The following is a 57438-nucleotide window of genomic DNA, read 5'->3' on the forward strand; positions in this document are numbered from 1 at the left end:
GCACACAACCGTGCCACCGCGCCCGACAGAGCCTCCCTCGACATGACTCGAACATACATTCGACCACCGACAAACCCGGTTCGCCGCGGGGAAGGTCACCGGCCCCGGGTGGCGCTGAGCAGATGCACAGCAATCCGGTGACGGAGCCGCCGCCGTCCGGTAGCTTGCCTGCATGCCCCTCGAGCTGGCCGCGTTCTTCCGGCCGACTCTGCCGCTCGACCTCAGCGGGCTGGACGCCCTCGATGACGGCCGCTACCACTCGATCTGGATGCCCGATCACCTGGTGAGCTTCTGGCCGGACTCGATCTGGACGCCGGAGTTCACCGACCTCGCCGAGGTGTCGCCGTCGCCGCACCGTTACCTGGACACCCTCACCCTCGCCGGTGCCGTCGCGGCTCGCACCACACGCACCCGGTTCGCCACGAGCGTCCTCGACACCGTCCGCCGCCACCCGGTGATGCTGGCCCAGTCGGCACTCACCCTGAGCCATCTCTCGGGTGGCCGATTCATCCTGGGACTGGGTTCCGGAGAGCGGGAGAACCTGGCCCCCTACGGCTTCGACGACCGAGCCACGGTCAGCCGGTTCGCCGAGGCGGTCCGGCTCATCCGGCAGCTGTGGAACACCGACGGGCCGATCACCTTCGACGGTGAGTTCTACACGCTGGAGCACGCCCGGCTGGACGCCGACCTTCACCCTTCCGGACCGCCACCGATCTGGATCGGGGCCAACGGCCCCCGCATGCTGCGACTCGCCGGTGAACTCGGCGACGGCTGGTGGCCGACGGGCAGCGCCGGACCCGAAGCCTATGCCGGCCAGCTGGCGCGCATCCGCGAGGCGGCCGAACGGGCCGGACGCGACCCACAGGCGATCACGCCGGCGAAGATGGTGGTCTGCCTCATCGGCGAGCCCGACGAACTGAGCGCCATCCTGCAGCGTCCTCTGCTGAAATCGCTGGTGCTGCAACTGACCGCCGATGCGCTGCGGTCCGCCGGTCACCGCCATCCGATGGGCGAGCACTGGCGTGGCATTCAGGACATCGACCCGCGCGTCCTGACCCGTGACAGACTTCTCCGGCTCTTCGAGGAGGTCGACCCGGCCGCGATCCTGTCCGTCGTCCCGCATGGCACGCCGAGGCAGGTCGCCGAGCAGATCGCAGCGTTCGGCGAGGCGGGCGCCCGGATCGTCTCGGTGCTCGACTACAGCGGAATGGCCGGGCAGGCCTACGCCGCAGCGTCGGCGCGCAAAGTTCGCGAGGTCGAGGACGCACTGCTGCAACTCGCGGGAAGCACGCCATGACAACCCTCGACGCCGACGTCCTCGTCACCGAAGCGCAGCGATCGACGGGGCTCACCGACTTCGGTGATGACACCCTGCCCGTGCGGGTGGGGATGGTCGTCGACAGGCTCAACAGTGCCGAACTCGACGAGACAGGTTCGCAGGCGGCTACCCACACGATCAAAGGACTGCTGACCAGCCGCCTGCGTTTCGTCGCCGACCGCGCCCGCCTGCCCCTGGAGGCAGAACGGATCACCGCCCCGCTCTTCGCCACCGGTGAGCCGCGTTCGGGGACGACGCTGCTGCACGCCCTGCTCGCCGAGGACGAGGGCTCGCGCGCGCTGCGGTTCTGGGAGGTCATGTACCCCTCACCGCCGCCCGGCCCGGCCGACGGCGACGACCCGCGCCGGAAACAGGCCGACGCGGACTGGCGGGAGATTCTCGCCCGCATCCCGCCGTGGATCGTCAGCCACCCCTACAACGATCTGCTCGGTGCCGGCCTGCCCGAGTGTGAACGCACGTGGGCCTTCGACTTTCGCGCGATGAACCCGAGCGCCTGGTGGCGGGTTCCAGTAACGATCCAGAACTTTCCGCAAGACCATCACGCGCAGTACGCCCTGCACCGCATGATGCTGCAGCACATCCAATACACCCGCCCGCCGAAGCGATGGGTGCTCAAGGGGTTTCACGGCCGTCGCCTGCGAGCGCTCTTCGATACCTACCCCGACGCCCGCATCGTCTGGGTGCACCGCGACCCGGTGCAGGTGCTCGCCTCGCAGATCGTGGCCTTCGGGCAGATCAACGAGAGCCTCGCCGGGACGCTGGACTGGCGTCAGTACGCCAGGGACACGATCGAGGGGTCGCGGGCCAATTTCCATGCCTACCTCACCGACCCGTTCGTCGACGACCCACGTATCCACCACGTCCGCTACCGCGACTTCGTCACCGACCCGGTCGAAACGATCGGCGGCTTCTACGACTTCGCCGGATTGCCGTTCACAACCGAAACCGAGAAAGCGATGCGTGACTACCTCGTCACCAACCGCAGCGATCGGTACGGCAAGTTCACCTACTCCACCGACGTCCTGCCGGTGTCCGTGGAGGAGTTGCACGAGGAGTTCGCCGCCTACCGCGACCGATTCGGCATCGACATCGAGACGAGGCACTGATGGCCTTCGGCGACAGTGGGGACGACGAGGCGCTGCGCGCGGCGTGGCACGAATTCTGCGACCGACTCAAGACGGCCGGAGATCTCGCCTTCAAGGACAGCTCGCCGGCCAATGCCCTGCAGCGCGCCGACGCCTTCCGCTACCTGACGCAGAACCTCGGGCAGGCCTACGACCTCGCGCTGGAGACCAAGGACACCCGCTATCCGGTGATCCACCCGTTCTGCGGGCCGAGCCGCAAGCTCGGCGGCGACAACGCCGACTTCGTCTATCTGCAGGCGTGGATCGACGGTGTATCGACGTACCGGATCGCGGGGGACCGGGGCACGGCGCGCTTCATCAACTTCACCGTCCAGGGGCCGCGCCCCGACAAGGACGTCTACTACGGCGCCGATCACCCGAATCTGCACGAGCCCTTCGGCGACACCCCCGAGGCGAACATGACCGGCGACGACCTGATCACCGAGCCCGACGGCGGCTTCGTCCTGTACGTGGGAGGTGCTCGGCGAGAACCGAATTGGCTGCCGACCACGCCAGGTTCGCGCAAGCTGTTCATGCGGCAGGGCTTCGACTCCTGGTCGGAGCGCTCGGCGCAGTTCAGCATCGAGCGAATCGACATGGACACGCCGCGTCCGGTGCCGACACCACAGGATCTCATCGCGTCGATGCGCTGGGCCGGCGACTTCCTGACCGGGGCGATGACGGACTGGCCCGACCGCGAGCTGCAGATCGGCTCGCTCTTCGGCGAACCCGAGCCCAATGTGTTCCCCGGCGCGCGCTTCGCGGGCACGGCGGAGCAGCGCGACGCACGCCGCGGCAGGCTCATCGTCACCATGCCGTGGCGCCTCGCGCCGGACGAAGCGCTGATCTTCGAGTTCGCCGACGGCGGGGAGTTCTGGATGCTGACCAATATGGGCGCGTTCTGGAACAGCATGGACTACCTGTACCGGCCCGTGAGCTACACGCCGAGCAGGTCGGCGATCGACCCCGACGGCCGCGTGCGACTGGTGCTGGCCCACGACGACCCCGGTGTGCACAACTGGATCGACACCCAGCATTTCAACGAGGGCTACCTCACGATGCGCGTCATCGGAAGCCGGCAGCTGCCCGAGGTCACCACCAGGGTCGTCGCCCGCGCCGAGGTGGACACCGTGTTGCCGGCCAGCACCCGGCGCGTCACGCCCGAGGAGCGGGCCGCGCAACTGCACGCCCGCTTCGACGCCATCCGCCGCAGATACAGGATCTGACATGGACCCGAAACTCGAGACACTCGCCGCATCGGCCTTCGACAACGTCTATCACGTCGGCCACCTCGTCCCCGATCTGCCGCCCGCCATGCAGGCGCTCGCCGACGCCATGCAGGTGACCTGGGCGCCGCCGTTCGAGATGCGGAGCGGCTTCACCCGTCCGGACGGGTCCACCGACGACCAGACCGTACGCATCGCGTTCACCGCTTCCGGCCCGCCGTACCTGGAGCTGATCGAGGTCGTCGCCGCCGCCGACTCGATCTTCGCCGAACCGAGACTCGGCGGTATGCACCACGTCGGCTACTACGCCCAGCGCTGGCGCGACGACGTCGCGCGGCTGCAGGACGACGGCTGGGAGTTGGAGCGCACCGGTGCCGGCGTCGCGTTCCTGCGCGACCCGCGCAGCGGGCTTCGCCTGGAGGTGGTGAGCTTCAAGGGCCGCGACTTTCTCACCCAGATCCTCAGCGGCGAGATGGCGGCGAGATACCCCCTGACCGAGCGCCCGTGACCGCAGTCGCGCACACCTCGTACGGTGCGTTACGTGGGGACGCGAGTGGCGACATCCTCGTCTTTCGCGGTGTACCGTACGCCGCGGCGCCGACGGGCGAGCGGCGTTGGCGCCCATCACAACCCCCGGCGAGCTGGGCGGGCGTGCGCGAGGCGATCGCATTCGGTCCGATTGCGCCGCAAGACATCTCGCCCGAACGGCTGGCCAAACGCGGCCTGACGATGAGCGAGGACTGCCTGACGCTCAACATCTGGACGCCGGCGGCCGACGACAACCGCCGACCGGTGCTGGTCTTCCTGCACGGCGGTGGGCAGACGCAGGGGCACGGCGCCGCGCCGCTGATCGACGGTTCGCGCCTGGCCCGGCGCGGAGACGTCGTGATGGTGACGATGAACTTCCGGCTCGGTGCGCTGGGCTCCCTCCACTCGCCCGACTGGCACGGCCGCGGCTCCACCAATCTGACACTGCGCGACCAGAAGCAAGCCCTGCAGTGGGTTCGCGAGCAGATCGGCGCTTTCGGCGGTGACCCCGCCGCCATCACCGTGGTGGGGCAGTCCTCCGGTGCAATCGCGATATCGGCCTTCCTCGCAGAAGGGTGCGCCCTCTTCGACCGCGCGATCCTGCAGAGCGGTGGGCTGGAGCGGGTCCGCTCCACGGCGGCCGCCTCCGCCGTGGCCGAGCAGTTCATCGCGGCCGGTGCCTTCGGGTTCTCCGAAGAACCGGGTGTCGAGGAAATCCTTGCCGCGCAGCGCAGCATCGACCCCGGATTCGTGCCACCGCAAGGCCCGTTTCATCCCTGCATCGATGGTGACGTTGTCGGTGAACACCCGTTGGTGGTGGCGCGGACGCACGAGATGCCGGCGATTCCCGTCCTCGCGGGGACGACACGTGACGAGTGGCGGATCTTCGACGCGGCGCTGGACGACGACGTCTTCACCGAGCGGTACGTCCGGGAGCGGGCACAGGCGCTCGCGGGCGATGGGCACGACGCCGACGCGGTGGTGGCGGCCTACCGCGCCGACCACACCACGTTGCGCGACGTCGCCAGCGCGATCGTCACCGACTACCACTTCACCGCGCCGACCGAGCAATTCGTGCGGGCGCACGCCGAGCGCGGCAACACGGTGTTTCGCTACGAACTGCAGTGGACCTCGCCACGACCCGGGTTGGGGGCGTGTCACGACTCGTGCCTGCCCCTGGTCTTCGGCACCCTGCACGCCGCGCCCGCGCTGGCCGGTGACGACGAGGCGGCGCGCCGTACGTCAGACGCGGTTCAGGATCTTTGGCTGGAGTTCGTTCGCGGGGGAGAGCCCTGGGACCGCTACGAAGGTCGCGACGGGTCGACCATGCTGATCGGCCCCGAGAGTGGAATCGCCCGGGGCCACCGCGCCGAGCAACTGGCGCTGTGGGAGAAGCGCTATCCCGCCTATGGGTGAGCGACAAGGTGTTCGGCCAGGGCCGGCCATGCGGGGGATGCGTCGGGGTTGCGGTGGTCATCGGCGCCTCGTGGCGGACGCGATTTCGGGGCGGTCCTGGCCGACGCGCACGTCGGCACGGAATAGTCCTGGCCACTCGCCGCACCGAAAGGCGTTCACCGGGCGCTTGGTCACTTCCGCGGGTGCCGACAACGTGGCTGCGGCGTGTTGACGCCGTCGACACCTCTCGCGCTTCCGCACGTCGCTGCCGCATGGTTCTGGTTGACTCCATCCCATGGACTCCGCCCGCACCACGTTGCCGATCTTCACCCCGTCGCCCTCGCCGGTCACACCGGTCGACATGCGCGACGCGCCACCCGGTCCCTCGTTCACCCAGGTGCAGGCCCCGTCGGGTGCCCCGAACGTCCTCGTCGTGCTCGTCGACGACATGGGGTTCGGCGCTCCGTCGGCCTTCGGGGGACCGTGCCGGATGCCGGTGGCCGAACGACTGGCCGACAACGGGTTGAGATTCACCAGATTTCACACCACGGCGTTGTGCTCGCCGACGCGGGCCGCGCTGTTGTCGGGGCGCAACCACCACAGCGTCGGGATGGGTGCGCTGACCGAGCTGGCCACCACCTGGCCGGGTTACACGTCGATGCGCCGCGAAGACACGGCGCCGATCGCCGAGATCCTGAAGCTGAACGGGTACAACACCGCGGCGTTCGGGAAATGGCATCAGACACCGGTGTGGGAAACCGGGCCGACGGGTCCGTTCGACCGTTGGCCGACCGGTGAGGGTTTCGAGCGCTTCTACGGTTTCCTCGGCGGTGAGACCGACCAGTACCACCCCAGCGTTTTCGAGGGCACCATGCCGGTCACTACCCCAGACGACCCCGACTACCACCTTTCGGTCGACATCACCGACCGCGCGATCTCCTACATCCGGGAGCAGCAGACCATGACCCCGGACAAGCCGTTCTTCGTGTACCTCTCATTCGGCGCCACCCACGCACCGCATCACGTCCCGGCGTCCTACGTCGAGCCGTATCGCGGAGCATTCGACGACGGCTGGGACGCCTGCCGCGAACGGACCCTGGCGCGGCAGCGCGAACTCGGTGTGGTGCCCGATGACTGCATGCTGACCGGCCGGCCCGACGAGATCCCGGCCTGGGATTCGCTGTCCGAGGATCATCACCGGTTGCACCGCCGGATGATGGAGACCTATGCGGGTTTCGCCACCCACACCGACGAGCAGGTCGGCCGTCTCCTCGACGCATTGCAGCAGATGGGTGCGCTCGAGGACACCCTGATCTTCTACCTGCTGGGCGACAACGGCGCGAGCGCAGAAGCCGGCCCGGACGGGACGCTGAACGAGTTCGCGCAGTACAACATCGTTTCCGAGACGGTGCCGCAGATGCTCGAACGCATCGACGAGATCGGTGGCCCGTCGCTGTTCAATCACTACCCGGTCGGCTGGGCGCATGCGATGAATGCGCCCTACCAGTGGACCAAGCAGATCGCCTCCCACTGGGGCGGCACCCGCAACGGGATGATCGTGCACTGGCCCAACGGTTTCGAGGGCCGCGGCGAGATCAGGGACCAGTTCACCCACTGCATCGACATCGGTCCGACGATCCTGGCCGCGGCCGACCTACCGGAGCCGACGACGGTCAACGGCGTGGCGCAGAAACCGCTCGAGGGTGTGTCGTTCACCGAGACACTGGCCGACGCGGCCGCGCCGGAGCATCGCGGCACCCAGTACTTCGAGATGTTCGGCAACCGGGGGATCTACCACGAGGGCTGGTCGGCCTGCACGATCCACGCGATCCCCTGGGTGCTGGCAGGCGACCGACCACCGCTGGCCGACGACGACTGGGAACTCTATGCACCCGACGATTACAGCCAGTCCGACAACATCGCCGCCGACAACCCGGACAAACTGGCCCGCTTGCAAGAACTGTTCCTGATCGAGGGTGCCAAGTACAACGTGTTCCCGATCGACGACCGCAAGGCCGAGCGGCTCGACCCGGTGGCCGCGGGCCGGCCCGATCTGCTGGGGGACCGGGCGACGTTGACGCTCTATCCGGGTGCGACGCATCTGGGTGAAGCGACCGTGCCGAACGTCAAGAACCGGTCGCACACGGTGACCGCCGACATCACCGTCACCGACACCGCCGACGGTGCGATCGTGGCCCAGGGCGGCCGATTCGGCGGCTGGACCCTGTATCTCAACGATGGCATCCCGGCCTACTGCCACAACTGGGTCGATCACGAGTACTACTACGTCAAAGCGGCCGAAGCCCTCACACCGGGACGGCACACCGTTGCCTTCGATTTCGACTACGACGGTGGTGGGCCGGGCAAGGGCGGCACCGGCCGTCTGCTGGTCGACGGCACGGTGGTCGGCGAGGCACGTGTCGACAACACGTGCGGGTACATGTACGCCACCACCGACGGTCTGGATATCGGTCGTGACACCGGCGCAGCGGTCATCGACCACTATCAGTCTGCCGGCGGCTTGTGCACGGCGGAGATCCACAGCGTCACAATCGACATCGCGGCGGATGCCCACCATGACGCGGTAGGCCTGGCTAAGGCTGTCCTCGCGCGCCAGTAGAGTGAATGGCCGGTGACGTAAGCCCGTCGCGACGAAGCAGTCAGCGGGTTGTGTGGGCGCAACTCGTCGAGCTCTATCGATATTGCGCCGGCTGTCCGCTGTGGCAGGGTGTGCGGCGCGGCGGTTGCCAATTCGTTGGGCCCGTCGCCCACGCACCGCCGCGCCGCGGCGTGGGACCACGATCCGTTCAGCGCTACGGCCACCGGGGCGTTGCCCGTGTCGTACGTTGATGTCGGGATGAAGGCGATCGGTTTCGCGTGGGACGCGTGGCGGACGACGCATGGTGGCGCCGGCGCGCTTGCGGCCCGACAAGCGATTCGGCTGCAGGCGCTGGTCACGCACGCGCGCAGGCATTCGCGGTTCTACGCCGAGCGTTACCGGCGGCTTTCACCCATTCCGCCGGATCTGGGTGCCCTGCCGACACTTCCGCCGGTGAACAAGCCGGATTTGATGGCGCGCTTTGACGACTGGGTCACCGATCCCCGGCTGACGAGGAGCGCTGTGGCGGCCTTCGTCGCCGATCCGGCCAACACCGGACGCGACCTGCTCGGCGAGTACGTGGTGTTCACCACGTCCGGGTCGACCGCCGAGCCGGCATTGCTGGTACAGGACCGTCAGGCCGTTGCGGTGATGTTCGGCCTGACCTATGCCAGATCGGCTGGCGTGCTGCCGCCGCGGCTGCTCCTTCGGATCCTCGGGCGCGGGGCGCGGCAGGCCGCGGTGTTCGCCACCGGCGGGCATTTCCTGTCGACCGTGATGTACGAACGGCGGCTGCGTGCGCGGCCGGTGCGGCGTCACTTTTCCCGCTTCTTCTCGGTCCTCGATCCGTTGCCCGAACTCGTCGGCAACCTCAACGAATTCCAGCCAGTACTCCTGAGCACCTATGCCAGCGCGCTGAGCGTGCTGACCGACGAGCAGGAAGCCGGACGCCTGAACATCCATCCACTGGTCATCGCCAGCGGCGGTGAACTGTTGCTCCCCGCCGTCAAGCAGCGTGCACAAGAAGCGTTCGGCTGCACCGTGACGGAAACCTACAACGCCTCGGAAGCCACCCCGCTGTCTCTGCCCTGCCGGCTCGGCAGGCTGCACCTGAACACCGACTGGTACCTCGTCGAGCCTATCGACGCATCCGGTGCGCCCGTGCCGGCCGGGCGGCGGTCCGACTCGCTGCTGCTGACAAACCTGGCCAACTACGTGCAGCCCCTGATCCGGTACGAGCTCGGCGACAGTGTGACGATCGATGCCGATCCATGTCCGTGCGGCAGTCCACTGCCGACCGTGACACCGGAGGGACGGACCGATGAGCTGCTGACGGTGCCCGGGCGGCAAGGTGTGAGTGTGGTGCTGTTGCCGATGGCGCTCGCCACCGTGGTCGAGGAGACCCCGGGTGTGCTGCGCTACCAGATCATCCAGACCGCCCACGCGGGCCTGACAATCCGGCTGGATGAAGACCCCGATCGGGACCGTTGGGACGTCTGGCGGGAGGTCCGCCGACGGCTCGTAGAGTTCCTCGCCGCCCAAGGAGCCGGCCCGGTGGCCGTCGACCTGGCTGCCGAGCGCCCCCAAGTGAACCCGCGCAACGGGAAGTTGCGGCATGTGTTCCGTGCCGTTCTCCGTTCGTGAGGGCGCCGCGCCTCCCCGCCTGTCAGACCACTGCTTCGAATCGCTGCACATGGGCGGCGTGTGTACCAGCACCAGGGCCACAAGTCCCGGCACCGGGGACTTTGACGCCCCGCAGAACGGGCGTCCGGTGCAGGATCCGGTCAGCGGTCGAGAGATGTTCCGATGACCTGGCGGTACTTGCCGCTTGCCCCGACCAAGTCGGGAGGCTGATGGTCGTCGCGCAGCGATACGTTCCGCAGTCCCTGGCGGTCCAAAAAAACCCGCAGCAAGTGCGATACCGAGGTCCACACTTGCGCGCGCTGTTCGCTGTTCTTGCAGGAAAACCGGACTGCGAGGAGGGTCGGGTCCTGCTGGATCAGTTGGACGCGGTCGAGGCCATCGACGTCTTCGAGCCCAGCGGTAATGGCGAGCGGAAGTACTTCGACGACGGTGCCGTTTGCGGCGAACCGCAGGACGTCGTCGCATCGGCCGATCACCCGGATGGCGGGCAGCGGGCTTCCGCAGTCACAGGGGTCGGGGCGAGCCAGCACGGAATCTCCGAGGTCGTACCGAATGATGGGCTGCACTCGGTTGGACAGGTCGGTGAGTAGCACGGTGTACGAGGGTTGTCCCGGCGGGACCGGTTGGTAGTCGGCGTCGACGGGCTCGAGGATCATCCAGTCGCTGCGGTAATGCAGCCACTCATGCCGACAGGTGGTGGCGACCAGCAGGCACTCGGAGCTTACGTAGGCGTCGATGACGGGCGCTTCGAACGCTGCCGCCATTGTGCGGCGCGCATCGATGGAAACCGTTTCGCCGCCGGTCGCGACGAGACTCGGCCGTATCTGCAGTCGCCCAGCGCGCTGCTCTTGCGCGAGTTGATGGATCGCACTGGGATACCCCTCGAGAATCGCAGGGTCGATGGTGTTGAGCTGCGACACCATTTCGCCCAGGGGTTGTCCGACACTGACGAGTTGCTCACGCTGCGTCCTGCACTTGCTGTCGCGCTGCGCCATGGTGACGATGCCCGCTCCGGCGAAGTGGCCGCCCGTACCGACAACGCGGGCCTGGCGCATCCTTTTGGCGAGGAGCCGGCGCCAGCGGGCTCGGCGCAACCCTCTGACGGCGCCGAACGCATAACAGGCGTAGGTCGTCGCGATTGCGGCACGGTCCGCCACGAATATCCCGGGCCGGCCGGTGGTGCCTGAGCTCCGGCACACGAAATACTCATCGAGAAAACGGATTCCGCTCAGCGAGGAGTCGGCCACGAAAGCCTCCACGTCCGCACGTGTTATCCGACGATCCGTAACCCAATCGTCAAAGCGCGCCATCAGCTCTGGTTTGTCCGTTACAGGCAGGTCCGACAGGCTCACCCGGCCACATTGCAGCCGCGCAAACGCCTCCCGGAAAAATGGGGAGTAGACCCGGGCCTGAGCGACCAGCGCTGCGAGGCGTTCCTCTTGCCGACGCTGCAGACCTACTGGACCCTCCCGTTCTGCCCTCCAGAGATCGGCAGCCACCCCCATGGCCGAGCCAATGTCTCTCATCTCAACCTCCCGGCGTTGACGTTCGAGGTGGACCCGAGGCCGAAGTGAGCCAGGGCTCTGGCGGATGGCTCAGCCATACGAGAGGCCGCGCTGACATTGTGTCAGGCTGCAGGTGCCATCGAATCGGAGTCCGGATCAGGAGCAAGTCACGGACTGGCCCACAGCGGCAGTGTTGACCGCCGCCCCGATCCAACACCGCGTTGGCTACCGGTGACTCGGCCGACGGTGCCCAACCGCGACAACCCCGAACGGGACATTCGCATGTCGCGATCGATCGTGGCCTACACGCCCTGAAAGGGAAATCGGCCACCGTGCATGTCTTCGCTCTCGGCCAACAGCCCGACAGTGGCTGATTGAGCTGGCGCTCAGTGGATCACTGTGCCGATCGCCGACGCGCGCCGGCACCCTCGGCGCTTCGGGATCAGTAGCCCCAAGGCCCGTGGTCCATCATTCCCGGCCCCCAGGGCCCGGGAGCCCACTGTCCCGGCCCCATCATTCCTGGGCCCCACTCTCCGGGGCCCATCATGCCGCCGTGGTCCCACTCGTCGGGTCCGGGACAGTCGGGATACCAGACGTTGTCTGCACCCCAACATCCCTGCGGGTCCGGATTCGGGTCGTGGGCCGGGTATACCGGCGCGGAAACGGTGCCCGGCTGGGCGGTCGCGGCTGCGCCGCCGATCACCGAACCGCAGAGGGCAAGGACCGCCAGAGCGGCGGTCGTGAATCTTGTGGCGGTGAACATGATCGTCACCCCTTGTCGTTGTGTGCTTTCCACCTTCACGCATTGCTAATCGGGTGGACTGACATCCAGTTCGGCATACATTCCGGTCCAGTAGTGACCGGGAATGTTGCAGATCAACTCGTAGCGGCCCGGTGTGAGCGTGACGGTGGTCCAGCCGATACCACCGGGGGCGATGCCGTCGGTGCCCGGATCGTCGTCATCGCGCTGCGCTCCGCAGCCATCCGAAACCTCGCCCAGGCTGCCGGTCTCCTCGACGGTGCCATCGGCGTTGATGGCACGTTGCCCCGGGTATCGGCCCCTCGTAAGGGGCAGCACCACCAATTCGTCCCGCAACCGGCCGGCATTGGTCACCCGGAACGACGCCTCACCGGGAGCAACGGTGGCCGGCTGGACGAGGATGCGCATCATCCCCATGCCTGGGCCCCGGAAGCCCATCCCGTGGCCCATCATGGCGTGCATGTCGGTGAGGGTGATGTCGACGACGGCGCCCGGCAAAGCCGGCACCGCGCAGGAGGCGACAGGAGATCCCCTGGACCCCAGGAATGCGGGACCGGTCGGATACGGCGCATCGGCGACGACGTGACCGTGGTGCATCGACGGCCCAACGGTCAACGCCACCGCGCATGCCACTGCGACCACTGCCGCACCGAGTGCGACAGCCAGGTCGCGCGAGTCCCGGTGGATGCGCATCGCCCTCAGCGGTGTTCGCGCAGCAGCGTAATCCGCCGCCGGAACTCGTCTTCGTCGATCTCACCCCGGGCGAAGCGGTCGGCCAGTCGATCCTCCGCCCGCATGCCCTCCGAGACCGGGCCGCCGCGGTGCTGTGCGCTCCCGCCCCCCGACAGGTAGCGGACGGCGAAGACGACCGCCACGATCACCGCGACCACCAGCACCACCAGCAAGGTTGTCATGAGGATGCCGCCCCCGCCCCAGCCGTTACCCCATCCCCATCCGTATCCGCACATCGCTGCCTCCCGAACAAGGCACTGTCCTGAACCTTCGTAGGCCAGGATGCGCCGGCGCCGCGCCGAAGGGTAGGGCCGATGGTCCCGTTTTCCCGCTGCACCGCTATAACATCGCCGAATGACGATGACGACCGGGCCGGCGGCCGTGCATCGGGCAGAGCTGGCATCGGCGGCGGCGTTGTTTCGTTCGCTCGGGGACCCCACCTGGTTGGCGATCCTGCGCCGGCTGGCGGTTGGGCCGGCGCGGGTCGTCGAGCTGGTGCAGGTGGCGGGTCTGGCGCAGTCCACCGTCTCCAGGCACCTGGCCTGCCTGCGGGACTGCGGTCTGGTGGCCTCCGAGCCGGTGGGGCGCGCCTCGCTGTTTCGACTCACCCAACCTGCACTGATCGATGTGTTCACCGCTGCCCAAGCCGTGTTGGATGCGACCGGTCCAGCTGCGACCGGCTGTCCGGCATTCGGCATCGACGGCTTCGCACCCGAAACACCGTGACCCACGCCGGCGGCGCACCCACCGATGCCCGGGCGGTCCGGCTCACCCGAAAGGGCCTGCGCCTGGCGCAGTTCACCATCGCCTACAACGTCGCCGAAGGCGTCATCGCCGTCACGGCCGGACTCGTCGCCGGGCTCATCTCGGTCGTCGGATTCGGATTCGACTCGGCCATCGAGTCGCTTTCCGCGATCCTGGTCACTCTGCGGTTGTCCGCCCGGCTGCGCGACGGAAGCGTCGATGAACGCAGGGAACGTCAGACCCTCAGGCTCGTCGCCGTCTCGTTCTTCGTCCTCGCCGCGTATGTCACCGTCGAGGGCATCCGCGATCTCGTTGCCGGCGAGAGGCCGCACGCCTCCCCGGTCGCGGTCGGCCTGCTCGTGACATCGCTCGTCGTGATGCCCGTCCTGGCGGCGGCGAAGAAGCGAGTCGGGGCGGCCCTTCGCGACAACCTGATCCTCGCCGACGCCGCGCAGACCAAGATCTGCGTGCTGCTCAGCATCTCCACCCTGCTCGGCGTGGGCTTGTTCCAACTCACCGGAATCGCCTGGCTCGACCCGGCGGCCGGGTTCGTCATCGCCGCCTTCGCCGTCCATGAGGGCCGAGAGGCCTGGGCCGGCGAGCTCGTCGACGACTGAACGTCGAGCAACCGGGCGCCGGGCCCGGGCCCGGGCGTCCGGCCCTCTCGCGGCGTCGTGCCCCCGATCAGGTGATGGTGCGGATCAGCTTCTTGTTGACGAACTCGCCGATACCCAGGGTGCCGAGCTCCCGGCCGAAGCCGGAACGCTTGATCCCGCCGAACGGGAGCTCCACACCGTCGGCCTGCACCCCGTTGACGAACACCATGCCCGCGTCGATCTTGGCGGCGACCCGCTTGGCCTGCTCGGCATCGGTGGTGAAGACGTAGGAACCCAGCCCGAACGGGGTGTCGTTGGCCAGTGCCAGTGCCTCGTCCTCCGATCCGGCCTTGAAGACCATCGCGATCGGCCCGAACAGCTCCTGGTAGTAGGCGTCGTTGTCGGGGTGCACATCGGTCAGCACACCGGTCGGGAAGAAGGCGCCGCTGCGCTCGCCGGCGCTGGCCAGCGTCGCACCCTGCTCGACGGCGCTGTCGACCTGCTCCTGCAGGCGCTCGGCGGCCAGCGCCGACGACAGCGGGGTGATGCTGTCGGCGGCAGCGAGAACCGCGGCGGTGAACTTCTCCACGAACGGCTCGTAGAGCTCCTCGATCACGATGAACCGCTTTGCCGCGTTGCAGGCCTGCCCGGTGTTGTCCAGCCGTGCCGCCACCGCCTTCTCGACCGTGTCGTCCAGATCGCCGGTGGACAGCAGGATGAACGGGTCGGAACCACCCAGTTCGAGCACCACCTTCTTCAGGTTGCGGCCGGCAACCTCGGCGACGGCCGCGCCGGCGCGCTCGGATCCGGTCAACGAGATCGCCGCGACCCGCGGATCCTCGATGAGCGTGGCCACCTGCTCGTTGGTGGCGTAGATGTTGACGTAGGCCCCCGGCGGGAAGCCCGCGTCGTCGAAGATCTGCTGGATCGCCGCCGACGACTCCGGACATTGCGGGGCGTGCTTGAGCAGGATGGTGTTGCCGATGCACAGGTTGGGGCCGGCGAAGCGGGCGACCTGGTAGGCCGGGAAGTTCCACGGCATGATGCCCAGCAGGACGCCGTAGGGGCAGCTCTTGATCACCGCGTCACCGGTGCCGTCGAGCAGTTCGATCGGCTGGTCGGCGAGCAGCTTCTCGGCGTTGTCGGCGTAGTACTCGTAGATCGCGCCGCTGAACTCCACCTCGCCGATCGCATCCTCCAGTGGCTTGCCCATCTCACGCACGATGATCGCGCCCAGTTCGGCCGCGCGTTCGTTGTGCAACTCACCGACACGACGGACCAGCGCCGCGCGCTCGGCGACGGTCGTGGTCTTCGCCCACGTCTTACCGGCCGCGAACGCCGATGCCAGGGCGGCCTCGATCTCGGCGTCGGTGGCGGTCGGGTACTCCTTGACGACGTCGCCGGAAGCCGGGTCGGTCACGGCATACAGGCTCATCTTGTTCCTCCAGTGTCGGTCGCGGTGAACGGGTCGCTGTGCGCTCCCTACAGATCAGTACAGCGTGATGAAGAGTCTGTCACTGACGGCGCGGAAGAGGCCGGAAATCCACGGCGTGACCTCGATCCGGATGGTGTCCGACACGTCTCTTCTGCGGACGGATTCGTGGGCGGTCACCGGCGTGCCGGGCCGTCGGGCGGACCGATCGACACGATCCTTGCGTTCCGATGACGGCGAAGGCCGGGTCCGCCCGAGCTCGAGGGGCAAATCTGAGACGATCTTGAGGAACGACGGGCGGTCAGTACTGGCGGTACCGCCGTTGGACGTGGTCGCGGCGAACTCCGATGACCGCGCGCCGTTCGCCGGCCGACACCGTGCGGGTTTCCGCGGGCAATGTCGCACGCACATCGGCCAGCGCGACCGTGCGCACCGCGATCTGAGGCAGCGCGTCGGGCGGTTGCGGGTAGGTCCAGCGCGCGGTGAGGAAGCCTTCCCGAAGGCCGGTGGTATCCAGCCAATTCGGCACGCCGGGGTCGGCGTGCGAGACCACGAAGCGCGTCGCTCCGTCGCCGTCGGGCTCGGCCTGAAACCCGTTGAGGCTCGTGTGCCGATTGGCGTAGTCCAGTGACTCGCCCCAGAAGTTCGCGAGGTGGAAGCCGAAGTACACCGGCGCCACCGGAGTCTTCAGCTCGACGATGAGCGCCTCGTCGGGTTCCAGGTCGAACGTGCCGCCGCTGTAGACATTGGTGCTCTGCCCGCCACCGGTCCCCATCTGCGCCCGGTTCGGCGCGTTGAGGTCGTTGCGCGGCATGAACCGCGGGCCGTCGTCGCCGCGACGGCGAAACGCGCCGAGCAGGCTGTCGTAGAACTGATTCCAGAAGTTGATCTGGCCGTCGGCGATCTCGCCGACCCGGCGCAGTCGCTCCGCCGCGGCTGCCGGCGTGATCGCCCCGGCCGGCTCGGCATCGGGGTCGGCCCGGCCGATCAGCAACTCGGGGGCGACCTCGTTCTCCCAGTCGTGGAACAACGAACGCACGATGACGTATCGCGCGCAACGATCGTCGAGGCGGGTGGGCAGGAACGCGCCGCGGCAGTCGGCCGGCCGCTCGGGCGCCAGCGTGATCTCGAAGCGACCGTCGTCGTCGACCGTCAACTCGGTGCTGTCCACCGCACCGGTGATGACGCGTCCCGTCGGTCCGAGCTCGGTCAGGCTGCCGGTATCGCCGGCGTAGGACGTGTGCGCCTCCGCGATCAGGTATTGCGGGGCCTTGGGTCCCGTGCCGGAGCCGCTGTGGTGCGCGCCGGACCGCCAGTGCGCGTGGTCGGCCACCCGCCCGCGGATCAGGTACCGCCGGGTTCCGTCGATGGCGGCCGACAGGTAGAGGGCGTCGGCGTTGTCGATGGTGCCCTTGTCGACGGGTTGAATGGCCCTCCGGAAGTAGGGCAGGTCCGGTTCCTCGAGGAAGGCCCGCTCGACGCCGCTGAGGACATAGCCCATCAGGTACCGGTATCCCTCCGCGAGCCCCCGGTCGGTCGGCGGCGGGGCGTGCAGCGCCGGAGTGTCGATCGCGGCGCGGGCCCGCTCGAGCGCGGAGACCATGTCCGTCCAGGCTGCCCGCAGGGTGGCCGCACTCTGCTCAATGGACATCTCAGTGCGCATCTCGGTGGACATCGGCGTACTCCTCATGGTCTGCGTCCCAACCGAACTCGTCGAACAGCGGAGCCAGCCTGGTCCTGATCTCGTCGGGGTCCAGGCCGAACTCCTGCAGGTTGTAGTGGTGGGCCGTCTCGTGGGTCTGTCCATCCGCACGCTCGAATGCCCGGGTGGCGGCCGGTCCCGCCGGCAGGCCGAGGTCGCGATAGATCCCGAACATGGTGGCCGACGGGTGCCCGACGAGGTCGCGATAGTCCACCACACACGACCTGACGCCGGGATGGGCCGCGAGGACCTCGAGAGGGTGGGTGTAGGAGTGGTACGACTGATCGGCCAGCGTCCGCAACGAGGTCTGGATCAGCTGCTCGTCGCGCCCCTGCAGCCGCCACGAGTTCTGCAGCATCTTCAGCAGGCTCGGGATGGTGTCGTAGGGATTGCGCACCGGCACGATGAAGCCGGCGTCGGGGAACGTCTCGATCAGCGACTCGACGCGACCACAGAACGTCGGATTCTTGCTCAGGAGCGTTCCGCCGCCGTTGAGGGCGACCTGACGCCGCACGCATTCCCGGTAGAACTGCATCACCCGGCGCCGCTTGCGGCTCGGCCAGCGGTCGACGTGATAGAAGTCCAGCTGGTCGAGGTAGGGGAACAACACGATCCACGACCCGGACGCCAGCGAGAAGGTCAGCAGGAAGTCATCCTCCTCGGCGGTGAACAACCCGGTTCGGTGCATGTCGTTCGTCGCCGCGAACGCCTTGTCGTCGACCGCGTCCAGCCGACGGCGCAGCCGGCTCCCGAAGAGCTTCTCGTCGATCCCGAGCAGCAGCCTCAACAGCCGCTTCTCCAGCAGCGAGGGGAAGAACATCTCGTAGAGCAGTACGTAGCTGAACTGCGGATCGTTCGTCATCAGGCGATGCAGATAGGTGGTGCCGCTGCGGGCGTGGCCCACACAGAAGATCGGCCGGCGCACCTCGGTGCGCCGCAGCGACGGGAACAGCAGCGGGTCCAGCGCGAAGCAGATGGCGTGTAGGGCGGCCACCGCGGGAAGGGCGAACAGGAAGGCGGCGTACAGCTTTAGCCGCCGGGAGGCGGGCCGTTCGGCCCTCAGCAGGGTCAGCATCCTGCGGTACGTCCACCAGTCGAAGTAGAACCGGCCACCGGTCACGCTTGGCCATTGAACCCAGCAATAGTGGACTTTGTCAAGTAAAATGTCGTTGACATGCCGGCCCGCCCGTCGGTAGCGTGCGGCCGTGATGAAGGCCTATCTGGCGTTCGATCCGGTCTTACCGCTGTCGGCGGTGCCGGCCTACGCGCAGCGCGCGGAGCGCCTGGGATTCGACGGCGTGCACGTACCGGAGACCGTCCACGACTCGCTCGCGGTGGCGCTGCTCGCGGTCGAGCACACCGAGTGGATCGTGGTGCGTACCGCGGTGACCCTGGCGCTGGTGCGAAGCCCCACGCTGGTCGCGTATGCGGCGTGGGATCTGGCCGCCATGTCCGGCGGCCGCTTCGAGCTCGGTCTGGGATCACAGATCAGGCAGAACATCGAGGACCGCTACGGCATGGCGTGGAGCGAGCCGGTGAGCATGATGGGCGACTACGTCGCCGCGCTCAAGGCGATCTTCGAGACCTTTGCCACCGGCGCGCCGCTGCACTACACCGGCAGCCACTATCGGCTCACCCGGATGCAGCCTTACTTCAATCCCGGTCCCAATGGTGTTGCGGTACCGCGGATCTGGCTCGGTGCGGTGAACGAGCGGATGTGCCGGATCGCCGGTGAACTCTGCACCGGGGTGGTCACCCACACCACGAACTCTGAGCCGGAGTACCTGCGCGACGTCGTGCTCCCGGCGCTCGCGCAGGGCGCCGGGAAGGCCGGGCACGGCCGGCGGCCGCTGCTGGTCGCCGCGCCCGCGATCGCGACCGGTGGCAGCGACGAAGCGGTGGCCCGCGACCGGGAACGGCACCGCCGGATGCTGGCCTTCCTGTACACCACGCCCGCCTACGGCCCGGCGCTGAAACGCAAAGGCTGGAGCGACCTTCCCGATGTGCTGCGTGAGCTGGTGCGTACGCAGCGGTGGCAGGATCTGTCGACGGCACTGCCCGACGACATCCTCGACCAGTTGGTCATCGCCGGGACCTACGAACAGCTGCCCGCCATGCTGTCCGGAAGGTTCGGCGGGATCGCCGACGGCATCGTGCTTCCGCCGCTGGGCGACGAACGGGACGACGACCTGATTGCCGGGTGCGTGGCCGGAATTCGTGCGACCTCGTTGTGAAATCCGCTGTGCAGATTCAGTTCTCGTCGAACGAAGTGGCGGTGGTGTCGGCCAGGAAGCGGGCCAGTATCCGGTCCAGGTCGCCGAGCTCGCTCGCCGACCAGCGTGCCAGCGCCCGTTCCAGGTGATGGCGCCGAACGTCCTGCAACGCCCCGGCGGCCGCGCTGCCGGCGGCTGTCACCTCGACCAGCGAGACGCGACCGTCGTCGGGGTCGGGGCTGCGGGTCACCCAGCCGGTCTCGGCGAGTGAGTTCAATTGCCGGGTGGCCATCGCCAGATCCATGTGGGCGGTGCGGGCCAGTCCGCTGATCGGCTGCGGGCCCTCGTCGATCAGGATGCGCAACAACGCATATGCCGGCTGGGACAGGCCCACATCGGCCGCCGCCGCCTGCTGTGTGAACGTCGAGCGGCTCGCGCTCAGTCGCATGATCCGCGTGAGCGTCCTGTTGATCGAGTCCAGCCGCTTGTCCCGTGACGACACCACGGCACCCGATCTTTCCACCGATCTTTCCCCGGGGTGCGGCCGATCGGCCTATCCCCGTGGCAGTCCGGCCCTACAGTCGAGGGGCTTCGTTCGCACGTGCCCGAGGGGGTCGCCGATGAGTGCGTGGATCGTCAGCCACGTCCCGGCAGGATTGCTGCTCGTCGTCCTGATCGTGCTGATCTCCGGTGGGGCGGTGCTGCTGCAGCGCATGCTCCGGCGGCGCTTTCCGGCGCTGACCGGCGAGGAACACAACGACGTCACCAAGTTCACCTACGGGTTCATCGGTTTCGTCTACGCCTTCTTCATCGGCTTCGTGGTGTCCTCGATGTGGGGCCAGATCAACACCGCCGACGCGAACGCGCGCGCCGAGGGAGCCGCCGCCGTGCAACTCGGACTCGACGCCGGTGACTTCGATCAGGCCGATGCCGACCGGATCCGCGCCGGCCTGCTGGGCTATGCGAACGCCGCGGTGGCCGAGTGGCCCGACGCCGCCGCCGGCCGCACGCCGGCAGCCGACGCGGCCCTGGCCGACCTGAAGGACGCCTACCGGCAGGTGCGCGCGACCACCGATCAGCAGACCTCGGCCCTGGCGGCGTCGCGGTCCAATCTGGACAAGGTGAGCCAGGCGCGGACGGTGCGGATCATGACCGCCCGCCAGGACGATGGTCCGCCGTGGCCGCTGTGGGCGGTCATCTTCCTCACCAGCGCAATGGTTCTCGGCACCGTCGTGATCTACGGCGTGGAGCGGCCCGCGCTGCACTATCCGACGGTCGTGATCGTCGGCGCCATCGTCGCCACCAACCTTTTCCTCATCGTCGAACTCGCGCATCCCTACATCGGGGACATCGCGACGTCACCGGACTCGATGACAGAGGTCGTCTCGGTGCTGTCCCGGTAGCCGGTCAGGTGGTCTCGGCGGGCGGGGGTGTCCCGATCAACACGGCGCTGAGCCGGCATCCGTCCGGACCGCCTCGCCAGGCGTGGTCGACGCCGGTGAGCACCACCCGGTCCCCGGCCGAAAGCCGGTGGGTTCCGTCATCGAGCAGCAGGTCGACGCTGCCGGACAGCACCGTCTGCAGATCGAGGGTGTCGGTGTGGTGCATCGGTGTCTCGGAGTCGGGGCCGAGATCGACGATCATCCAGCGGACCAGTCCGGGGGCCAGGCCCTGGTCGATGAGTGGAGCCGACGCCGCGGCCCGGGCCGGTGGCGGGCTGGTGGTGGTGGCGTACGGGATAGCCATCGCGAACCCCGGTGCCAGCTGGTCCAGCGCCGTTTCGCCGTCGCTGACCACGCATGACCTGCCTGCTTCGTCGATTCCGGTGATCACTGTCCGCACTTCGTCCCCCTGGGGTTCGCGATTCCTGCGCGGATGGTAACCGGCAGCCCTTGGGGCCTTCCTGTTGCCTTTCCCTTGCCGTTGCCTACCTCGGCCATCCCGCCGCGGTCGAGGACACCTCGAAGCTCGTAGCGGCCGGCGATCGATTCGCGACCGTCCATGCGGGGGAAGGTAGCCGAAGTGTCCGACGGACAAACCCCGGCGTGATCCGGGTCACGTCGGCGGCGTGGCCGTATGCGGATTACCTTGCCCGACCGCTACACGCGGCCGTAGCCTCAGGGCGTGTCCGGGCTGACCGCTGTCCGTGCCGACGATCTCGCGGCCCTCGACGTGTTCGCGGGGACCGCTGTCGAGGCGCTGATCCCGCTTGCCGCACAGCTGCGGCCGTTGTCGGCGACGCCCGGCCAGGTGTTGATGCAACAGGGCGAGCTCGCGGTGTCGTTTCTGCTCATCGGCTCGGGTCTGGCACAGGTGACGCACACCGGCGACGACGGCCACGACACCGTCGTGGAGCTCACCCCCGGCCTGATCGTCGGCGAGATCTCGCTGCTGCGCAACGCACGCCGCACCGCGACCGTGATCGCAACGGAGCCGCTGACCGGGTGGGTGGGTGGTCGCGAGGCGTTCGCGACCATGCTCGAGATCCCCGGGATGATCGACCGACTGCTGCGCACCGCTCGGCAACGCCTCGCCGCGTTCATCGCGCCGATACCCGTCCGGATGCGCGACGGATCGGTGCTCTACCTGCGCCCGGTGCTGCCCGGTGACAACGAGCGCATCGTCCAAGGCCCGGTGGAGTTCTCCGGCGAGACGCTCTACCGGCGCTTCCAGTCGGTGCGGACCCCGTCGAAGCGCCTGATGGCCTACCTGTTCGAGGTCGACTACCTGGAGCATTTCGTCTTCGTGCTGACCGAGGGGCCCGACGGTCCGGTGGTCGCCGACGTGCGCTTCGTCCGCGACGGGGACGATCCGACCCGGGCCGAGATCGCCTTCATCGTCGGCGACGACTACCAGGGCCGGGGCATCGGCACGTTCCTGATGGGCGCGATCGCCGTCGCGGCAGGGTACGACGGCGTGCAGACGTTCACGGCCCGGGTGCTCAGCGACAATCATCCGATGCGGGCGATCCTCGACCACTTCGGGGCCAGGTGGCGCCGAGACGATCTCGGCGTCGTCACCACCGAGTTCGAGGTGCCCCGTCCCGCCGACCTGCCGTTCTCCGCCGAGTTGACCCACCAGATCCGCAGCGTCGCGCGTCAGGCGATCCGGGCCGTCGGGTGAGCCGGCCCCCGCTGAGCCGCGACACCCTGCTGTGCATCTCGCTGGCCGGGCGTCCCAGCAACATCGGCACCCGGTTCCACAACCACCTCTACGACGTCCTCGGCCTCGACTTTATCTACAAGGCGTTCACCACCACCGACATCGCGGCGGCGATCGGCGGGGTACGGGCGCTGGGGATCCGGGGCTGCTCGGTGTCCATGCCGTTCAAGGAGGACGTGCTCGACCTGGTCGACGAGGTGGAACCCTCGGCGCTGACCCTGCGGTCGGTCAACACGATCGTCAACGACGCCGGTCGGCTGACCGCGTCCAACACCGATTACCTTGCGGTGCAACAGCTCATCGACGAACACGGGCTCGATCCGGCGCAGTCGGTGCTGATTCGCGGCAGCGGCGGGATGGCCAGCGCGGTCGGTGCGGCCTTCGTCGACCGGGGTTTCGTCGCCGGTGTCGTCGTCGCCCGCAACCCGGATGCCGGACGGAGGCTCGCCGATCGTCTCGGCTACCGGTACCTGCCCGATACCGCCGGGCCGTGTCCGCGCGGCGCCGACATCGTCGTCAACGTTACGCCGATCGGCATGGCGGGCGGTGCGCAGGAGGCCGACGTCGCCTTCGCCGACGGTGCGATCCGCGCGGCCCGCACCGTGTTCGACGTGGTGGCCCTGCCGGCGGAGACACCGTTGATCGCCGCGGCGAGGGCCGCGGGGGTCGCCGTCATCACCGGTGCAGAGGTCATCGCCCTGCAGGCCGCCGAGCAGTTCGAGCGCTACACCGGGGTGCGGCCCACGGCGCAGCAGGTCGCCGAGGCTTCGGCGATGTCCCGCGCCTGACCCCGGTCAGGGCGTGATCTTGGCCTGATCGTCGATGACGGAGGTGGCCTCCATCAGCGGATACGACTGCGCCTCCGGGCCGTCGGCGTTGAGCTGCAGCACGTAGACGCCGTCCGGCGCGGGGATCACCACGGTCTTCTGGGCGATCATCCGCGACGCCCCGTCGCGGGTGTAGAAGCCCCCGAGTTGGACGGCGTCGAAGCCGCTGAGGTTGCTGGGCTGGCCGGTGTCCGGGCCTTCGTAGTCCGGCAGGTTCTGGAGCTCGCCCGGCGCGTACTCGAGGATCTTGGCCGGGTCGACGTCACCGGTCAGCTTGGACAGGATCGCGATGATCGTCGGCGGATCCTGGGCCGCCGCCGGGTCGCCGGTGAACAGGATGCCCCCGTAGGCCCACTCCGGGGCCTTGGCGCCCATGTCCTCCCAACCGGGCGGGAACGGCAGGTCGACCGTCGGTGCGCCCGCGTCGCCGCGGTGCACCGGCGTCTCGACGATGTTGTTCTCCTTGACGTAGTCGGCGATCGTCATGGCCGCGCCCGCCGCCTCGGTCGACGTGGGCGGGGCTTCGCTGGTCGTGGTCTCGGCCCCCGATGTGGTGGTCGTGGTGGTCGAGGTGGTGGCCGAGTCCTCGGTCGCGGTGTCGGACCCGCACGCGGTCAGTCCGATTCCGACGGTGACGGCGGCGACGGCGATGAGGCCCGCTCGGATGGGGGTGGTCATGGCGCGCAGCATAGCCGCCGCGGCGGTCATTCTCAGGGAAAGGCACGCGAATATCGCTAGTGCCAGTGCCAGTGCCGGTGCGCGTCGCGCCGACCGGGCGTCGGGGCCCGTGGTATCAACGCCCGGTGGGGCGGTGGGCGGTCGCAGCGCTGGCAGCTTTGGCGATGGTGTGCGGCGCCTGCGCATCGCAGACGACGGCGCCCGAAGAGACGTCCTCGGCGCCGGTCAACCTGACGATCGACCCGACCCGCATCGACCGGGCCCGTGTGCTGCTGCCCGAGGGTTACGAGGTCACCGCCTACCCGGGCCCGCCCACACCGCTGGCGGTGTGGGGGTTCGGTGGGGAAGCGGCCGCGCAACCGCCCCAGTGCCTGGAACTGGCGGCTCCCGCCGTGGATCCGGCGTCGGCCAGGGGGTGGTCGGCTTCGGGTCCCGGGGGGATCGTGTACGCCGTGGTCGCCGCGGCGTCGAGGCCCGAAGCGGCCGATGCCACGCTGATCGACGAGTGCGCAGCGTGGAGCGTGGCCGCCGGGCACACCACCGGTGCGGTCACCGCGGTGCCGTCGCCGGCCGTCGACGCGGCGAGCACCACCGGGATGAGGACCTCGGCTGAGACGGTCGTCGAGGGCGGCACCGAAACCCGCTCCCATGCCGACACATTCGTCGCCTACCTCGGCGCGTACATCTGCTTCGTGGTGTTGGTCACCGATCCCGGTTCGCCGGTTCCCACGCTCGGTGCCGACTTCGCCGCCGGCCTGCTGGAGGAAACGGTGCGCACGCTGCGGGGCTGACCCGGGCCGCGCGGGTACATTGGCGGCGATGTCGAACCCGAGGGCGATCCCGGTTGTCGTGTGTGCCGTGCTGGTGGCCGCGTGCAGCGCCGGACCGCAGCCGAACTCGTCGAACGCCGACATCGCCAGGGTGTCCGGGGTCGAGGACAGTTTCGGCCCGCCGTTCACGGTCAGCACCGTCGGGCCCGCTGCCATCGATCCCCGGCTTCTCGGGCCGCAGCGACTGCCCGAGGGCATCACCTTCGACCCGGCCGACTGCGGAGAGTCCGCCGACGCGCAGACCCTTCCGCCGGACGTCAAGGGCAACATGGCGGCGACGACCGCCGAGGGCGACGGGGTCCGCTACATCGTGATGGCCGTCGAGACGTCGGAGCCGGTCCCGGCGAACCCCCCCGGCGAGCATTGCCAGAAGGTGGCCTTCACCGGTCCCGGCATCCGCGGCCTGGTCGAGGTCGTGGAGGCGCCGGCGATCGAGGGCGTCGACACCGTCGGTACCCATCGCGTTCTGCAGAGATCGGCCGACGGTGCGACGCGCACCGGCGAGCTGTACAACTACGTGTCGCACTTCGGCAATTTCATCGTCATCGTCACCGCCAACCCGCTGGTGGTTCCGGGCCGGCCGGTCGCCCACGTCGACACCGGGCGGGCACGCAAGCTGGTCACCGAGGCCGTGGGTCTGATCAAGGGGTAGCTCAGCGCACGTCGTGCGGCCGGAACTGGATACTGATGCGCGCCGCGGTGGGCCGCGACGTCTTCGGGACCGCGTGTTCCCAGGTGCGCTGACACGATCCGCCCATGACGAGAAGGTCGCCGTGTCCGTGTCGCAGGCGCAGTGCGGGGCCGCCGCCGCGCGGGCGAAGGGCGAAGACCCGGGTCGCGCCCAGCCCCACGATCGCCACCATGGTGTCCTCGGTCCGGCTTCGTCCGATGTTGTCGCCGTGCCAGGCGACGCTGTCGTCGCCGTCGCGGTACAGGCACAACCCGGCGGTCACGAACGGTTCACCGAGCTCGCCGGCGTACGCGTCGTTGAGGCGGCGCCGGAGCTGTTTGAGGCGTGGGTGTGCGGGTTGCCCGGCGTGATCGCGGAAGTCCAGGAAGCTGACCAGCCGCGGCACGTCGAGCATCCGGTCGTACATCTGGCGGCGCTCGGCACGCCACGGAACCTGCGCGCGCAGCTCGTCGAACAGTGCGTCGTCGCACCGGCCGTCCTGCTCGAGCCATCCGGAGCGGACCTCCAGCCAGGCACCGTCGCCGAGGTCGCGCCGGTCCGAGTGGTCGAACAGAGAGCTTTGCAGGGCCTGCTCCATACCCCGGGAGCCTATCGCACAGACGTTCGAAACATCAGAGGCGGGCGGCTCCGGGTCCATCGGCGGCGAGCTTGTCGCCGGGGTTGGCCAGCGCGCAGGCTTTCAGGCTGAGGCAGCCGCACCCGATGCACCCGGTCAGATTGTCCCGCAGCCGTTGCAGGTGCATGATCCGCTCGTCGAGATCCTCCCGCCAGCCTGCCGACAGCCGGGCCCAGTCCTTGCTGGTCGCGATCCGGTCAGGCGGCAGCGTCGCCATCGCTTCGCGGATGCGGGTCAGCGGGATGCCCAGCCGCTGGGACATCCGGATGAACGCCACCCGGCGCAGCGTCTCGCGGGGATAGCGACGCTGATTGCCGCCGGTGCGCCGGCTGCTGATCAGCCCTTCCCGCTCGTAGAAGTGCAGTGCCGACACCGCGACGCCGCTGCGGGCGGCCATCTCGCCCGGCGTGAGCTCATGCGCCACGTTCATGACCTCAACCATAGTTGAGGGTGGGATTCGGGTTACGGTGCTAGACGTGACAGGCGCTGGGCTGGGATGCAATTCGGAGGTCGGCACACTGCGGACGGTGATCCTGCACCGTCCCGGTGCCGAGCTGCAGCGACTGACCCCGCGCAACAACGACACCCTGTTGTTCGACGGGCTGCCCTGGGTGGCCAAGGCCCAGGAGGAGCACGATGCCTTCGCGGCACTGTTGCGTTCGCGCGGGGTGGAGGTGTTGCTGCTCGGGGACCTGCTCACCGAGGCGCTCGCCAAGAGCGGCGCGGCGCGCATGCACGGCATCTCGGCGGCCGTCGACGCCCGCCGCCTCGGTGTCCCGCTGGCGCAGGAACTCTCGGCGTATCTGCGGACCCTCGACGCCGGACCGCTGGCTCACGTGCTGACCGCGGGGATGACCTTCGACGAGCTGCCGTTCGGGGAGAACGAACTCTCGCTGGTCCGGCGCATGCACCACGGTGGGGACTTCGTCATCGACCCGCTGCCGAATCTGCTGTTCGCGAGGGACTCGTCGGTGTGGATCGGCCCCCGGGTGGCGATCACCTCGTTGGCCCTGCCCGCCCGCGCGCGGGAGACGTCGCTCACCGATGTGATCTATGCGCATCACCCTCGGTTCCTCGGGGTGCGCCGGGCCTACGAGTCGCGCTCGGCGCCGGTCGAAGGCGGCGACGTACTGCTGCTCGCTCCCGGAGTGCTGGCGGTAGGGGTGGGTGAGCGCACCACTCCTGCGGGTGTGGAAGCCCTGGCGCGCAGCCTGTTCGACGACGAACTCGCCCATACCGTGTTGGCGGTGCCGATCGCGCAGGAGCGCGCCCAGATGCACCTGGACACCGTGTGCACGATGGTCGATGCCGATGCGATGGTCATGTACCCGAACATCGTGGACACGTTGGCGGCGTTCACCATTCGGCGCGCGGCCGGTGGGGTGACGATCGACGCCGCGGCTCCGTTCGTCGATGCGGCCGCCGATGCGATGGGCATCGCCAAGCTGCGGGTGATCGACACCGGGCTCGATCCCGTCACCGCCGAGCGTGAGCAGTGGGACGACGGCAACAACACGCTGGCGCTGGCACCCGGCGTGGTGGTGGCCTACGAGCGCAACACCGAAACCAATGCCCGGCTTGTCGATTCGGGCATCGAGGTGCTGCCCATCGCTGCTTCGGAACTGGGTACCGGTCGCGGTGGGCCGCGCTGCATGTCGTGCCCGGCGGCCAGGGATCCGCTCTAGGTTTCCGCCGGGCGTGCATTCCCCGTACGGGAATGCTTCTGCGACGACGGTGGCAGCACGCTCGGCGCCGGACTAACGCCAGGACGGCAGCCAGATCTGCATGTTCCAGGTGGCCTGCGAGATCGGCAGCCCGGTAAGGATCGGGTACATCCACGCGAAGTTCGTGATCACCAGCGCCACATAGCAACACGTCACCAGCAACCCGAGCGTTCGGCGCTCCGCGTTCTGGCCGGGTTTGTAGAGGATGTCGCCGAGGATCATCGCGATGATCATCGCCAGGAACGGCGCCATGGTCGCGGCGTAGAAGAAGTACATCTGCCGGTCGATGTCGGCGAACCACGGCAGGAAACCGGCGCCGTACCCGACCAGCAGTGCGGCGTAGCGCCAGTCGCGCTTGACGAACGCCCGCCACACCGCCCAGGCCAGCACCGGAACCGCGATGAACCACATCGCCGGGGTTCCGACCAGCATCACCGCCTTCACGCACGACTGCGCCCCGCAGCCGGGCACGTTCTCGGTGTCGATCGCGTAGAGCACCGGGCGTAGCGACATCGGCCAGGTCCACGGTTTGGACTCCCACGGATGGTGGTTGCCGTCGGCGTTGGTCAGCCCGGAGTGGAACCGGTACACGCCGTAGGTGTAGTGCCACAGCGAGCGCACCGCGTCGGGAATCGGCAGCACACTGTCGGGCCCGATGGACCGTCCCACCTCGTAGCGGTTGATCCCGGTTTCCGAGGCGAACCACGCGGCGTAGGAACCCAGGTACACGCCGAACGGGATCAGCACCAGCGCATACAGGGCGGGCCCGACGTCGCGGCGCAACGTGCCCAGCCACGGGCGCGGGACACGGTACTGTTTGCGCGCGGCCACGTCGAAGGCCACCGTCATCAGGCCGAAGAACAGCACGAAATACAGCCCGGACCATTTCGTCGCGCACGCCAGCCCGAGCAACACCCCGGCGCCGAACCGCCACCACCGCACCCCGAGCCGCGGTCCCCACGCCGTCTCGGCGATGCGGCCCCCCAGCAGCGCGGCGTGCATGCGCTCGCGGACCTGGTCGCGGTCGACGATCAGGCAGCCGAACGCGGCGACGACGAACATCACCAGGAACCCGTCCAGCAACGCGGTGCGCGCGGTCACGAAGCTGACGCCGTCGGCGATCACCAGAAGCCCGGCGATGCCGCCGACCAGCGTGGAGCGGCTGATCCGCCGGGCGATGCGGACCACCAGAAGCACCATCACGACACCGCAGACCGCGCCGGAGAACCGCCAACCGAGCCCGTTGTAGCCGAACAGCGCCTCGCCGAGGGCGATCAACTGCTTGCCGACCGGCGGGTGCACCACCAGCCCGTACCCGGGGTTGTCCTCCACCCCGTGGTTGTGCAGCATCTGCCAGGCCTGCGGCGCGTAGTGCTTCTCGTCGAAGATCGGCGTGCCCGCGTCGGTCGGTGACCCGAGATTGAGGAATCGGGTGATGGCGGCCAGCGCGGTGATCACCGCCGTCATCGCCCAGCCCTGCAGCCGGTCGACGGGTCCGAAATCGGCGACCGGAACCACCGGGCCCGGGCTGATGACCGGGGCCGCGTGCCGGCCGGCGGCGCGTTCGACGGCAGGGGCGGCGGTCACGGTTGCGATCGTAGGCTGTCTGCCATGACGGCCGGACGACTGCTCATCGGCGCCACGCCGCTGGGGCAGCCCTCGGATGCCTCGCCGCGGCTGGTGCGGGCGCTGGGCAGCGCCGACGTGGTCGCCGCCGAGGACACCCGGCGGGTGCGGACGCTGGCGCAGGCGCTGGAGGTCCTGATCGCCGGGCGGGTGGTCAGCCTGTTCGACCAGAACGAGGCGTCGCGGGTGCCCGCGCTGGTCGACGACATCCGCGGCGGCGCGACGGTGCTGCTGGTCAGCGACGCCGGCATGCCGTTGATCAGCGATCCCGGCTACCGCCTGGTCTCCGCCTGCGCCGAACAGGGGCTCGCGGTGCAGTGCCTGCCCGGTCCGTCGGCGGTGACGACGGCGCTGGCGGTCGCCGGGCTGCCGTCGGAGCGGTTCTGCTTCGAGGGTTTCGCCCCTCGCAAGCAGTCGGCACGCGCGACGTGGCTGCAGTCCCTCGCGGCCGAGGCCCGGACCTGTGTGTTCTTCGAGTCGCCCCGCCGGTTGGCCGAATGCCTGGCCGACGCCGTCGAGGTGCTCGGTGCCGACCGGCGGGCCGTGGTCTGTCGTGAACTGACCAAGACCCACGAGGAGATCGTGCGGGGCACGCTCGGTGAGCTGGCTGACTGGGCGGCCGGCGGCGTGCTGGGCGAGGTCACCGTGGTGCTCGCGGGCGCCACCCCCAGGCCGGACCCGGATGCACTGGTCGACGAGGTGAACCGGCTGGTCGAAGACGGTATGCGGGTCAAGGACGCGTGTGCGCAGGTGATCTCCGCCAATCCCGGCGCGCCGTCGCGGCGTGAGCTCTACGATGCGGTCCTGCGCTCGCGCGACTGAGGTGAGCGGATGCTGTGGCCGAGGGGGATGGGTCCGTGGCGCTTCCCGCGTTGGTGCTCGTTCACGGTGGCGGACACGCCGCCGACTGCTGGGATCTGACCATCGACGAGGTCGCGCGGTTGGCTCCGGAGCCGAACGGAATGTCAAGCAGTCAAAGACGATTCAACCTGGAACGGCTTGTCGACGAGTCCACCCGGGTGATCAGCGAGCGGGTCTCGCGCCAGGGCATGCCCGCCGATGTTCCGCGCACGTGGATCCTGACCGGGCGTGATCGCGCCCTCGCCCCGAAGGCTCAGCGGAAGAGTATCGAGGCGCTCGGTGGGGTGCAGACCTCATCGAGTTGGATACCTGTCACAGCCTGATGATCAGCGAGCCCGCGCGACTTGCGGAGATCCTGGTCGATCGGTGCCGGCGCCATGACCGATGACCGGCGCCGCCTTGTGCAGGCACTCGTCCCACTCGCGGGCCGGGTCGGAATCCGCGGTGATTCCCCCGCCGACCCCGAGCACGGCGGTGCCGTCGGCGGCGAACTCCACGGTGCGGATCGCGACGTTGAGCTCGCAGCCCGCCACCGGTGAGGCCAGCCCGACCGTGCCGCAGTAAACCCCGCGCCGGTGCGGTTCCCAGCCGGTGAGCAGCTCACGGGCCCGCGCCTTCGGCGTACCCGTGACCGAGGCCGGCGGGAACGTGGCGTCCAGCACCGCGGCCATCGGAAGCTCGCGAGGCACCTCGGCCGACACCGTCGACACCAGATGCCACACCCCCGGCGCGGGCCGCACCACCAACAACTCGGGCACCGACACCGACCCGATCCGCGCAACCCGGCCCAGGTCGTTGCGGACCAGGTCGACGATCATGATGTTCTCGGCGACGTCCTTGACCGATTCCAGCAGTCCGGCCGGATCCGCGGACGCGGGCAGCGTGCCCTTGATCGGGCTGGACGTGACGGTGCTCCCGCGCCGGGACAGGAACAGCTCCGGCGACAGGGAGGCGACCGCCCCCCAGCCACCGGCCAGGAACGCCGCGCGGGCCGGTGCGGTCCGTGCCACCGCGTCGGCGAAGTAGTCGACGGGCCGCCCGCGCAGGGCGCCGGCGAACCGGGTGCAGACGCAGGCCTGATACACCTCGCCGGCGGCGATGGCATCCAGACACTCGAGCACGCCGCGGTGATGCGCCGCGCGATCGGCCGCCCCCCACGTCACCGTGGCGTCACGCCGTGCCGGTGGCGCCTGCAGTGCATCGTGGAGCCAGTCGGAAACGCCGCAACCCGAAAGGCTCTCGTGCCACCAGAAGCCGTCGGCGTCGCACCGCAGCACCTCGTCGGACCAGCCGCCCGCGGCCTCCGGGATACGGGGCCCGAGCCCGTCGGCGCCGGGATCGGGATAGGACAGGTAGCCGAACCAGCCGCCGCCGACGGGTCCGTCGGCACGCTCACCGGGCGCCACATCGAACACCGCGTCGGGCGGGACCTCGGCCGCGGGCAACGTCGGTGCGACCACCGCGCGCGACCCGAACCACTCACCGATCAGCGCGGCCGGCGGCGCCAGGCCCAGCCGGATGGTGGCGCCGGCCAGGGCGCGAAGCACCGACGGGGCGTCGCCCAGGTCGCCGAGCCGCTCGATGCGCACCGAATCAGCCTTCCCTGCGGGGCGAGCAGACGCAAAGTCGCCCCGCTAACGCCCTATCGGGCCCCGGCCGCTACCGCCCCATCGGGCCCGGCTGCTACCGCCCTATCGGGCCCGGCTGCTACCGCCCTATCGGGCCCGGCTGCTACCGCCCTATCGGGCGGGGCACCGTGACGGTGGCCAGCTTCTCCGGGTTGCGCATCGCGTAGAAGTTGGCGATCTTCCCGTCGACCACCTCGAAGGACACCACACCCTCGAGGTGGTCGCCGGTGTAGAGCACCAGCGCGGGGGAGCTGTTGTACACCGCCGGTTCCACCCGCCCGTCGGGGCCGCCCAACCGCACCAGCCCGAGGATCAACCGGGCCACCCGCTCGGCGCCGGCCACCGGCCTGCGCGCGGCACTGACCTTGCCGTCGCTGTCGGCGGTCCACACCACGTCGGGGGCCAGCATGGCCATCAGCCCGTCGAGGTCGCCGGTGGCGGCCGCGGCGAAGAAGCGTGCGGTGAGCTCGCTGGAGATCTCGGGTGCGACGGGCTCGAAACGCCGGCGCCGCGAGTGGACGTGCTCGCGGGCCCGGTGGGCCATCTGACGCACCGCCGCAGGCGACTTCCCGATCGCCGAGGCGATCTCGTCGTGGCCGAACCCGAACACCTCGTGCAGCACGAACACCGCACGCTCGTCGGGGCTCAGCGTTTCGAGCACCACCAGCATCGCCATCGACACCGATTCGGCCAGCACCACGTCGGCCGACGCATCCTGCTCGGTCAGCAGCGGCTCGGGCAGCCACGGCCCGACGTAGTCCTCCCGGCGGCGCGACTGCGCGCGCAGCGCGTTGAGTGCCTGCCGGGTGACGAGCTTGGCCAGGTAGGCCTTCGTGTCGGCCACGGTGGCCAGCTCCACCCCGGCCCAGCGCAGGTAGCTCTCCTGCAGGACGTCGTCGGATTCGTTTGCGCTGCCCAGGATTTCGTAGGCGATCGTGAACAGCAGCGGGCGCAGATGGGTGAACCTCTCGGCGTGTTCGTCGCCCGGTGCCGCGGTCATCGGGCCGCCGCCGCCACGTCGGCCGTCTTGTCGCCGCGGTCGGGTCCCTTCAGCGACCGGTAGGAGCCCGGCTTGGCGGCCTCACCGGACAGCCATCTGACCGTGAACCGGCACACCCGTTCCTTGACGAACGCGCCTGCGCGGCCGCCGATGTAGAGGTTCAGCGGGGTGTCGTCGCGGCGCTGGACCTGCACGGTTCCCCTGCCGCGGCCCAGGCTGATGCACTGGCCCGTCATCGGCACCGTCGCCGGTGCGGGGTCGGCACCCGCGACGCGGGCCAGCACCGTCTCGGCGGCCTGGGCGCCCAGCGGCAGCGCGGCCTGGCAGCTCATCCGGTAGGGCTGGTTCGACGGCGCCGCGGCGTCCCCGGCGGCGACGATGCGCTCATCGTCGACACTGGTGAGCGTCTCGTCGGTGACCAGCCGCCCGGCCGCGTCGGTGGTCAGCCCGCTGGCGGCGGCCAGCCCGGGCACCCCGAACCCGGCGGTCCAGACCGTGGCGTGGCTGGGCAGGATCCGCCCGTCGGCGAGCACGACATGGTCGGGGCCGACCGCGGTCACCGTCGCATCCGGCCCGTCGACGATGCCGACCCCCAGCCTGCGCATCGCCCGGACGACCGAGCCGCGGGCCGGCCCGCTCAGCGACGCCCCGACGACGCTGTCCACCACGGTGACCGCGCGGCCCGTCCCGGCGAGTTCGGTGGCCGCCTCGATGCCGGTCAGGCCGGCGCCGATTACGACGATCGGGGCCTGTTTCGGCACATCGGCCAGCCGCCGGCGCAGCCGTTGCGCCTGCTCCAATTCGGCGATCGGGTAGGCGAATTCGGTTGCCCCCGGCACCGCGGCCGCGACCGTGCCGGTGCTTCCGACCGCGTAGACCAGGTGGTCGTAGTCCAGGGTGGTGCCGGAGGACAGCGTCGCCCGGCGCGCCGCCGCGTCGATGCGCTCGGCACTGTCGACGATGACGCGCACGGCGGCGTTGAGCACAGTCGAATACTCCTGCACCGCGACCGCGGTGTCCGGCCGGTCGGCGGCCACCAGTTGGTGCAGCCGGATCCGTTCGACGAACTTCGGCCGCGGATTGATCAGCGTGACATCGACTCCGCCGTGCCCGGTCAGCCGATTGGCCGCCATCACGCCGGCGTATCCACCGCCTATCACGACGACGTGGATCTGCTTCGGGGTCATCCCGTCCTCCTTCGGTGTGGCCGACTCCGCATCGAGTCGGGCTGACCTCAAGACACCGGCGACTGTCGAAGTGTGACACGACGTGGCGTAGGTCACATATATAAGGAAGGCGGGCTCAGTCGGCCTGGTAGCGGGGGAAGACACCCGACGGCGGGGGAAGCGAGGTTCCCGGCGCCAGCCGCGTGCCGATCGCGGTGAACGCGCGCCGATCCTCGGGCTGGCCGAGCAGGTCGAGCAGCCTGGCCATCGATGTCGGCATCACCGGCTGGCTGAGCAGCGCGGCGATCCGTACCACCTCCAGCGTCGTGTACAGCACCGTGGCGAAGCGGGCCGGGTCGGTCTTGCGCAGCACCCACGGCTCCTGGGCGGAGAAATACCGGTTGGCCGCGCCCAGCGCCGACCAGATCGCCTCCAGGGCCAGATGCATCGCGGTGGCGTCGTAGTGGCCGCGGACCCGGTCCATCAGGCCGTCGGCGACGGCGAGCAGCTCACGATCCTCGGCGCTGAACTCGCCCGGCTCGGGCACCACGCCGTCGAGGTTCTTGGCCACCATCGACAGGGACCGCTGCGCGAGGTTGCCGAACTCGTTGGCCAGGTCGGCGTTGATCCGGCCGATGATCCCTTCCTCGCTGTAGCTGCCGTCCTGCCCGAACGGCACCTCGCGCAGCAGGAAGAACCGGACCTGGTCCACCCCGAACTCGTCGACGAGCGCCAGCGGGTCGATCACGTTGCCCACCGACTTGCTCATCTTCTCGCCCTTGACGTTGATGAATCCGTGGGCGAAGACCCGCCTGGGCAGCTCGATGCCCGCCGACATCAGGAACGCCGGCCAGTAGACGGTGTGGAACCGGATGATGTCCTTGCCGATCATGTGCAGGTCGGCGGGCCAATACCGCTGGAAGTCTGCGGACCCGGTGTCGGGAAAGCCGACCCCGGTCAGGTAGTTCGTCAGCGCGTCGACCCACACGTACATCACGTGGTCGGGCTGCCCGGGCACGGGCACGCCCCAGTCGAATGTGGTCCGGGAGATGGACAGGTCGCGCAGCCCGCCGGAGACGAAGCTGACGACCTCGTTGCGGCGGACCTCGGGCGCGATGAAATCCGGATGCGACCGATAGTGGGCCAGCAGCTTGTCGGCGTAGGCCGACAGCCGGAAGAAGTAGGTCTGCTCCTCGGTCCAGGTCACCTCGGTGCCGGTCTCGATCGCCACCCGGACGCCGTCGCGTTCGGTGATCTCGTCCTCGCCGAAGAAGCGTTCGTCGCGCACCGAGTACCAACCCGCATAGGTGCCCAGATAGATGTCGCCGGCCTCGTTCATCCGCCGCCAGATCTCTTCGGAGGCGCGGTAGTGGTCGGTGTCGCTGGTGCGGATGAAGCGGTCGAACGAGACGTCCAGCCGTTCCTGCATGCGCTGGAACACGTCGGAGTTGTCGCGCGCCAGCTCGGCGGTGGGGATGCCGAGCTTGGCCGCGGTCTCGGCCATCTTGAGGCCGTGCACGTCGGTTCCGGTCAGAAACCGGACGTCGAATCCGTCGAGCCGCTTGAAACGCGCGACGGCGTCGGTGGCGACCTTCTCGTAGGCGTGGCCGATGTGCGGCGCACCGTTGGGGTAATCGATCGCCGTGGTGATGTAGTAGGGCTCGCTCATTTCAGGTTCACCCTAGAGTGTGGGCGGTGAGCTCTCCGAAACAGCGGCGCGAGCGCCCACCGGTGCCGGAACCTCTCACCCCGCTCGTCGATGCCCACACCCACCTGGACGCGTGCGGCGCCGTCGGCCCCGAGGATGTGCGGGCCATCATGGATCGCGCCGCGGCGGCCGGGGTGCAGGCGGCCGTCACGATCGCCGACGACCTGGAGTCCGCCCGCTGGGTGGTCGAGGCCGCGGGCTGGGACCCGCGGGTGTACGCCGCGGTGGCGCTGCACCCGACCCGCGCCAACGCGTTAACCGCCGAGGCCCGGACGGTGATCGAACGGTTGGCCGCCGACCCCCGCGTGGTCGCGGTCGGGGAGACCGGGATGGACCGGTACTGGCCCGGCCGGCTGGAGGGCTGTGCCGATCCCGCCGAGCAGCGGGACGCCTTCGCCTGGCACATCGACCTGGCGAAGCGGACCGGCAAGCCGCTGATGATCCACAACCGCGACGCCGACGCCGATGTGCTCGACGTGCTGCGTGCCGAGGGCGCCCCCGAGACCGTCATCTTCCACTGCTTCTCCTCCGGGCCGGAGATGGCCCGCGCGTGTGTCGAGGCCGGTTGGGTGCTCAGCCTGTCCGGGACCGTGAGCTTCCGCAACGCCCGTGAGCTGCGCGAAGCGGTGCCGCTGATCCCCGGGGGGCAGCTGCTCGTGGAGACCGATGCGCCGTTCCTCACCCCGCACCCGTACCGAGGCGCGCCGAACGAGCCCTACTGCCTGCCCTACACTGTGCGGGCACTGGCCGAACTCGTCGGCCGGTCAGCGGAAACGATCGCCGAGGAGACCGCCGCCACCGCGCAGCGGGTCTACCGATGGGCGGGTGACCGGCCAGGTTGCCGGAACTAGGCCTTTTCGTTACCGTTCTGTGATCGAACACGAGTCGGCGAACTGCCACTCGTCGTGCTCTAGTCGGGGTTGACGACATCTTGAACGCTGTGAACAAACTTCATCAATCGCGTTCGCCGATGCTGCGGGGGGTGGTTGCCGCCATCCTGGTGGCGCTGATCTTCGCCGGTGGGACCGCCGTCGCGACGCACAAGACGGTGACGCTGACGGTCGACGGCGCGTCGATGACGGTGCCGACCATGAAGTCGCGCGTCATCGACGTCGTCGAGGAGAACGGCTTCCAGGTCGGCGAACGCGACGACCTGTACCCGTCCGCAGACGCACCCGTGCACCAGGCCGACACCATCGTGCTGCGCCGCAGCAGGCCGCTGGAAATCTCCACCGACGGCGGCGGCAGCGAACAGGTGTGGACCACCGCCTCGACCGTGCAGGAGGCCCTCGCACAGTTGCAGATGACCGACAAGGCGCCGGTGGCCGCGTCCCGCGGCACCCGCCTGCCACTCGGCGGGATGGCGCTGCCGGTGGTGAGTGCCAAGACGGTTCAGCTCGACGATGCCGGCGTGATCCGCACGGTGCACCTGGCCGCACCGAACGTCGCTGCGTTGCTGGAGGCTGCGGGTGCCCCCCTTCAGCAAAGCGACACCGTCGTCCCGGCCCCGTCGGAGCCGGTGGTGGACGGCATGCAGATCACCGTGACCAGGATCCGCATCCAGAAGCTCACCGAGCGGCTGCCGCTGGCACCGAACAACCGGCGCATCGAGGACGTCACGCTCAACATGAGCCGCCAGGTCGTCGAGGATCCGGGGATGCCCGGCACTCAGGACGTGACCTTCGCGGTTGCGACGGTGAACGGGGTGGAGACCGGTCGGCTGCCGGTCGCCAACGCCGTCGTCGCTCCCGCCCGCGACGGTGTGCTGCGAGTCGGCGCGAAACCGGGCACCGAGGTGCCGCCGGTGGCCAACGGCGGGACGTGGGACGCACTGGCCCGCTGCGAGGCGGGCGGTAACTGGGCGATCAATACTGGCAACGGCTATTTCGGCGGCGTGCAATTTGATCAAAACACCTGGGAGCGCAACGGTGGTCTGAGGTACGCTCAGCGGGCGGATCTGGCAACAAGGGAAGAACAGATCGCGATTGCTGAGGTCACCCGGGCGCGACAAGGGTGGGGTGCTTGGCCGACCTGTAGCGGGAGGATCGGTGCACGGTGACAATTCGGCTCCTTGGGCGAACCGAGATTCGGCATCTGGCTAAGTCGATCGACTTTCGGCCACGCAAGTCGTTCGGCCAGAATTTCGTCCACGATGCCAACACGGTGCGCCGCATCGTGTCCGCATCCGGGATCAACCGAAATGATCATGTGCTCGAGGTCGGACCGGGCCTCGGCTCGCTGACCCTGGCGCTGCTGGACCGCGGCGCGACGGTGAGCGCCGTCGAGATCGATCCGGTACTGGCCGGCCAGCTGAAGATCACCGTCGGGGAGCATTCGCACAGCGAGGTCAACCGGCTCGCGGTGTACAACCGCGACATCCTGACCTTCCGGCAGTCCGACCTCACCGACATGCCGACCGCGCTGGTCGCCAACCTGCCCTACAACGTGGCGGTGCCGGCCCTGCTGCACCTGCTCGCGGAGTTCCCGTCGATCCGCACCGTGATGGTGATGGTGCAGGCCGAGGTCGCCGAGCGGCTCGCCGCAGAACCCGGTGGCAAAGACTATGGCGTGCCCAGTGCCAAGGTGCGTTTCTTCGGAAACGTGCGCCGCTACGGCATGGTGTCGCCGACGGTGTTCTGGCCGATCCCGCGGGTGTACTCCGGCCTGGTGCGCATCGACCGTCACGAGACGTCGCCGTGGCCGACCGACCCGGCGTTCCGGAAGCAGGTCTTCGAGCTCATCGACATCGCCTTCGCGCAGCGTCGCAAGACGTCGCGCAACGCTTTCGCGGAGTGGGCGGGTTCTGGAAACGAGTCGGCCAGCCGGCTGCTCGCGGCCAGCATCGACCCCTCCCGGCGCGGCGAGACGCTCGGCATCGCCGACTTCGTGCGCCTGCTGCAGCGCTCCTCGGACTGGCACGTGGTGCCCAAGCCGGAGCCGGAAGCGATCTCGGAGTCGGTCGGGGCCCCCGCGCCCGATAACCAGGACGCGTCCGTCGGCTGACCGCCCCAGGCTTACCGCAGGTTCCTGCCGGGGTTCACCGGCGATCTGTCCCGGCGTTAGTGTCGACCGGTGTCCGCGCATGACGGCAGTACGGCAACGGAGTGGGTTCCCACCGGTTCGGTCACCGTCCGGGTACCCGGCAAAGTCAATCTGTACCTGGACGTGGGTGACCGTCGGGACGACGGTTACCACGAGCTGACCACCGTCTTCCACGCGGTGTCGCTGCTGGACGAGGTGACGGTGGCCAATGCCGACGTCATGTCGCTGGAGATCTTCGGCGAGGGCGCCGAGTCGCTGCCCACCGATGACCGCAATCTGGCATGGCGTGCCGCCGAGTTGATGGCCGAGCACGTCGGGCGCGCCCCCGACGTGGCGATCTCGATCGAGAAGACCATCCCGGTGGCCGGCGGTATGGCCGGCGGCAGTGCCGACGCGGCGGCGGTGCTGGTCGCGATGAACGCGCTCTGGGAGCTCGGCGTGCCCCGGCGCGATCTCCACGCCCTGGCCGCCCAGCTCGGTAGTGACGTCCCGTTCGCGCTGCACGGAGGCACCGCGCTGGGCAGTGGCCGCGGCGAGGAGCTGGCCACCGTGCTGGCGCGCAACACCTTTCACTGGGTGCTGGCGTTCTCCCCGGGCGGCCTGTCCACCGCGAAGGTGTTCGCCGAGATCGACCGGCTGCGGGCGGCGCAGGACCGCACCCTGCCGCCGCGCCTGGAATCCCCGGAGCCCGTGCTCGCGGCGTTGGCGTCCGGCGATCCCGCCCAGCTGGCACCGCTGCTCGGCAACGATCTGCAGCCCGCCGCCGTGAGCCTGGACGCCTCGTTGCGTCGCACGCTGCGCGCCGGCGTCGACGCCGGCGCGCTGGCCGGTGTCGTCTCCGGGTCGGGGCCGACGTGCGCCTTCCTCTGCCCGTCCGCGGGCGCGGCCCTCGACATCGGCACGGAGCTCGCCGGGGCGGGGGTGTGCCGCACCGTGCGGGTGGCCAGCGGCCCGGTGCAGGGGGCGCGCGTGGTGCCGAGTCCGTCGGCGGCGGGTTGATCGCCCGGCCCGGATCGGTGAACCGAACGTGAAGCCCCGATCACGAACCGATGTGACTCATGCCTCAATAATCGCGTCCGTTTGGCAGCTACTTAAGAGTTGCCTAAGATGAGCGGCGGTGAGAGCTAGCGGTCAAGCAGTGGACGCAACGGGTTCCCCCGCCGCGCAGGGCGGTGGGCGCTGGTCTGGATTCAGGTCCGGACTCGGCGCGCGATCTGCTTCGGCCCACGCCACATCACCGATTCGAGACACAACCGCTCCCCAACCGTGCGCGCGCCTCCGTGAGACGGCCTCTCATCAGGCGGAACATGACATGCGGGCATGTGCACCGGGGCAGATGTCGGCGAGGAGGTCGTCGTGAGCAGATTCACCGAGAAGATGTACCACAACGCCCGCAACACCAACCGGGGCATGGTGACCGGCGAACCGCACGAGCCGGTCCGGCACACCTGGGGTGAGGTGCACGAGCGGGCCAGGCGCATCGCCGGTGGTCTGGCGGCGGCCGGCGTGGGACTCGGCGACGCCGTGGGCGTGCTGGCCGGGTTCCCGGTGGAGATCGCCCCGACCGCGCAGGGTCTGTGGATGCGCGGTGCCAGCCTGACGATGCTGCACCAGCCGACGCCGCGCACCGACCTGGCGATGTGGGCCGAGGACACCATGACCGTCATCGGGATGATCGAGGCCAAGGCCGTCGTCGTCTCCGAGCCGTTCCTGGTCGCCATCCCGGTGCTGGAGGAGAAGGGCATCACCGTCCTGACCGTCGGCGACCTGCTGGCGGCCGATCCGATCGATCCGATCGAGGTCGGCGAGGACGACCTGGCGCTGATGCAGCTGACGTCCGGATCCACCGGGTCCCCCAAAGCGGTCCAGATCACCCACCGCAACATCCACTCCAACGCCGAGGCGATGTTCGTCGGCGCGGAGTACGACGTCGACAAGGACGTCATGGTGAGCTGGCTGCCCTGCTTCCACGACATGGGCATGGTCGGCTTCCTGACCATTCCGATGTACTTCGGCGCCGAGCTGGTCAAGGTCACGCCGATGGACTTCCTGCGCGACACGCTGCTGTGGGCCAAGCTCATCGACAAGTACAACGGCACGATGACCGCGGCGCCCAACTTCGCCTACGCGCTGTTCGCCAAGCGGCTGCGCCGCCAGGCCAAGCCGGGCGAGTTCGACCTGTCGACGCTGCGGTTCGCGCTGTCGGGCGCCGAGCCGGTCGAGCCGGCCGATGTCGAGGACCTGCTGGACGCGGGTAAACCGTTCGGGCTGCGCGCGGACGCGATCCTGCCGGCCTACGGCATGGCCGAGACGACGCTGGCGGTGTCGTTCTCGCCGTGCGGCGCCGGGCTGGTCGTCGACGAGGTGGACGCCGACCTGCTCGCCGCGCTGCGCCGGGCGGTGCCCGCCACCAAGGGCAACACCAAGCGGCTGGCGTCGCTGGGCCCGCTGCTCAAGGACCTCGAGGCCCGCGTCATCGACGACAACGGCAACGTGATGCCGTCCCGTGGAGTCGGCGTCATCGAGCTGCGCGGCGAGTGCCTGACCCCCGGATACCTGACGATGGGCGGTTTCATCCCGGCCCAGGACGAGCACGGCTGGTACGACACCGGCGACCTCGGCTACGTCACCGAGGAGGGCAACGTCGTCGTGTGCGGTCGCGTCAAGGACGTGATCATCATGGCCGGCCGCAACATCTATCCGACCGACATCGAGCGGGCCGCGGGGCGCGTCGAGGGCGTGCGCGCCGGGTGCGCCGTCGCGGTGCGGCTGGATGCCGGGCACTCCCGTGAGACGTTCGCCGTGGCGGTCGAGTCCAATGCCTGGCAGGACCCCGTCGAGGTGCGCCGCCTCGAGCATCAGGTCGCCCACGAGGTGGTCGCCGAGGTCGACGTGCGTCCGCGCAACGTCGTCGTGCTCGGGCCGGGCAGCATCCCCAAGACGCCGTCGGGCAAGTTGCGCCGCTCCACGTCGGTCTCGCTGGTCACCTAGCCCGTTTCTTCGGCGAGTTGGGGAGACCTCCTCCTCCCCCTCGCGAGCGGGCGTGTCTGTACGCCGACGCGCCGCGAATGCCGGCATTACCAGCGCGCTCGCGCGGCGGCGAGGGCGCGCGTCCGCACGGCGACGGGCCCGAAATCGACTGGCCGGTTGTCGCCGCGCGCCGATACCGTCGTCGTCATGACCTCTCCATCGGGGAACGCACCCGCGATCGAGGCGATCGATCTGGTGAAGCGATACGGCCAACAGATCGCCGTCGACCACGTCAGCTTCTCCGTGCCGCCGGGCACCGTGCTCGGGTTGCTCGGCCCGAACGGGGCGGGCAAGACCACCACGGTCCGGATGATGACCACGCTGACCGAACCCACCGGCGGCACCGCGCGGGTGGCGGGCTACGACGTGCGCACCCACCCCGATGAGGTGCGCAGGAACATGGGCCTGACCGGCCAGGTGGCCACCGTCGACGAGTTGCTGACCGGTCGGGAGAACATCCGGATGGTCGGCGGTCTGTACGGTATCCGCCGCAGAGCCCTGGAGAAGCTGGGAGACCTGCTGCTGCAGCAGTTCTCGCTGACCGACGCGGCCGACCGGGTGGTGAAGTCCTACTCCGGCGGCATGCGGCGGCGGCTCGACCTCGCGGTCAGTCTGCTGGCCGCGCCGCCGGTGCTGTTCCTCGACGAGCCGACCACCGGGCTGGACCCCCGTAGCCGGAGCGAACTGTGGGACGTGCTGCGCGCTCTGGTCGCGCAGGGCACCACGCTGCTGCTGACCACCCAGTACCTCGAGGAGGCCGACCAACTCGCCGACGACATCGTGGTGATCGACCGCGGCCGGATCATCGCGCAGGGCTCGCCGCTGGAACTCAAACGGCAGGCCGGCCGCGCCAGCCTGGTGGTCACCGTCGCCCATGGAGCCGACCTGGCCGCAGCCCGGGAGCTGTTGTCCTGCAACGGTGCCGAGGTCTTCGTCGACGCCGGTGCGCGCAGGCTGACGGCATCGGCGGACGGTATCGACGACATGATCCGGGTGGCGGCTCTACTGCGCGACAACGGAATCGGCGTCGACGACATCGGGTTGTCGCGGCCCAGCCTCGACGACGTGTTCCTGGCCCTGACCGGGCACCGCACCGAAGACATCGAGGAGGTCGGGGCATGACCGCGCTCGATTCCGGTCCAACGGCGCCCGCCGCCGTGCACACCGTGCCGACGCATCACACCAACCTGGCTCAGCAGTCGTGGATCATGGTCAAGCGCAACATGATCCACACCAAGCGGATGCCCGAGATGCTCAGTGACGTGACCGCACAGCCGATCATGTTCGTGCTGCTGTTCGCGTTCGTCTTCGGGGCGTCGATCACCGATACCGGGGGTGCGTCCTACCGCGAGTTCCTGCTGCCCGGCATCCAGGCCCAGACCATCGTCTTCTCGGCGTTCGTGGTGGCCGCGGGCATCACCGCCGACGTGGAGAAGGGCATCATCGACCGGTTCCGGTCGCTGCCGATCTCACGGTCCTCGGTGTTGATCGGGCGCAGCATCGCCAGCGTGATCCACTCGTCGCTCGGTGTGGTGGTGATGGCGCTGACCGGTCTGGCGATCGGCTGGCGGATCCGTGGCAGCATCGCCGAGGCGGTGCTGGCGTTCGCGCTGCTGCTGTTGTTCGGCTTCGGGATGATCTGGTTCGGCATCCTGGTGGGTTCGCTGATGCGCACCGTCGAGGCGGTCAACGGCGTGATGTTCACCGCGCTGTTCCCGGTGACGTTCCTGGCGAACACCTTCGTGCCGACCGAGCCGATGCCGCACTGGTTGCGGGTGATCGCCGAGTGGAACCCGGTCTCGTCGCTGGCGCAGGCGATGCGCGAGTTGTGGGGCAATGGTGGTCCGGCGCCGGCGAGTGCGCAACTGCCGCTGCATCATCCGGTGCTCTCGACGATCCTGTGGTCGCTGGCGCTGACCGCGGTGTTCGCACCGTTCGCGCTGGGGGCCTACCGCCGGCGCACCACGGACTGACGCCGTTGAGGCTGCGCTGACGGCGGGTGCTACTCGAACTTCCTCGCCATCACGGCAGTTTCAACGGAACGCAGGGACGCAGGACAGCCGCGCGTCAGCCCCAGGCGTGCACGGTGTTCTGCGCCGGCTCCAGCCCCTGGGCGACCAGCAACTCGGCGGCGTCGGCGGCCTGCTCGCAGATCGTCGGGACCTCGGCCCGCTCGGCGGCGGTGAACGGCTGCAGTACGAACGCCGCCGGATCCTGCCGCCCCGGCGGTCGTCCGATGCCGATCCTGACCCGCTGGAAGTTCTTGCTGCCCAACGCCGATGCGACCGAACGCAGGCCGTTGTGCCCGCCCTCCCCGCCGCCCAGCTTGAGCCGGATGCGGCCGAAGTCGATGTCGAGTTCGTCGTGGATGACGACGACGTCGGCGGGCTCGACCGAGTAGAACTTCGCCAGCGGGCCGATCTGGCGGCCCGACTCGTTCATGTACACCCGCGGCTTGGCCAGTACCACCGGGCGGCCCGCGAGCCGCCCGGTGGCCACCTCGGCCCCGGACTTCTTGTGCACCTTGAACGTGTCGCCGATGCGGGCGGCAAGCACGTCGGCCACCATGAAGCCGATGTTGTGCCGGGTCTTGGCGTAGTTCGGCCCGGGGTTGCCCAGGCCGACGAGCAGAAGTGGCCCGGAGGCCTCAGCCGCCACTGAAGGTGTCCGTTCCCGGGATGTCCGTTCCCGCCGAATTATTCGGAGTCGGATGCCGACTCCTCGGCGCCTTCGGCCTCGGCGCTCTCCGCGGCGGCGCCTTCTGCGCCGGCGCCCTCCTCCTCGAGGTCCTCGGCGGTCGGCGCGGCCACCACGTTGACGACCAGCAGGTCGGGCTCGGAGACCAGCGACACACCGGCGGGCAGCTCGATGTCGCCCGCGGTGATCTGGGTGCCCTCTTCGGCGTCCTCGACCGAGACGGTGAGCTGCTGCGGGATCGACAGCGCGTCGGCCTCGATCTCGATGGTGTTGGCGTCCTGGGTGACCAGGGTGCCCGATGCGGCGTCGCCCTCGACGACGACGCTGACCTCGACGGTCACCTTCTCGCCGCGGCGCACCACCAGCAGGTCGGCGTGCTGGATGTTGCGGCGGATCGGGTGGATCTCGAGGGACTTGGTCAGCGCGAGTTGCTCGGTGCCGTCGATGTCCAGCGTGAGCACCGCGTTGGTGCCGGCGTGGCGCAGCACGGCCGAGAAGTCGTGTCCGTTGAGCTCGAGGTGCTGCGGGTCGGTGCCGTGGCCGTAGAGCACCACGGGGACGCGGCCCTCGCGACGGGCGCGCCGGGACGCGCCCTTGCCGGTTGCGGTGCGGACCTGTGCGGTCAGATTGTTGGTGGCGTTCGCCATGATCGGTGCTCCTGTGCCTGTAGCCGTCGGTGACTGGGTCGGGCACGGCAGAGGGGGCACACCGGTTTCGATGCGGGTTCCGTCGATAACGGTGAACCTGCCGAAACAGGCCACCCTCGCCGTGACGCGTCCGCAAGGGTAGCGCAAGCAGTGCTCAGAGCGGAAATTCGGTGCCGGTGAGCTGCTCGGACAGCGTCCACAGCGCCTGCGCCCTGGCCCGGTTCCGCGCCAGCGGGCTGCGCCTGCTCTGGCCGGTGGGACCGCGCATCGCGAAGCGCGGGCCGATGAAGCTGTTGCCGGGGATGTCCTGCGATGCCGCGAACAGCGTCTGCCGGGCCCCGAAGTCGGCGTCGGTGGCCAGCAGCCGGTTACCGGCGTCCCAGATCCGGGTGCCGAACCGGTTGCCGGTCTGCCCCTGCAGGTTGGTCGCCGAGTAGCCGGGGTGGGCGGCCACCGATCGCACGCTCGACCCGGCGGCCTCGAGTCGGCGCTGCAACTCGAGGTTGAACAGCAGGTTCGCCAGCTTCGACTGACCGTAGGCCGGCCAGGCCAGGTAGGGCCTGGACTTCCAGTTGAGGTCGGTGAGGCTGACGTGACCCGTCAGGTGCATCATCGACGACACCGTGACCACCCGATCGGTGATCCGGGGCAGCAGCAGGTTGGTCAGCGCGAAATGACCGAGGTGGTTGGTGCCGATCTGGCTCTCGAAGCCATCGGTGGTCAGCGCGTACGGCACGGCCATGATGCCGGCGTTGTTGACCAGTACGTCCACCGTGGAGTTCGCGAAGCCGTCAGCGAAATCCCGGATCGACGCCAGATCCTGCAGGTCGAGCCGGCGCACCTGCACGTCGCCGGACATCTCGGCCGCCGCGGCGTTGCCCTTGCCGAGGTTGCGCACCGCCAGGATCGTGGTGGCGCCGACGCGGGCCAGCTCACGGGCGGTCACCAGCCCCAGCCCGCTGTTGGCGCCGGTCACCACGACGGTGCGCCCGGCGAAGGACGGGAGGTCGGCGGCGGTCCAGTCGCTCACGCCGGCCAGCCTAGTGCGGGCCGTGGTCGGCCGGTGACGGACCTCACGGCCCGGGGATCTGGCAGCCGAACGGCATCCGGTCGGTCCAGTGCACGGCGGGCATGCCGTCGATGGTCACGAAGTCGACGCCGCGCTCCCAGGTGGTGCCCGGGACGATCCACGGCGGCACCCCTTCGGGATAGGCGATGGTGAGGTCGGCGTAGAACAGCGCGCCGGCGGGACAGCCGGCACCGTCCACCGGCCGCGGATTCCACGCGTGCACGATGATCGGGTTGATCAGGTGCGGGCCCTCGGCGCAGTTGGGTTTGCACTGCACCGCGTTGTCCACACCGGTGCCCATCGCGCCGTCGGGACCCCAACTCGTCCAGGTCATGCCCTCCATGGCCGCCGACCCGTCGCAGTTGTAGAGCATCTGCTCGGGTCGTTCCTGTGCAGGTTGATCGGAGGTGCATCCGGGGATGTAGATCGGCGCGGGTGCGGGACCGGGGGTCGGATCGGCCCCCGCCGTCGCGGTCGCGGCGAGCATCAGCGTCGCCGCCGCGGTCGGGATCATCGCCAGGCGGGTCATCATGTTGTCCTTCCGGGCCGCCGGTGTTGCCAACGCCACGCAGGTTACCGATGCCCGGCGCACCTCACCGGGGAGCGTCGGCCGGGTTGGGCACCGTCACGGTGAAGCCGTCGATGATCGTTTCGATGTCGTCGGCGTCCTCGACGGCCTTGTCGGCGTAGCCGGTGGCGGTGAACTGGACCAGATATTGCTGCGCGGCCGGCGGTCCGCCCTCGGTGCGCACCGGGGCGCCGGTCGCGATGACCACCCGGTTGTAGGTGTGCATGCGCGCCCCGTTGAGGTCGTAGCTGCCCTCGATCATCGACGACGGGAAACCGGCGAAGTCGTCGGTCGACGAATTCAGCTTGTGGAAGTTCTGCGACATCTCGGCGTCGACGGCGGCATGGCTGAGCGCTTCTGCGACGTCGAAGTCGCCGTCGAGTTCGAACACCATCAGCATCGCCGTCGGGTAGGTGTCACCCTTGGCGATCATCCGGGTGCCCGGTGCCAGGTTGGTGTTCTGGTAGGGGTGCCACCCCGGCGGCGTCGGTATCGACACGGTGATGTCGGTCAGCTTGTCCGGTGCGACGGGTCTGCCGATCACCCCGGCATCCTCGAGATAGTTGGCCAGCGGAAGCGGGGCCTCGTCCGTCGTACTGGTCGGCTCGGCGCTCGCCGCACTGGTCGTCGACCAGATCGACTGGTAATCGGGGGTTTCGGTGGCACACCCGGAAGCCGCCACGGCGGTCAGCGCCGCCACGGCGGCGACGGCCATGCCGGTTCGCACCGTCACAGAATCTCGCGGACCGCGTCCATCGGCCGCGCCAGGCGGGTTCCCTTGGTTGTCACCACGAACGGCCGCTCGATCAGGATCGGATGCTCGGCCATCGCGTCGAGCAGCTCGTCATCGGACGCCGAGGCCAGATCGAGTTCGGCATAAAGCGATTCGCGCTTGCGTACTGCGGTGCGGACATCGATCCCGGCGTCGGCGATCATCGCGGCCAGCTCCGCGCGTGACGGCGGGGTCTTCAGGTAGAGCACCACCTGGGGCTCGATGCCGTTGTCGCGCAGCAACTCCAGTGTCTTGCGGGACGTCGAGCACTTGGGGTTGTGGTAGATGGTCGCGCCGGACATGGTCAGGCCGACCCGTCGAACAGTCCGGTCACCGATCCGTTCTCGAAGACCGCACGGATGGTGTTGGCCAGCAGCGGCGCGATCGACAGCACGGTCAGCTGCGGGAACTGCTTGTCCTCGCCGATCGGCAGTGTGTTGGTGACGATGACCTCCCTGGCCCCGCATTCCGCGAGCCGCTCCCGGGCCGGGTCGGACAGCACGCCGTGAGTGGCCGCGATGACGACGTCGGCCGCGCCGTCCTCCTTGAGCAGCCGCACCGCGCCGGCGATGGTGCCGCCGGTGTCGATCATGTCGTCGGTCAGGATGCAGGTCTTGCCGGCGACGTCGCCAACGACCCGGTTGGACTTCACCTGGTTGGGCACCAGCGGATCGCGGGTCTTGTGGATGAAGGCCAGCGGGACCCCGCCCAGCGCGTCGGCCCACTTCTCGGCGACCCGGACCCGGCCGGAGTCGGGGGAGACGACCACCATGTCGTGGCCCGGGTAGTTGTCGGCGATGTAGCCGGTCAGCAGCTTCTGCGCGCGCATGTGGTCCACCGGGCCGTCGAAGAAGCCCTGGATCTGGTCGGTGTGCAGATCGACGGTGACGATCCGGTCGGCGCCGGCGGTCTTGAGCAGGTCGGCGACCAGTCGCGCCGAGATGGGCTCGCGGCCGCGGTGCTTCTTGTCCTGCCGGGCGTACGGGTAGAACGGCAGGATCGCGGTGATTCGTTTGGCGCTGCCGCGCTTGAGGGCGTCGATCATCAGCAACTGCTCCATCAGCCACTGGTTGAGCGGCCACGGATGGCTCTGCAGCACGAAGGCGTCGCAGCCGCGCACCGACTCGTCGAACCGCACGAAGATCTCGCCGTTGGCGAAATCGCGGGCGGTCTGCGCGGTGACCGGGACGTCGAGTTCCTTGGCGACCTGGTCGGCCAGCTCGGGGTGCGCGCGCCCCGAGAACAACATCAGGCTCTTGCGATTGTCGGTCCAGTCGTGGCTCACGGGCTGCCCTCGGCTTCTCAGATCGATGGGGATCGATTCTCGCGTCATCGTACGTAGCGGCTACGCACGTACGCTGGCGGGTTACCAGAATGCCAACATTCGGCGACCGCAGGCTACCAGCCGGTAGCGTTGCCGCCGCAGCTGTGCAGGCACCATCGGTCGGCGAAGGGGGTAGAGGTGGCCTTCTGGCCGGCGCTCAACCGGCACAAGACCTGGATGCTGGACGCGGTCCGCACCCGGCTGTGGCCGGTGCCCGCCATCGGGATCGCGCTGGCGATCCTGGGCGGGGTGCTGCTGCCCGCGATCGACGGTGCGCTCGACGGCCGGGTTCCCGGCCTGCTGTCGCAGTTCCTGTTCGGCGGAGGCCCGGCCTCGGCCCGCGACGTGCTCAGCGCGATCGCCGCGTCGGTGATGACGGTGACGTCGCTGACCTTCTCGCTGACGCTGGTGACCCTGCAGCTGGCCAGCGGCCAGTACTCGCCGCGCCTGCTGCGCACGTTCGCGCGGGACCGGTTTGTGCAGCGGACCCTGGCGCTGTTCGTCGCGACGTTCGTCTACGCGCTGACAGTGCTGCGCAGCGTGCGCGACGGCAGCAGCGGCGCGCCGGTGTTCGTGCCGCAGGTATCGGTCACCGTCGCCTACCTGCTCGCCCTGGTCAGCGTCATCGGGCTGGTGTTGTTCCTGGCGCACCTGGTACGCCAGATCAGGGTCGAGACGATGCTGGGCATCGTGCTCGCCGACGCCGAGCAGGCCGCCGACGCGATGTTCGGCGAGCTGGACGAGACGGCGCGCAGCGCACTGCCGCCGATGCCGCCGGACTCGGCGATCTCGATCGACGCGTCGCGCACCGGCTTCCTGGTCGGGGTGGACGAAGAGGCGCTGGTCGCGGCCGCCGCCAGGGTCGACGCGGTGGTGCTGGTGGACCGCAAACCCGGTGAGTGGACCGTGGCGGGTACCCCGGTCGCGGTGGTCTGGTCCGCCGATGACGGTGGTGCTCTGGACGGCGACGCGCTCGGACAGCTGCGGGACTGCGTCGCGGCCGCGGTGCGCACCGGCGACGAGCGCACGCCGGTCGAGGATGTCGGCTATGCGCTGCGCCAGTTGACCGACGTCGTGGTCAAGGCGCTCTCGCCGGGGATCAACGACCCGACCACCGCGGTGCACGCGATCGGGCACAGCTCGGCGCTGCTGTGCATGCTGGCCGGCCGCGACCTCGGTGCCACGGTGCACTGTGACGACGACGATGTGGTGCGCGCGGTGATCCCGCGGCCGGACTTCGCCGAACTGCTCGATCTGGCCGTCGCACAGCCGCGGCGCTACGGCGCCGGCGATGCGGCGGTGTTGTCGGCCCTGCTGCGGCTGCTGCGCGAGCTGGCCTGGCGCGGCGGGCCGAGCCGCCGCGACGCGGTGGTCTCCCAACTGGCGCGGCTGCGCCGCACCGTGGACCTCCAGGAGTTCGACGACGTCGAGCGGGCCGGCCTGGAGCGCCTGGCGCTGGCGGTCGAGGAGGCGTTGGGCGGTACCTGGCGGATGCCGGACCTGTCCCGCGGCTGACTCAGTCCCCGTCGGAGCCCGGGGGCTCGGTGGCGGCCGGGGCCGCTTCGGCCGCTGTCGCCTTTTCGGCGGCCCCGGCCGCCGGGCTGCCGGGGCGCTTGCGCTGCACCCAGCCCTCGATGTTGCGCTGCGGACCGGCCGACACGGCCAGCGCGCCCGGCGGTACGTCGTCGCGGATCACCGTGCCCGCCCCGGTGTAGGCGCCGTCGCCGACGGTGACCGGCGCGACGAACATGGTGTCCGAACCGGTGCGCACGTGCGAGCCGATCGTGGTGCGGGACTTGGTCTCCCCGTCGTAGTTGACGAACACGCTGGAGGCGCCGATGTTGCTGTGTTCGCCGATGTCGGCGTCGCCGACGTAGGTCAGGTGCGGCACCTTGGTGCCGGTGCCGATGGTGGCGTTCTTGGTCTCGACGAACGCGCCCAGCTTTCCGGCGTCGCCCAGCACGGTGCCGGGTCGCAGGTAGGTGAAGGGCCCGACGACGGCGTCGTCGCCGATCACCGACGACGAGCCGTGGGTGCGCACGATCTGCGCGCCGTCGCCGACGGTGACGTCGGTCAGCGTGGTGTCGGGCCCGATCTCGCAGCGGCCACCGATGCGGGTGCCGCCCAGCAGTTGGGTGCCCGGGCGCACCACCGTGTCGCGGCCGATCGTGACGTCGACGTCGATCCAGGTCGACGACGGGTCGACGATCGTCACGCCGGCGCGCTGGTGGCCGGCCACGATGCGGCGGTTGAGTTCGGCGCCCAGCTCGGCCAGCTGCACGCGGTCGTTGACGCCGGTCACCAGCGCGGTGTCGTCGACGTGTTTGGCGCGCACGATCTGCCCGTCGGAGCGCACGATCGACACGACGTCGGTCAGGTAGAGCTCGTGTTGGGCGTTGTCGGAGCTCAACCGGCTCAGCGCCGAGCGCAGCGGGGCGATGTCGAACGCGTAGACACCGGCGTTGACCTCGGCGATCGCCTGCTGTGAGGGGCTGGCGTCGGCCTGCTCGACGATGCCGATCACCTCTCGGTCCTGAGTGCGCAGCACCCGGCCGTACCCCGTCGGGTCGGGCAGCGTGGTGGTCAGCACCGTGGCCACCGCAGCCTCGGCGCTGTGGGCGGCGATCAGATCGGCCAGCGTGTCGGCGTCCAGCAGCGGCACGTCGCCGGAGGTCACCACGACCGTGCCGGCGAAATCGTCTGGCAGCGCCGACAGTCCGCACGCCACCGCGTGGCCGGTGCCCAGCTGGTGGTCCTGCACCGCGATCTCGACGGGGTGGCCCAGGCCTTCGCCGATCTCCCGGGCCGCGGGGCCGACGCGCTCGCGGTCGCGGCCGACCACGACCACCAGGTGCCGGGGCGCCACCTTCGCGACCGAGTGCAACGCGTGCGCCAGCATGCTGCGCCCGGCCAGCGTGTGCAGCACCTTGGGGGTGCCGGACTTCATCCGGGTTCCGGCGCCCGCCGCCAGGACCAGGACCGCGGCCTCACGCATGGCTGTCCTTTCCGCGCGAGCGTGCGTGTCTGTACCCCGCCGCGCCGGTCAGCGCCGGCATTCTGCGCACGCTCGCTGCAAAATTCTGCTCCGTCGCCAGGACTCGAACCTGAACTATCTGAACCAAAATCAGAGGTGCTGCCGATTACACCACGACGGACTGATCACCCAGAGACTGTAGTCGAAGGATTTACCCTGTATCCCGTGGCTGTACCTGACAAGTCCGAAGGTCAAGTGCGTGCACCGCGCGCCCGGATGACCGGCAGCGAGCGCCGTCAGCAGCTGATCGAGATCGCCAAGTCGCTGTTCGCCGAGCGCGGCTACGACGGCACGTCGATCGAGGAGATCGCGCTGCGGGCCAATGTGTCCAAACCGGTGGTCTACGAGCATTTCGGCGGCAAGGAGGGCCTGTACGCCGTCGTCGTCGATCGGGAGATGTCGGCGCTGCTGGACGGCATCACGTCCTCGCTGACCAACAACCGGTCACGGGTGCGGGTGGAACGTGTCACGCTGGCGCTGCTGACCTACGTCGAGGAGCACACCGACGGGTTCCGCATCCTGATTCGCGACTCGCCCGCGAGCATCACCTCCGGCACCTATTCGACCCTGCTCAACGACGCCGTCAGCCAGGTGTCCTCGATCCTGGCCGGCGACTTCTCCCGGCGCGGGCTGGACCCGGACCTGGCCCCGCTGTACGCGCAGGCGCTGGTCGGTTCGGTGTCGATGACCGCGCAGTGGTGGCTCGACGTGCGCGAGCCGAAGAAAGAGGTGGTGGCCGCGCACCTGGTCAACCTGTGCTGGAACGGCCTGACCCACCTCGAGTCCGATCCCGTCCTGCATCAGGAATAGCGAAAGCCCCCGGAAGCCCCCGGAAGCCCCCGAAAGCCCCGAAAAGCCCCGAAATCCCTTGCCGCCGAACCGGCCTGCGGGGGCCGTGGGCGCGGCTTGGCGCGGGAACATACGATGGACGCCATCATGACCGCATCGGGGACTCTTGATGTCCACACCCCGATCGCGGGCCTCGTCGACCTGGCGCTTCGTGACCCCTCCCTGCAGGAGGTGGCTCGCCGTGCCGCCGAGCGGCCCGTTGATCTCGACCTCGTCGGCCCGGCCGGCGCCCGGGTCTTCGCCGCGTCCGCACTCGCCCAGGCCGGTCCGCTGCTGGTGGTCACGGCGACCGGCCGGGAGGCCGACGACCTGACCGCCGAACTGCGGGGCGTGTTCGGCGATTCGGTGGCGCTGTTCCCGTCCTGGGAGACGCTGCCGCACGAGCGGCTGTCTCCCGGGGTGGACACCGTCGGCGCCCGGATGCTGCTGCTGCTGCGGCTGGCCCGTCCCGACGATGAACGGCTGGGCCCGCCGGTGCGGATCGTCGTCACCACCGCGCGTTCGCTGCTGCAGCCGATGGCTCCTGATCTGGCAGATATCGAGCCGGTGGCCCTGAGCCTGGGCGACGAGACCGACTTCGACGCTCTGGTCGCGCGGCTGGTCGATCTGGCCTACACCCGGGTCGACATGGTCGGCAAGCGCGGGGAGTTCGCGGTGCGCGGCGGCATCCTCGACGTGTTTCCGCCGACCGCCGAGCATCCGGTGCGGGTCGAGTTCTGGGGCGACGAGGTCACCGAGATGCGGATGTTCTCGGTCGCCGACCAGCGCTCCATCCCCGAGATCGCCATCGACACCGTGGTCGCGGTGCCGTGCCGGGAGCTGCTGCTGACCGCCGACGTCCGCGAGCGCGCCGCCGCGCTATCGGCCGACCACCCGGTGGCCGACAACAGCGTGCCCGGCAGCGTGCCGGACATGCTGGCCAAGCTGGCCGCGGGAATCCCGGTCGACGGCATGGAGGCGCTGCTGCCGTTGCTCAAGCCGGCCGGGGGCGCCTTCGCGACGCTGCCCGACCACCTGCCCGCCGGGGCGGCGCTGCTGATCTGTGATCCGGAGAAGGTGCGCAGCCGGGCCGCCGACCTGATCAAGACCGGCCGCGAGTTCCTGGAGGCGTCCTGGTCCACCGCGGCCGTCGGCGGGGACGCGCCCATCGACCTGGAGGCGCTCGGTGCGTCCGGTTTCGTCGATTTCGACGACGCCCGCGACGCCGCCCGCGCCGGCGGGCATCCGTGGTGGACGCTGAGTCAGCTCAACCACGAGGGCGCGGTCGCGCTCGACGTCCGGCCGGCACCGACGGCGCGGGGCCAGCAGCACACACTCGACGAGATCTTCGCGATGCTGCGCGCCCACGTGATGACCGGCGGTCGCGCGGCCGTGGTCACCCCGGGCACCGGAACCGCGATGCGCGTCGTCGAACAGCTCGGTGAATCCGACACTCCGGCAACGATGTTGGAGCCGGGCGCGGCCCCCGCCGAAGGGGTCGTCGGGGTGCTCAAGGGCCCCTTGCACGACGGTGTGGTGATGCCGGGCGCCAACCTGGTGGTGATCACCGAGACCGACCTGACCGGCAACCGTGCGGCCGCCACCGAGGGTCGCAAGCTGGCCGCCAAGCGCCGTAACGTCGTCGACCCGTTGGCGTTGACCGCCGGTGACCTGGTGGTGCACGACCAGCACGGCATCGGCCGGTTCGTCGAGATGACCGAACGCGTCGTCGGCGGCGCGCGCCGGGAGTACCTGGTGCTGGAGTACGCGTCGGGAAAGCGTGGCGCCAACGGCACCGACAAGCTCTACGTGCCGATGGATTCGCTCGACCAGCTGTCGCGCTACGTCGGCGGTGAGGCGCCCACGCTGAGCCGCCTCGGCGGCAGCGACTGGGCCAACACCAAGACCAAGGCCCGCCGGGCGGTGCGCGAGATCGCCGCCGAACTCGTCGCGCTCTACGCCAAGCGGCAGGCCTCGGCGGGCCACGCGTTCGGCCCCGACACGCCCTGGCAGACCGAGATGGAGGACGCGTTCGGGTTCACCGAGACCGTCGATCAGCTCACCGCCATCACCGAGGTGAAGTCCGACATGGAGAAGCCGGTCCCGATGGACCGGGTGATCTGCGGCGACGTCGGCTACGGCAAGACCGAGATCGCGGTGCGGGCGGCCTTCAAGGCGGTGCAGGACGGCAAGCAGGTCGCGGTGCTGGTGCCGACCACGCTGCTGGCCGACCAGCATCTGCAGACGTTCGCGACGCGCACGGCCGGATTCCCGGTCACCGTCAAGGGCCTGTCGCGGTTCACCGATCCGGCCGAGTCCCGCGCCACGCTGGAGGGTCTGAAGGACGGCAGCGTCGACATCGTGATCGGCACCCACCGGCTGCTGCAGACCGGGGTGACGTGGAAGGACCTCGGCCTGGTCGTCGTCGACGAGGAGCAGCGCTTCGGCGTGGAGCACAAGGAGCACATCAAGTCGATGCGCACCCACGTCGACGTGCTGACGATGAGTGCCACCCCGATCCCGCGCACGCTGGAGATGAGCCTGGCCGGTATCCGGGAGATGTCGACGATCCTGACGCCGCCCGAGGAGCGTTACCCGGTGCTGACGTACGTCGGGCCGCACGACGACAAGCAGGTCGCCGCCGCGCTGCGCCGCGAGATGCTGCGCGACGGACAGGCGTTCTACATCCACAACCGGGTCCGCACCATCGACGCGGCCGCGGCCCGGGTGCGCGCTCTGGTGCCCGAGGCGAGGGTGGTGGTCGCACACGGGCAGATGCCCGAGGAGCAGCTGGAGACGACGGTCGAGGGGTTCTGGAACCGGGAGTTCGACATCCTGGTGTGCACGACCATCGTCGAGACGGGTCTGGACATCTCCAACGCCAACACGCTGATCGTCGAACGCGCCGACACCTTCGGCCTGTCGCAGCTGCACCAGCTGCGCGGGCGGGTGGGGCGGTCGCGCGAACGTGGCTACGCCTACTTCCTGTATCCGCCGGAGGTGCCGCTGACCGAGACGGCCTACGACCGGCTGGCGACGATCGCCCAGAACAACGAGCTGGGCGCCGGTATGGCCGTCGCGATGAAGGATCTGGAGATCCGCGGGGCGGGCAATGTGCTGGGCGCCGAGCAGTCCGGTCACGTCGCCGGGGTGGGTTTCGACCTCTACGTGCGGCTGGTGGGTGAGGCCGTCGAGGCGTATCGGGCCGCCGCGGACGGGAAAACCGTTGCGGCGCCGGAGGAACCGAAGGACGTCCGGGTGGATCTGCCGGTCGACGCGCACCTGCCGCCGGACTACATCGACAGCGACCGGCTGCGGCTGGAGGCCTACCGCCGGCTGGCGGCGGCCGCCGACGATCGGGCCGTCGACGCGGTCGTCGACGAACTCGTCGACCGTTACGGACCCTTACCCGATCCGGCCCAGCGCCTGGTCGCGGTCGCGCGGCTGCGGCTGCTGGCGCGGGCCCACGGGGTCACCGAGATCGGCGCGGCCTCGGCGTCGACGGTGCGGATTTCGCCGATGACGCTGCCGGATTCGGCGCAGCTGCGGCTCAAGCGGCTCTATTCCGGCGCCAACTACCGCGCCACCACGTCCACCGTGCAGGTGCCGATCCCGCGTGCCGGCAGCGGGGTGGGCGCGCCGCGGATCCGGGACCTCGACCTGGTGGCGTTCGTTGCGGGGTTGCTGCTGGCCGTCGATGGGAAACCCGACGAGGAAGTTGATATAACCAAGTTCGGAGGTGGCACATGACGGTCGTCCTGGTCGACCCGCGCCGCCCCTCGCTGGTTCCCGTCGAGGCGATCGAGCTGCTCACCGGCGATGTCCAGTACACCGAGGAGATGCCGGTCAAGGTGCCGTGGTCGCTGCCCGCGGCACGCCCGTCCTACGTCGGCGAGCCGGCCGCGGTGTTGTTGTCCTCGGATGCCAAGCACCCCTCGGTTATCGCCCGGATCGGTGCGGGGGAGCGGGTGATCGCCGCGCCGGCGGCGCAGGCCGGTGAGCGTCTGGTCGATGCGGTGGCGATGATGGACAAGCTGCGCACCGCCGGTCCGTGGGAGAGCCAGCAGACCCATGATTCGCTGCGGCGCTACCTGCTGGAGGAGACCTACGAGCTGTTCGACGCCGTGCACGGCGGTGACCTGGGCGAGCTGCGCGACGAACTCGGTGACGTGTTGCTGCAGGTGCTGTTCCACGCCCGCATCGCCGAGGATGCGCCGGAGGATTCCTTCGACATCGACGACGTGGCCGACGCGCTGGTCCGCAAGCTCGGCAATCGGGTGCCCGCAGTGCTTGCCGGCGAGTCGATCTCGCTGGAGGACCAGCTGGCGCAGTGGGAACAACGCAAGGCGCTGGAGACCTCCAAGCGCGAGT

Annotated in this window: 54 protein-coding genes and 1 tRNA gene (1 of these 55 only partly in view); 29 read left to right on the forward strand and 26 right to left on the reverse strand. The window is 69.4% G+C overall.

The features are described 5' to 3' along the window. Window positions 1-172 precede the first annotated feature (172 nt). The 7 genes from JDV09_RS21735 (at window position 173) to JDV09_RS21765 (ending at window position 9855) form a co-directional block, all read left to right on the forward strand. Window positions 173-1297, forward strand: coding sequence for an LLM class flavin-dependent oxidoreductase (locus tag JDV09_RS21735; protein ID WP_221371214.1), 1125 nt, complete (start codon window positions 173-175; stop codon window positions 1295-1297). After that, entirely contained in the window at window positions 1294-2445 is a 1152-nt protein-coding gene (locus tag JDV09_RS21740) for a sulfotransferase family protein (RefSeq protein WP_221371215.1), read from the forward strand. Before JDV09_RS21735 ends, JDV09_RS21740 begins: the two co-directional genes overlap by 4 nt. Continuing rightward, window positions 2445-3689 carry a DUF1214 domain-containing protein gene (locus tag JDV09_RS21745; protein ID WP_221371216.1) on the forward strand — a complete coding sequence of 415 codons (1245 nt, stop codon included), beginning with the start codon at window positions 2445-2447 and terminating at the stop codon, window positions 3687-3689. The genes JDV09_RS21740 and JDV09_RS21745 overlap by 1 nt, the downstream gene beginning before the upstream one ends. Before the next feature lies 1 nt (window position 3690). Further along, window positions 3691-4197 (forward strand): VOC family protein, encoded by a 507-nt coding sequence (locus JDV09_RS21750; protein WP_221371217.1) that lies wholly within the window; start codon window positions 3691-3693, stop codon window positions 4195-4197. After that, window positions 4194-5633: a carboxylesterase/lipase family protein gene (locus JDV09_RS21755; protein WP_221371218.1), complete on the forward strand. Its 1440-nt coding sequence runs from the start codon at window positions 4194-4196 to the stop codon at window positions 5631-5633. Before JDV09_RS21750 ends, JDV09_RS21755 begins: the two co-directional genes overlap by 4 nt. A gap of 274 nt (window positions 5634-5907) precedes the next feature. Further along, on the forward strand, window positions 5908-8232 hold the full coding sequence (locus JDV09_RS21760; RefSeq protein WP_221371219.1) for an arylsulfatase: 2325 nt from the start codon (window positions 5908-5910) through the stop codon (window positions 8230-8232). A gap of 108 nt (window positions 8233-8340) precedes the next feature. Beyond that, window positions 8341-9855, forward strand: a complete 1515-nt coding sequence (locus tag JDV09_RS21765; protein WP_221371220.1) for a phenylacetate--CoA ligase family protein — start codon at window positions 8341-8343, stop codon at window positions 9853-9855. Between the two features lie 140 nt (window positions 9856-9995). Here JDV09_RS21765 and JDV09_RS21770 read toward each other — a convergent pair whose 3' ends face one another. The 4 genes from JDV09_RS21770 to JDV09_RS21785 form a co-directional block, all read right to left on the reverse strand. Beyond that, on the reverse strand, window positions 9996-11207 hold the full coding sequence (locus tag JDV09_RS21770; protein ID WP_221371221.1) for a phenylacetate--CoA ligase family protein: 1212 nt from the start codon (window positions 11205-11207) through the stop codon (window positions 9996-9998). Window positions 11208-11802: 595 nt separating this feature from the next. Next, the gene (locus JDV09_RS21775; RefSeq protein ID WP_221371287.1) at window positions 11803-12123 is read right to left on the reverse strand and encodes a hypothetical protein; all 321 of its coding nucleotides are present in this window, start codon (window positions 12121-12123) and stop codon (window positions 11803-11805) included. A gap of 45 nt (window positions 12124-12168) precedes the next feature. Next, window positions 12169-12813: a sulfocyanin gene (locus JDV09_RS21780; protein ID WP_221371222.1), complete on the reverse strand. Its 645-nt coding sequence runs from the start codon at window positions 12811-12813 to the stop codon at window positions 12169-12171. A gap of 5 nt (window positions 12814-12818) precedes the next feature. Further along, window positions 12819-13034 (reverse strand): SHOCT domain-containing protein, encoded by a 216-nt coding sequence (locus tag JDV09_RS21785; protein ID WP_372452998.1) that lies wholly within the window; start codon window positions 13032-13034, stop codon window positions 12819-12821. A 172-nt stretch (window positions 13035-13206) separates the two neighbouring features. On the opposite strand from JDV09_RS21785, the gene JDV09_RS21790 reads away from it, so the two are divergent. Together JDV09_RS21790 and JDV09_RS21795 are read left to right on the forward strand one after the other, a co-directional pair. Then, window positions 13207-13578 carry an ArsR/SmtB family transcription factor gene (locus tag JDV09_RS21790; protein WP_221371224.1) on the forward strand — a complete coding sequence of 124 codons (372 nt, stop codon included), beginning with the start codon at window positions 13207-13209 and terminating at the stop codon, window positions 13576-13578. After that, entirely contained in the window at window positions 13575-14213 is a 639-nt protein-coding gene (locus tag JDV09_RS21795) for a cation efflux transmembrane domain-containing protein (RefSeq protein ID WP_221371225.1), read from the forward strand. The genes JDV09_RS21790 and JDV09_RS21795 overlap by 4 nt, the downstream gene beginning before the upstream one ends. A 67-nt stretch (window positions 14214-14280) precedes the next feature. On the opposite strand, the gene JDV09_RS21800 is transcribed toward JDV09_RS21795, so the two are convergent. From JDV09_RS21800 to JDV09_RS21810, 3 genes are all read right to left on the reverse strand, one after another. Beyond that, a complete protein-coding gene (locus tag JDV09_RS21800; RefSeq protein WP_221371226.1) occupies window positions 14281-15627 on the reverse strand; it encodes an aldehyde dehydrogenase family protein in 1347 nt (448 codons plus the stop codon). A 298-nt stretch (window positions 15628-15925) separates the two neighbouring features. Then, on the reverse strand, window positions 15926-17299 hold the full coding sequence (locus JDV09_RS21805) for a hypothetical protein (protein WP_255605813.1): 1374 nt from the start codon (window positions 17297-17299) through the stop codon (window positions 15926-15928). Then, window positions 17277-18446, reverse strand: coding sequence for a sulfotransferase family protein (locus JDV09_RS21810; protein WP_221371227.1), 1170 nt, complete (start codon window positions 18444-18446; stop codon window positions 17277-17279). Before JDV09_RS21810 ends, JDV09_RS21805 begins: the two co-directional genes overlap by 23 nt. An 88-nt stretch (window positions 18447-18534) precedes the next feature. Between JDV09_RS21810 and JDV09_RS21815 the strand changes: the two genes are divergently transcribed. After that, entirely contained in the window at window positions 18535-19560 is a 1026-nt protein-coding gene (locus JDV09_RS21815) for a TIGR03617 family F420-dependent LLM class oxidoreductase (RefSeq protein WP_221371279.1), read from the forward strand. A gap of 16 nt (window positions 19561-19576) precedes the next feature. On the opposite strand, the gene JDV09_RS21820 is transcribed toward JDV09_RS21815, so the two are convergent. Beyond that, on the reverse strand, window positions 19577-20062 hold the full coding sequence (locus JDV09_RS21820) for a MarR family winged helix-turn-helix transcriptional regulator (RefSeq protein WP_308124198.1): 486 nt from the start codon (window positions 20060-20062) through the stop codon (window positions 19577-19579). Between the two features lie 97 nt (window positions 20063-20159). Here JDV09_RS21820 and JDV09_RS21825 point away from each other — a divergent pair, with 97 nt between their 5' ends. After that, entirely contained in the window at window positions 20160-20942 is a 783-nt protein-coding gene (locus JDV09_RS21825; protein ID WP_221371228.1) for a bestrophin-like domain, read from the forward strand. Window positions 20943-20946: 4 nt separating this feature from the next. On the opposite strand, the gene JDV09_RS21830 is transcribed toward JDV09_RS21825, so the two are convergent. Then, window positions 20947-21372: a cupin domain-containing protein gene (locus JDV09_RS21830; protein ID WP_308124199.1), complete on the reverse strand. Its 426-nt coding sequence runs from the start codon at window positions 21370-21372 to the stop codon at window positions 20947-20949. Between the two features lie 291 nt (window positions 21373-21663). Here JDV09_RS21830 and pat point away from each other — a divergent pair, with 291 nt between their 5' ends. Next, the gene (gene pat / locus JDV09_RS21835) at window positions 21664-22662 is read left to right on the forward strand and encodes an acetyltransferase Pat (RefSeq protein WP_221371230.1); all 999 of its coding nucleotides are present in this window, start codon (window positions 21664-21666) and stop codon (window positions 22660-22662) included. Beyond that, window positions 22659-23489, forward strand: a complete 831-nt coding sequence (locus JDV09_RS21840; protein WP_221371231.1) for a shikimate 5-dehydrogenase — start codon at window positions 22659-22661, stop codon at window positions 23487-23489. Before pat ends, JDV09_RS21840 begins: the two co-directional genes overlap by 4 nt. 6 nt (window positions 23490-23495) lie before the next feature. Here the strand turns inward: JDV09_RS21840 and lpqN are convergent, their stop codons facing one another. Beyond that, the gene (gene lpqN, locus JDV09_RS21845; protein ID WP_221371232.1) at window positions 23496-24206 is read right to left on the reverse strand and encodes an envelope biogenesis lipoprotein LpqN; all 711 of its coding nucleotides are present in this window, start codon (window positions 24204-24206) and stop codon (window positions 23496-23498) included. Between the two features lie 125 nt (window positions 24207-24331). Here lpqN and JDV09_RS21850 point away from each other — a divergent pair, with 125 nt between their 5' ends. Both JDV09_RS21850 and JDV09_RS21855 read left to right on the forward strand, forming a co-directional pair. Then, on the forward strand, window positions 24332-24997 hold the full coding sequence (locus JDV09_RS21850) for a DUF5642 family protein (RefSeq protein ID WP_308124200.1): 666 nt from the start codon (window positions 24332-24334) through the stop codon (window positions 24995-24997). 28 nt (window positions 24998-25025) lie between these two features. Then, window positions 25026-25688 carry a DUF5642 family protein gene (locus JDV09_RS21855; RefSeq protein ID WP_221371233.1) on the forward strand — a complete coding sequence of 221 codons (663 nt, stop codon included), beginning with the start codon at window positions 25026-25028 and terminating at the stop codon, window positions 25686-25688. Between the two features lies 1 nt (window position 25689). On the opposite strand, the gene JDV09_RS21860 is transcribed toward JDV09_RS21855, so the two are convergent. Together JDV09_RS21860 and soxR are read right to left on the reverse strand one after the other, a co-directional pair. Then, window positions 25690-26304 carry an alpha-ketoglutarate-dependent dioxygenase AlkB gene (locus JDV09_RS21860; RefSeq protein ID WP_221371234.1) on the reverse strand — a complete coding sequence of 205 codons (615 nt, stop codon included), beginning with the start codon at window positions 26302-26304 and terminating at the stop codon, window positions 25690-25692. A 34-nt stretch (window positions 26305-26338) separates the two neighbouring features. Further along, window positions 26339-26773 carry a redox-sensitive transcriptional activator SoxR gene (gene soxR, locus JDV09_RS21865; protein WP_221371235.1) on the reverse strand — a complete coding sequence of 145 codons (435 nt, stop codon included), beginning with the start codon at window positions 26771-26773 and terminating at the stop codon, window positions 26339-26341. Window positions 26774-26819: 46 nt separating this feature from the next. On the opposite strand from soxR, the gene arcA reads away from it, so the two are divergent. After that, entirely contained in the window at window positions 26820-28028 is a 1209-nt protein-coding gene (gene arcA / locus JDV09_RS21870; protein WP_221371236.1) for an arginine deiminase, read from the forward strand. Between the two features lie 72 nt (window positions 28029-28100). On the opposite strand, the gene JDV09_RS21875 is transcribed toward arcA, so the two are convergent. Continuing rightward, window positions 28101-29654, reverse strand: coding sequence for a dolichyl-phosphate-mannose--protein mannosyltransferase (locus tag JDV09_RS21875; RefSeq protein ID WP_221371237.1), 1554 nt, complete (start codon window positions 29652-29654; stop codon window positions 28101-28103). Window positions 29655-29678: 24 nt separating this feature from the next. On the opposite strand from JDV09_RS21875, the gene rsmI reads away from it, so the two are divergent. Both rsmI and JDV09_RS21885 read left to right on the forward strand, forming a co-directional pair. Then, window positions 29679-30515 carry a 16S rRNA (cytidine(1402)-2'-O)-methyltransferase gene (gene rsmI / locus JDV09_RS21880; RefSeq protein WP_221371238.1) on the forward strand — a complete coding sequence of 279 codons (837 nt, stop codon included), beginning with the start codon at window positions 29679-29681 and terminating at the stop codon, window positions 30513-30515. Window positions 30516-30550: 35 nt separating this feature from the next. Beyond that, window positions 30551-30877, forward strand: a complete 327-nt coding sequence (locus JDV09_RS21885) for a hypothetical protein (RefSeq protein WP_255605820.1) — start codon at window positions 30551-30553, stop codon at window positions 30875-30877. 3 nt (window positions 30878-30880) lie between these two features. On the opposite strand, the gene JDV09_RS21890 is transcribed toward JDV09_RS21885, so the two are convergent. The 4 genes from JDV09_RS21890 to metG all read right to left on the reverse strand — a co-directional run bounded on the left by JDV09_RS21890 (window position 30881) and on the right by metG (window position 36017). Further along, window positions 30881-32143 (reverse strand): aminodeoxychorismate synthase component I, encoded by a 1263-nt coding sequence (locus tag JDV09_RS21890; RefSeq protein WP_221371239.1) that lies wholly within the window; start codon window positions 32141-32143, stop codon window positions 30881-30883. 142 nt (window positions 32144-32285) lie between these two features. Next, window positions 32286-33182 carry an RNA polymerase sigma-70 factor gene (locus tag JDV09_RS21895; protein WP_221371240.1) on the reverse strand — a complete coding sequence of 299 codons (897 nt, stop codon included), beginning with the start codon at window positions 33180-33182 and terminating at the stop codon, window positions 32286-32288. After that, window positions 33179-34369 carry an NAD(P)/FAD-dependent oxidoreductase gene (locus tag JDV09_RS21900; protein ID WP_221371241.1) on the reverse strand — a complete coding sequence of 397 codons (1191 nt, stop codon included), beginning with the start codon at window positions 34367-34369 and terminating at the stop codon, window positions 33179-33181. The genes JDV09_RS21895 and JDV09_RS21900 overlap by 4 nt, the downstream gene beginning before the upstream one ends. Window positions 34370-34484: 115 nt before the next feature. After that, on the reverse strand, window positions 34485-36017 hold the full coding sequence (gene metG / locus JDV09_RS21905) for a methionine--tRNA ligase (protein ID WP_221371242.1): 1533 nt from the start codon (window positions 36015-36017) through the stop codon (window positions 34485-34487). 26 nt (window positions 36018-36043) lie between these two features. Here metG and JDV09_RS21910 point away from each other — a divergent pair, with 26 nt between their 5' ends. The 7 genes from JDV09_RS21910 (at window position 36044) to JDV09_RS21940 (ending at window position 44101) form a co-directional block, all read left to right on the forward strand. Continuing rightward, window positions 36044-36907, forward strand: a complete 864-nt coding sequence (locus tag JDV09_RS21910) for a TatD family hydrolase (RefSeq protein WP_221371243.1) — start codon at window positions 36044-36046, stop codon at window positions 36905-36907. 80 nt (window positions 36908-36987) lie between these two features. Continuing rightward, window positions 36988-38115, forward strand: a complete 1128-nt coding sequence (locus tag JDV09_RS21915) for a resuscitation-promoting factor (protein ID WP_221371244.1) — start codon at window positions 36988-36990, stop codon at window positions 38113-38115. Beyond that, a complete protein-coding gene (gene rsmA / locus JDV09_RS21920; protein ID WP_308124201.1) occupies window positions 38112-39059 on the forward strand; it encodes a 16S rRNA (adenine(1518)-N(6)/adenine(1519)-N(6))-dimethyltransferase RsmA in 948 nt (315 codons plus the stop codon). The genes JDV09_RS21915 and rsmA overlap by 4 nt, the downstream gene beginning before the upstream one ends. A gap of 69 nt (window positions 39060-39128) precedes the next feature. Then, window positions 39129-40097, forward strand: coding sequence for a 4-(cytidine 5'-diphospho)-2-C-methyl-D-erythritol kinase (locus JDV09_RS21925; RefSeq protein WP_221371245.1), 969 nt, complete (start codon window positions 39129-39131; stop codon window positions 40095-40097). A 357-nt stretch (window positions 40098-40454) separates the two neighbouring features. Further along, complete coding sequence (locus tag JDV09_RS21930) at window positions 40455-42089, forward strand: fatty acyl-AMP ligase (RefSeq protein ID WP_221371246.1); 1635 nt, start codon at window positions 40455-40457, stop codon at window positions 42087-42089. 186 nt (window positions 42090-42275) lie between these two features. Continuing rightward, the gene (locus JDV09_RS21935; RefSeq protein WP_221371247.1) at window positions 42276-43250 is read left to right on the forward strand and encodes an efflux ABC transporter ATPase subunit, DrrA-related; all 975 of its coding nucleotides are present in this window, start codon (window positions 42276-42278) and stop codon (window positions 43248-43250) included. Next, on the forward strand, window positions 43247-44101 hold the full coding sequence (locus JDV09_RS21940) for an ABC transporter permease (RefSeq protein ID WP_221371248.1): 855 nt from the start codon (window positions 43247-43249) through the stop codon (window positions 44099-44101). The genes JDV09_RS21935 and JDV09_RS21940 overlap by 4 nt, the downstream gene beginning before the upstream one ends. 94 nt (window positions 44102-44195) lie before the next feature. On the opposite strand, the gene pth is transcribed toward JDV09_RS21940, so the two are convergent. The 7 genes from pth to JDV09_RS21975 form a co-directional block, all read right to left on the reverse strand. Continuing rightward, entirely contained in the window at window positions 44196-44786 is a 591-nt protein-coding gene (gene pth, locus JDV09_RS21945; RefSeq protein WP_221371249.1) for an aminoacyl-tRNA hydrolase, read from the reverse strand. Between the two features lie 38 nt (window positions 44787-44824). After that, complete coding sequence (locus JDV09_RS21950) at window positions 44825-45472, reverse strand: 50S ribosomal protein L25/general stress protein Ctc (RefSeq protein WP_221371250.1); 648 nt, start codon at window positions 45470-45472, stop codon at window positions 44825-44827. 154 nt (window positions 45473-45626) lie between these two features. Beyond that, window positions 45627-46502 carry an oxidoreductase gene (locus JDV09_RS21955; RefSeq protein ID WP_221371251.1) on the reverse strand — a complete coding sequence of 292 codons (876 nt, stop codon included), beginning with the start codon at window positions 46500-46502 and terminating at the stop codon, window positions 45627-45629. 43 nt (window positions 46503-46545) lie between these two features. After that, a complete protein-coding gene (locus tag JDV09_RS21960; protein ID WP_255605827.1) occupies window positions 46546-47103 on the reverse strand; it encodes a hypothetical protein in 558 nt (185 codons plus the stop codon). Between the two features lie 31 nt (window positions 47104-47134). Beyond that, entirely contained in the window at window positions 47135-47824 is a 690-nt protein-coding gene (locus JDV09_RS21965; protein ID WP_221371283.1) for an LpqN/LpqT family lipoprotein, read from the reverse strand. Window positions 47825-47838: 14 nt separating this feature from the next. Further along, entirely contained in the window at window positions 47839-48183 is a 345-nt protein-coding gene (gene arsC, locus JDV09_RS21970) for an arsenate reductase (glutaredoxin) (protein WP_221371252.1), read from the reverse strand. 2 nt (window positions 48184-48185) lie between these two features. Then, a complete protein-coding gene (locus tag JDV09_RS21975) occupies window positions 48186-49166 on the reverse strand; it encodes a ribose-phosphate diphosphokinase (RefSeq protein ID WP_221371253.1) in 981 nt (326 codons plus the stop codon). 216 nt (window positions 49167-49382) lie between these two features. On the opposite strand from JDV09_RS21975, the gene JDV09_RS21980 reads away from it, so the two are divergent. Then, complete coding sequence (locus JDV09_RS21980; protein ID WP_221371284.1) at window positions 49383-50720, forward strand: DUF2254 domain-containing protein; 1338 nt, start codon at window positions 49383-49385, stop codon at window positions 50718-50720. Between the two features lies 1 nt (window position 50721). Here JDV09_RS21980 and glmU read toward each other — a convergent pair whose 3' ends face one another. Continuing rightward, a complete protein-coding gene (glmU, locus tag JDV09_RS21985) occupies window positions 50722-52200 on the reverse strand; it encodes a bifunctional UDP-N-acetylglucosamine diphosphorylase/glucosamine-1-phosphate N-acetyltransferase GlmU (protein ID WP_221371254.1) in 1479 nt (492 codons plus the stop codon). A gap of 88 nt (window positions 52201-52288) precedes the next feature. Continuing rightward, window positions 52289-52360, reverse strand: a tRNA-Gln gene (locus JDV09_RS21990). A 95-nt stretch (window positions 52361-52455) separates the two neighbouring features. On the opposite strand from JDV09_RS21990, the gene JDV09_RS21995 reads away from it, so the two are divergent. From JDV09_RS21995 to JDV09_RS22005, 3 genes are all read left to right on the forward strand, one after another. After that, window positions 52456-53049 carry a TetR/AcrR family transcriptional regulator gene (locus JDV09_RS21995; RefSeq protein ID WP_221371285.1) on the forward strand — a complete coding sequence of 198 codons (594 nt, stop codon included), beginning with the start codon at window positions 52456-52458 and terminating at the stop codon, window positions 53047-53049. 126 nt (window positions 53050-53175) lie between these two features. Then, on the forward strand, window positions 53176-56817 hold the full coding sequence (gene mfd / locus JDV09_RS22000) for a transcription-repair coupling factor (protein WP_221371255.1): 3642 nt from the start codon (window positions 53176-53178) through the stop codon (window positions 56815-56817). Further along, on the forward strand, window positions 56814-57438 hold the 5' portion of the coding sequence (locus JDV09_RS22005) for a nucleoside triphosphate pyrophosphohydrolase (RefSeq protein WP_221371256.1). It continues 359 nt past the right edge of the window; 625 of the gene's 984 nt are visible here — the first part of the coding sequence; the start codon lies at window positions 56814-56816; its stop codon lies off the right edge, out of view. The genes mfd and JDV09_RS22005 overlap by 4 nt, the downstream gene beginning before the upstream one ends.

The sequence above is a fragment of the Mycolicibacterium xanthum genome (assembly GCF_019710635.1).
Classification (GTDB): Bacteria; Actinomycetota; Actinomycetes; order Mycobacteriales; family Mycobacteriaceae; genus Mycobacterium; species Mycobacterium xanthum.

Bases quoted from the DNA above. Each gene is read 5' to 3' on its own strand.
- JDV09_RS21935 (WP_221371247.1), top strand. From the start codon at position 42,276: ATGACCTCTCCATCGGGGAACGCACCCGCGATCGAGGCGATCGATCTG.
- JDV09_RS21895 (WP_221371240.1), bottom strand. From the start codon at position 33,182: ATGACCGCGGCACCGGGCGACGAACACGCCGAGAGGTTCACCCATCTG.
- JDV09_RS21740 (WP_221371215.1), top strand. From the start codon at position 1,294: ATGACAACCCTCGACGCCGACGTCCTCGTCACCGAAGCGCAGCGATCG.
- JDV09_RS21950 (WP_221371250.1), bottom strand. From the start codon at position 45,472: ATGGCGAACGCCACCAACAATCTGACCGCACAGGTCCGCACCGCAACC.
- lpqN (WP_221371232.1), bottom strand. From the start codon at position 24,206: ATGACCACCCCCATCCGAGCGGGCCTCATCGCCGTCGCCGCCGTCACC.
- JDV09_RS21860 (WP_221371234.1), bottom strand. From the start codon at position 26,304: ATGGAGCAGGCCCTGCAAAGCTCTCTGTTCGACCACTCGGACCGGCGC.
- JDV09_RS21800 (WP_221371226.1), bottom strand. From the start codon at position 15,627: ATGAGCCTGTATGCCGTGACCGACCCGGCTTCCGGCGACGTCGTCAAG.
- JDV09_RS21735 (WP_221371214.1), top strand. From the start codon at position 173: ATGCCCCTCGAGCTGGCCGCGTTCTTCCGGCCGACTCTGCCGCTCGAC.
- JDV09_RS21855 (WP_221371233.1), top strand. From the start codon at position 25,026: ATGTCGAACCCGAGGGCGATCCCGGTTGTCGTGTGTGCCGTGCTGGTG.
- JDV09_RS21760 (WP_221371219.1), top strand. From the start codon at position 5,908: ATGGACTCCGCCCGCACCACGTTGCCGATCTTCACCCCGTCGCCCTCG.
- JDV09_RS21780 (WP_221371222.1), bottom strand. From the start codon at position 12,813: ATGCGCATCCACCGGGACTCGCGCGACCTGGCTGTCGCACTCGGTGCG.
- JDV09_RS21940 (WP_221371248.1), top strand. From the start codon at position 43,247: ATGACCGCGCTCGATTCCGGTCCAACGGCGCCCGCCGCCGTGCACACC.
- JDV09_RS21790 (WP_221371224.1), top strand. From the start codon at position 13,207: ATGACGATGACGACCGGGCCGGCGGCCGTGCATCGGGCAGAGCTGGCA.
- JDV09_RS21775 (WP_221371287.1), bottom strand. From the start codon at position 12,123: ATGTTCACCGCCACAAGATTCACGACCGCCGCTCTGGCGGTCCTTGCC.
- JDV09_RS21745 (WP_221371216.1), top strand. From the start codon at position 2,445: ATGGCCTTCGGCGACAGTGGGGACGACGAGGCGCTGCGCGCGGCGTGG.
- JDV09_RS21815 (WP_221371279.1), top strand. From the start codon at position 18,535: ATGAAGGCCTATCTGGCGTTCGATCCGGTCTTACCGCTGTCGGCGGTG.
- JDV09_RS21900 (WP_221371241.1), bottom strand. From the start codon at position 34,369: ATGACCCCGAAGCAGATCCACGTCGTCGTGATAGGCGGTGGATACGCC.
- rsmI (WP_221371238.1), top strand. From the start codon at position 29,679: ATGACGGCCGGACGACTGCTCATCGGCGCCACGCCGCTGGGGCAGCCC.
- mfd (WP_221371255.1), top strand. From the start codon at position 53,176: ATGACCGCATCGGGGACTCTTGATGTCCACACCCCGATCGCGGGCCTC.
- JDV09_RS21785 (WP_372452998.1), bottom strand. From the start codon at position 13,034: ATGACAACCTTGCTGGTGGTGCTGGTGGTCGCGGTGATCGTGGCGGTC.
- JDV09_RS21995 (WP_221371285.1), top strand. From the start codon at position 52,456: ATGACCGGCAGCGAGCGCCGTCAGCAGCTGATCGAGATCGCCAAGTCG.
- soxR (WP_221371235.1), bottom strand. From the start codon at position 26,773: ATGAACGTGGCGCATGAGCTCACGCCGGGCGAGATGGCCGCCCGCAGC.
- metG (WP_221371242.1), bottom strand. From the start codon at position 36,017: ATGAGCGAGCCCTACTACATCACCACGGCGATCGATTACCCCAACGGT.
- JDV09_RS21805 (WP_255605813.1), bottom strand. From the start codon at position 17,299: ATGTCCACCGAGATGCGCACTGAGATGTCCATTGAGCAGAGTGCGGCC.
- glmU (WP_221371254.1), bottom strand. From the start codon at position 52,200: ATGCGTGAGGCCGCGGTCCTGGTCCTGGCGGCGGGCGCCGGAACCCGG.
- JDV09_RS21980 (WP_221371284.1), top strand. From the start codon at position 49,383: ATGCTGGACGCGGTCCGCACCCGGCTGTGGCCGGTGCCCGCCATCGGG.
- JDV09_RS21965 (WP_221371283.1), bottom strand. From the start codon at position 47,824: ATGGCCGTCGCCGCCGTGGCGGCGCTGACCGCCGTGGCGGCTTCCGGG.
- arsC (WP_221371252.1), bottom strand. From the start codon at position 48,183: ATGTCCGGCGCGACCATCTACCACAACCCCAAGTGCTCGACGTCCCGC.
- JDV09_RS21825 (WP_221371228.1), top strand. From the start codon at position 20,160: ATGAGTGCGTGGATCGTCAGCCACGTCCCGGCAGGATTGCTGCTCGTC.
- JDV09_RS21750 (WP_221371217.1), top strand. From the start codon at position 3,691: ATGGACCCGAAACTCGAGACACTCGCCGCATCGGCCTTCGACAACGTC.